This window comes from Labrenzia sp. VG12, assembly GCF_002237595.1.
In the GTDB taxonomy this organism is placed as follows: domain Bacteria; phylum Pseudomonadota; class Alphaproteobacteria; order Rhizobiales; family Stappiaceae; genus Roseibium.
The window spans coordinates 4,941,828-4,999,498 of the sequence record NZ_CP022529.1 but is presented as its reverse complement, the minus strand read 5'-3'; the positions used below and the strand labels follow the sequence as shown (position 1 = coordinate 4,999,498).

The window sequence follows — 57,671 nt, the reverse complement described above, 5'->3', positions numbered from 1 at the left end:
CCTTTTTTGCTGTCAGCGAGCCCACCATTTGGCGGTGGAACAGAAACAATCCGGAGTTCCCAAAGGGGCATGAACTCTCCCCCGGAACAACCCGTTGGTGTCGAGAGGAGATTGAAGAGTACTGCCAGAAGCTGCGGGGGGTGACCTCATGAGGGCGCCTTCGACAGAAAAAACGGAAAAGCGGCAAACCCTCAAGAGCGCGCGGCTGGCGCGCGCCCACTGGCTTTATACTGTCGAAGACGTGATTGCACTCTATCTGGTTTCCAGACAGACCGTTCGGAACTGGATGCGCTACGGATTGAAAGCCATTGAGGCTCAGAAAACCCTCTTTCTCGGGCAGGATCTGAATGAATTCCATGCCCGGCGGCGCAAGGAAGCCAAGGTGCCCTGCACCTTTGAGGAAATCTACTGCGTCTGCTGCAAGCAAAAACATTCCTTTCTCATCGAACCCTTCACGGTCGGGCAAAAAGGCAAGCTCTTTACGCTTGTCTCCATCCAACGCCCCGAGACTGGCGGCAGGACCACAAAGTTTGTCCGTGAGAGCGATCTGCACCGATTGAGAGATCTGCAGAAACGCAATTGCAGCGCCGAGACTCCCGATTAGGGAATCTCTCTTCTCCCCGCTGCAATTCGCCGTATCAGCTTAATCGAAGGTCGACCACATGCACGCTTCCACTGCTTGGATGCTCTATTTATACCAAACACACATGAAAGAGGCCCGGGGACTGGATGCCAAGACAATCAGCGCCAGGATGCGGCATCTCGGGCAATTCGCGACCAGCCTTGGAGACAAGGAACTCACCAAGCTGACGCGGGATGACATCATAAACTTCAAAAAGAGACTGAATGCGACGGATCACGGCGAGACCAATGGGGACAGAACTCTGGCGGCGCCAACCATCGTGCAGACCTGTCACGATCTGAAGGCCTTCCTAGAGTGGTTGGCCAAACAATCAGGCTACAGATCCCTTCAAAGGGACCTCTCTGATTATTGCACGCCACCTCGTCGCTTGACCGCCATCGCCCACACACCGAAGACAAAACATGTTCCGTCTGCAGCCGACATAGTCTCAACACTCGCGGCCATGCCTCAGACAACATTGCAGGACCGGCGGGACCGCGCAGTGATTGCCTTTCTGTTCCTCACCGGTGTTCGGGACGGTGTCCTTGTTAGCTTGCGCCTCAAACACGTGGACATAGAGGGGCGACGCGTCGACCAGGACGCCAATGAAGTGAACACGAAGTTCTCCAAAACCGCGCGAACAACCTGGTTTCCAGTTGGAGAAGACATCGCAGCGATCGTGACGGAGTGGGTCGAGGAGAGACGCGCTTCTGGAGCCGAAGGCGATGATCCGCTCTTTCCTAGGACACCCAGTGCGGTTCGAGGCCCATGCTCTGGTCGCAAGGAGGAATTCTGGAAGACCGCCGCACCTGTGCGGGAGATCATCAGGAAGGCGACCCGCGTTGCAGGTGTTCCCTATTTTTGCCCGCATTCCGTTCGGTCGACACTCGCCAGGCAGTTCTTTTCAAAGGCACGTTCACCGGAAGAGCGGAAGGCGGTCAGTCAAAATCTTGGCCATGAAAACGAAACGACAACCATGGAGCATTACGCAACACTCAGCGATGACTACCAGCGCGAGTTGATGTTGGGATTATGGGAGCGCGCCGAAATGCCCGAAGAGGACTTGGAATTGGTCGATCTTATCAATCAGGTGCCCTCAGAGAGCAGACATGTTTTGAAGGCCACAGCGCAGGCTTTGATCAAGAGCTAACCAGCCAGCGCCTGCGTTGCACAGCAGGCTCATTCTGGTGTTCCAACACATGCTGATCGGCCAAACCGTCAACCGTACTCTTCTTGCAGCAATTGAGAGAAGTGGCGGCCCAGGCAATAGTCCCGGTAGGCCGTTGGAAAGCCAACGACAGCAGAGAAAGCGCCGCCGACGCTATATTAGCAGTAAAGACCGGTTTGTCAGCACCGTTCGGCAACAAGATAGATGACAGAAATGCGGCCGCAGACTGACTGACCGCTATTGTCTGCTTGATTACTTTTCTGGTTCAAACGTAGTACCCACTAAAGAATGGCCTGTCCCCCTAAAGTGCCGCTCAAGATTCCTGTTGGCAATCTGCCGACCCGATCCGAAAACTGGTGCAGCACGCCTGCAAAGCCGCCATTGTTCCCGTCTTTCGGCTACAGGCCCTGAGGAAAACACTAACCGCAATAGGAGAAGAGCTCTGTCATTCCATCCAGGAGCGGAACGCCTGGGGTCAGAATCTTGGACACGAAGAGCTTGGCACCACGCTGCAGCATTCCGGCAAGGTTCCCGAAGTGCGGCAACTCGACCTGATCGGCAACATGCGCAATCGAACCCCACAGCCCGACACACGGCGACTGATCGACAAGCCCGGCCGCATGAGACCGGACCACGTCAAACTGTTCGAGAGCCTCATTGACGGGTTCGACCCGGCTAAGGCGGGTTGACGCAGGTACTGCCCGTGACGAGCTGGAAACTCAACAGGCAACACAAGCATTACAAAAGATACAAACACATTGGTTCGGGAATATGTGCCGAGTGCAATCTTGCAGACTGTAGCGGCCTCTTTCGACTCGATCCGCGCCAACAGTGCTTCCCGGTCGAGAGACCTCATCCAGAGGGTTTGCTCCGGTTCCGCGGCCGCGCATCCACTTTTTCTCTGATTGCAGATTCCCAAAATACACCAAATTTAAAACTGACGTTAAGTTAACTTTCACAAAGAACGAACTAAGCTTCGAGGGTGTCTCCTAGGACACGAATTGCGTGCCTTTGGTTCCCTTCGCTAAAGAGGTCAAGGTTCATGACCACGCGGCTCTGGCTGATTGTTCTTTCACTGATTTCAAACATTCTCGCACTGGCCCTGCCGCTTGCGCTCATTCAGGTCTACGATCGCATCCTTGCCAATCAGGCGGTCGGCACCGCAATCGTCATCTTCTCTGCTGTTGCCCTGGCGATCCTTCTCGATGGCCTCGTGAAGTATGCGCGCGCTTCGATCCTGGGCCGGCTCGCAGCGCAGGCGGAATACCGGCTGTCCTTGAAGACGGCCGAGAAGCTCCTCTCCATCGATCCGAAAACCCTGACCGCATATGGCCCCGGCCGGATCCGGGAACTGTTCTCGGCGATCAACCGGTCCAATGACGTGCTGGTGGGGCAGTCAACGCTTGCGCTGTTCGATGCCCCCTTTGCCATCGCCTTTCTGGCGCTGGTCTGGTTCCTCGGCGGTCCGACCGTTTTCGGACCGCTGGCCGTTCTCTTCGTCTTTGGAGCTTTTGCGCTGCTGGCCGCGGCCCGGCAGACGCAGGCCGGCCTGAGACTGTTCGAGGCCTCCGCCGATCAGGCAAGCCTGATCATGACCCGCAGGGAACAGCTTGATCGCATCATCGCCAGCGGAACCCTCGGGGACTTCGCAGGGGAGGTCCGGCGCCACGAAAAACGTCTCGCATCTGCCCAGGAAGCCGCCGAGAGCAATCTTGCGGCCGCCCTGAACCTCAGCCAGTCCGGCGGCCTTGCCACGACGATTGCGGTTCTTGGCATCGGGTCGCTTGTCGTGCTCGCCGGGGACATGACCACCGGCGGTCTGGCGGCCTGCCTCATTCTCGGACAACGAGGTGTTGCCGGCCTCCTGGGACTGGTCAATGCGCTGGCCCGGCGGCAGGTCTCGGCAACCGCGTTCCGATCCGTTCAGACCCTCCTGGCGATGCCCTCAGTTTCATTGCTGGAGACCAGGCCTGCCGCGCAGGGCGAACAGGTTGGAATTCGGTTTCAGGTCGCAGGCCGCTCTTTTGAAGCCCGGCCCGGACAGTGCCTTGTCCTGCGGCCGCAGAGCCCTGGACAGGGCACGATCATCTTTCAGCAGCTTGGGGAGGCACTGGAAAGGACTGAGCCCGCAGACAGCCAGAGCCTGACGGGCGTTACCCTGACCACAGACAACGGTGAGCCAGTGTCGCCGACCCGGTGTCGCATCTCTGTGTGCGATGCGCGCCCCAGGGTGTTTAACGGCACTGTTCTTGAAAACATGACCGCGTTTGACGCGGACGCAACGGACCGTGCCTTGTTGCTGTCGGAGAAAATTGGTCTCTCGGAAGCAATCGGCCGGTTGCGTGATGGCGTGGAAACGCCGCTCTCACCGGGGCTTGGCGTACCGTTGTCAGACGGTCATCTCAAGCGGCTGATGCTCGTCAGGGCCATGTCCTGCCAGCCTCAAGTCCTGCTGCTCAACTGGCCGTCGCAATATCTGGATGCGGCCGGAACCGAGAAGCTGGCCGATCTCCTGAAAGGCCTTGAAGGCGAGACAACGGTGATCGTGTTCGAAAGCGCCAACGGCCTGGTCACGCGGTTTGACGAAGTCCGTGACCTTCCGGTGCTGCCCTCAACCGGCGCGGAGGTCGCGGCATGAACTATCAGTCCGACCTTTCCAGACCATCGCACGTGCCCGGCTCTCCGGAGACGATGTCCAGCAGGCAGAAGACCGACCTTGAAACGGTTCTGCTGGCGGCCCTCACAGCGCTAGGCTGGCGACGGTCGGCCGATGTTCTGACGGCGGCAATACCGGCGAGCACCGGGGTCGACACCCTCGATGAAGCTTCGATGGTGCTTGATCTTGTTGATGTCGGAGCGAGCGTGGAAACAAAAATCCCCGCAACCTGGCGAAGCGGCCTGGACGGCGCACTGCTTGTCCGGGACAAGGAGGGCGTGCACGCCCTGGTCAGGGAAGATTCCCGCGAAACTTCAGTCTCCTCGTCCCGTCTTTCTCACGACAAGACAAGGCAGCGGGTCGAGCACGCAACAAAGCTTCTCTTCATTCACAATCCCGAGCAGTCCGTTGCCGCAGTGCACGCCTTGTCGATCCGGAACCGGATCAATCGTGTGGCCGGCACGGCGCTGTTGCTTTCCCTGGTCCTCAACGCACTGGCCCTGTTCATTCCGTTTTTCTCCATGGCGATCTTTGATCGTGTTCTCGGCGCGCAGGCCACGCAAAGCCTCGTTCCTCTGCTGACCGGTGCCGGAGTTGTTCTACTGGCGATCCTTGCGCTGAGAAGCCTCAGGTCCAGGCTCCTGGCCGCGGAATATGCACGCCTTGGGTCAACGACACGGCTGATGTCCTTCTCCCGCATCCTTCGATTGCCACATTCGATACGGCAACGATTGGGCTTCGACCGTCTCCAGAACCGCTTGCAGAGCACGGCACAGAGCGCCGAGATCTTTGCGTCACAGAACACGGCGGCCATCTTCGATGCTCCGTTTGTTCCGCTCTCCATTCTCGCCATTGCGTTTGTCGGAGGCTGGATGGCGCTTGTCCCTGCCATCTACCTCACCTTGTTCCTGGCCTTGAGCTGGGTGCTGAGCGAGACCCGCCAGAGCCTTGACCCGCAACTTGAAAACGCCAATGCAAAACGTGTTGAAGCCCTGACGGAGCTCAGTGCCAAGGCGGCCGATATCCAGCACATCGAACACGGCGCAACATGGTTTGCCCGGTTTGCCTCGATTGCACGTCAGGCTGCCTTTGCCAAGCAGCGCCGGGCAACCCGGGCCGCGGCCCTGCAGTCGCTCGCTTACGTTCTGGGGACGGGAGCGGCCCTGACCACGCTCTGCATCGGCCTGGCCCTCGCCATGGGCGGAACCATCACCGCCGGCGCATTGATCGGCACCATGCTGCTGACCTGGCGGATCACAGGACCGTCCCAGGCGTTTTTCCTGGCCTTGCCGCGCCTGAAGGGCATCAGAGCGGCGATATCCGGCCTCAATCAGGCCTTTTCCTGGGGAGCACCTCAAGCGAAACCGGCCGCGCTGGAACGTCTTGAAGACGGTGCTCCGGCCATCAGTGCCAAGGGACTTTATTTCAAGTACGACCAGACTGCGGATCCGGCGATTACCGGGTTGTCGCTGGACTGTGCGCCAGGATCCCTGACCATTGTCATGGGCCCGAACGGTTCGGGAAAATCGACCTTCCTGAAGCTGGTGTCCGGTCTTGTCCTTCCGCAATCCGGGCGCCTTGCTTTCAATGGCCGCTCCGTCACCCAGTATGATCCGGACGAACTTGCCCGCGCCACACGGTGGCTGAACCTGGGCGGTCCCGGCAATGGCTCCGGCCCTGACGCGCTCTCGGACCATCCTGATCCCGGTGCCCGTCTGATCGTGCTGGACGACAGCATCGGATCCGACACGGCTTACAACCGGGAAGAGCTGAAGGCCCTCCTGACATCGCTCAGGGGACGTGCAACGGTCTTTGTTGCCACACACGACACCTCCCTGACGGCTCTTGCTGACAACGCACTGGTCCTGGATGACGGCACCCCGGCTTATTTCGGCCCCGTGACGCCCCAGACTTCGCCCCTTTCACCGCCCGAGGAGACGAGCTGATGAAGCCTTCCCATCTGGATGATCAGTTTGAGCTGAACGACGGCAAGGCCGTCAGACTGACCAACATGGCCGCCGCCGCCATCGGTGTCTGTCTCGTGGCTTTCGTCGCCTGGTCGGTGATGACACCGATCGACGAGGTCGCAAAGGCCAGGGGCGTGGTTGAACCTGTCAGCGAGGTCCAGCAACTGCAGACAGAACATGGCGGGGCCCTTGCGTCGGTTCTCGTGCGCAAGGGCGACATTGTCTCGCAAGGCGACACGATCGCGATCTTCGATCATGACGATGTGCGATCAGAGCTGCGCGAAGCCCAGGCGAAGGCGCTTGCGCTCTCGCTCGAAAAGGAAAGGCTGTTGGCGCTTGTCGAAGCGCGTGCGCCCGATTTCGACAAGGTGGCAGGTGCAGCCCTTGCGCCGCTGAACCTGATTGCTGTCAAGACTGGAGAGGAAGCGCTACCGCAAGAAGACGTTGAAGCAATCCAGGAATTGATTGATCGCGAAATCGCCGCTCTGGAGGCACGACAGGCATTCCTGGACAATGAACGCGAAGTCATCGCTCGCCAGGTCGCCGAGAAAAATGCAGATCTCAAGGCGATCGGCAGCGAAAGGCCGGCAGTCGAACGGCAACTTGCTGTCGCCAAGGAGCTGACAACGACCCTTCATGGGTTGGTCGAACGCGGACTGACACCGCGCCCCAGGCTGGTTGAGGCCGTGCAGGAGGAAGCGCGCTACGATTATGAACTGGCGACCCTCTCGGGCCGAAAGGCTGTCATTGAGGCCGAGATTGCCGAACTGCATGAAGATATGGAGCGTATCGACCTGAACGAGGCCGCCGAAGCGCGAGATCGGATTGCGGAAATCAATGGCGAACGGCGTGTCGTGGCAGAGCAAATCGCACGCCTGCGCCAGAGGGTGCTTTCCACCGAACTCAAGAGCCCGGTAGCAGGGTATGTGCAATCCATTCCGGATACGGTCGTGGGACGCGTAATCGAGCCAGGTGGTCTTGTGGCGGAAATCGTACCGCGGGATGTCGGATTGCGCTTTGCCGCCCAGTTGCAGCCGCGCGACGTCGGTTTTGTCTCGGTCGGCCAGCGGGTCAATCTCAAGATCGATGCCTTCGACTTCAGCCGGTACGGCGCGCTTGAGGGGGCCGTCACGGAGGTCTCGCCCACGACGATCGTGGATGAGCGCGGCACTGCCTTTTACGAAGTGCTGGTCGAGGTGCCGGTTACCTATTTCAGGGACAATCCCGACCAGTTCGCGCTCCTGCCGGGCATGACAGGTGAAGCAGACATCCTCACGGGCAAGAAGACCGTTTTTGAATACATCTGGAAGCCGGTCTTCACGAACCTGGATCTGGCGCTGAGCGAACGCTAGGAGCTTGAGCAATGAGCGATCAAACAGACAAGGGCAAGCCGCGCGCTTCAGACAAGGACGTGCTTCCCGAAGAGGCCAAGGATACGAAGAGGACGCAGTCCGAGGAGGGCTTTGGCTGGTCCATCGAAGCAGAGGGGGCCGACAGTAATCCGGCATCGCCGCAAGCAGAACCGGGCGGCGCTTCACAGGATCGCGACCCGCACCCTTTCCCTGGAACGACTTCCATTCCGGACCACGGTCTGCAGGAAACCAGTGCACCACCGCAGGGTCCTCTTTCTCCGCCGGACCAGGAAGCGCCATCTGCCTCACATGGTCTGGCCGGAGCAACTGAACCCGGCCCTGCACCGGTTGCCGACATTCCAGCAAACGCAGCCACGCCCCCCGACGTCGAGCCGTTCTCCTCGGCCAGCCCTGCGGGGGCGGCAACGCGTGCCCCGGCGGGGACGCACACACCACCGCCCTCCGCGGCAGGCTCGGCGCCATCGCCGGACAGTGGCAACACGCCTCCGCCGCCAACAGGGCTCGCACCAGCACCAGTTGGCGGTCACGCCCCCTCAAACCCGACCGGTGTCACACCAACGCCGGGCGCTGGCCATACGCCTCCAACCTCAACAGGGGGACCGTCGACGCCGGGCGGAACAAAAACACCCCCAACCTCGACCATTGGCACACCGACACCGGGCGGCGGCCACACGCCGCCAGCAACAACGGCAGCCCGGATTTCCGGTCTCGACACGGATACCGCGCGCGAAGACCATCATGTGGTCGGCGGCAAACTCTCGGCCGGCGGGATGCTGACAGTTTCGGATCCCGACGCCGGCGAGGACAAGTTCCAGGCCGTCACCGGAGCTCCCGGCTCTGCCGGATATGGCAGCTTCACGGTGGCCGAAAACGGCCGGTGGACCTATTCCGCCGACAACAGCCAGGCCGTCATTCAGGCTCTGAGACCGGGAAGCAGCCTGGTCGACAGAGCCACGGTACATAGCGCGGACGGAACGGCTCACGAACTGCGTGTTGTCATCACCGGTACCAATGACACGCCGGTCCTCAGCGCTTCCACGGCCTCGGCCACCGAAGACGGCAGTTCAGTTACAGGCCAGATGTCGGCAACGGATGTGGATGCAGGGGACACGAAGGCCTTCTCCATCGGTCAACCGGTCGACGGCTTCACGATGCATGCCGATGGCTCGTGGACCTTCGATCCTTCCCACGCGGCCTATCAGCATCTGGCTGCTGGCCAGACACAGCAGGTTACCATCCCGGTGACGGTCACCGACAGCGCCGGGGCGACGGACACTGAAAACCTCGTCATCACGGTGACCGGCACCAATGATGCCCCTGTCGTAAACGGACCGGTGGATCTTGGCAGCGGCACGGAGGACAAGGCCGTCCCGATCTCGACAGCGCAGCTTCTGGCCCATGCCACCGACATCGATACCGGCGACCAGCTGTCGGTAAGCAGTCTCGCTGCGTCTCACGGGACCATTACCGGAGATGCGGCCCACGGCTTCACCTTCACGCCGGACCCGAACTACAACGGTTCGGTCATGCTGAGTTACCAGGTCACAGACGGTCATGGCGGACATGTGCCCCAGACCGCTTCCCTGACGCTCGGAGCGACACCAGATGCCGCCGTGATCAGCGGTGTCGACACTGGATCGATTACCGAGGACCGGAATGTCGGTTCGTCATCGGCGCATCCGCTCGCGGTCAGCGGGAGCTTGTCCGTGCATGATCCAGACGGTACGGCCTGGGATCATTTCCAGTACAACCGCTTCGGCGAACATGCGATCTCGGATCCCTTCGGCGGCAGTCTGCACATCGATCGGAGTGGCAACTGGGGTTACGAGGTCGACAACACCCATCCCGCCATCCAGGCGCTTGCGGCCGGACAGGAGGGACATGCGGTCTACGAGGTGCATTCAGCGGACGGTACGGCGCACCAGATCCGGATCACGATCCATGGCACAAATGACGCGCCGGTCCTGAGCGCGGCAACCGCTTCGGCCACCGAGGATGGTCAGAGCGTCAAGGGACAGATGTCGGCAACAGATGTCGACACCGGCGACACGAGGTCCTTCTCGCTTGCGCAATCAGTCGACGGCTTTTCCATGAACGCGGACGGCTCCTGGTCCTTCGATCCTTCCCACGCGGCCTATCAGCATCTGGCGGCCGGTCAGACGCAACAAGTCACCATCCCGGTGACGGTCACCGACAGCGCTGGAGCGACCGACACCGAAAACCTCGTCATAACTGTAACAGGGACTGGCGATACGGCTGTAATTGGCGGTGTGGACACCGGCAGTGTTGCCGAGTGGACTGCGGGTCAGAACATGTCGCCGGATTATGCCCAGCCGGGTATGTCGACCCTAAGTAAAGCGACACTGGGCGCGAGTGGGCACCTCTCCATCACCGACCCGGATGCCGGAGAGGCTTCGTTCGATACTCACGGCCTTGGGTTCACCTATCATGGCACCTACGGCGACCTCCTGCTTCGAGCGAATGGCGAATGGTTCTATCACGCAGATGCCGGATCCAACCGGTTCGTCGGCGGTGCTGCAACGACGCGCGGGACGACCATTGACCGTCTGGGGGAAGGCCAGAGCCTGACGGACACGATCACCGTCTATTCGAAGGACGGTACGGCCCATGACATCGTGATCACGATCCATGGCAGCAACGACCGGCCCTATTGTTCTTCCGAGGTTCAGCTGGCCGACGGCACGGAAGACGTCGCCCAGACCCTGACCTTGAAGCAACTGCTCGCCAACACGGTGGATGTGGATGCCAATGATGCGGGCAAGCTGTCAATCACCGGGCTCAAGGTCGATCACGGCTCTGTCCGGGACAACCAGGACGGCACCTTCACGTTCACACCGGAAAAGGACTACAACGGTCAGGTTCACTTCACCTATGGCGTGAAGGATGCCCATGGCGGTCTGACCCACACCGGGGCAACCACGACGCTTGCGGCGGTCGATGATGCTGCGGTGATCACGGGCACCGGCGATACTCTTAAAGAGGACAGGAATCTGCAGGGAGCGGGAAGTGGTGCGGAGGTTCATGCCACCGGGCGCTTCCATGTGATCGATCCAGATGGTGCCGTGCAGTCACACTTTGTTCCACACGATATCGGTGGACTGTTGACCGGGTCCTTTGGCGGGACCCTCCAGATCGACGAGAATGGCGGTTACTTCTACAGTCTTTTTAACACGCAGGTCGACCACCTGAAGGACGGCGAGTCGGTCCAGGATCGCTTCACGATCCAAAGCGTCGATGGCACCACGCATGAGGTGGTGTTTACCATCCAGGGAACAAGCGACGCTCCGGTCTTGTACCGGAACTACCAATTTGCATTTGAGGGGACCCAACTGGTCCAGGGCCAGATCTCGGCGGGCGACGCCGACAAGGGCGACGCACAGCATCTTTCCTATGCGACTTCGGGAACCGTCGCAGGGTTTTCGTTGCACTCTGATGGCAGCTATACGTTCGATCCTGCCAACGCCGCCTACGACCATCTTGGAAGAGGTGACGTCCAGAGGCTCCATATCCCCATCACGGTCACAGACCCCGACGGGTTGACGACCAATGGCGAACTTGAAATCAAACTGGAAGGAACAAATGACGCGCCGAGAGTGTCCGGCGCTGTAGATCTTGGCGCAACGCGTGAGGACACTGCGATCACGTTCTCAAAGGTCGCGCTGCTCGCGAACGCGACAGATGTCGACGATCACGACCACCTGCACGTCACCGGCGTCGCCGTGGACGCGCACTACGGAACGATCACCGACAACGGCGACGGCACCTACACGTTCACGCCCGCGACGAACTACTCCGGCACCGATTTGCCACTGACATTTACCGTGCAGGATCGCGCCGGCGCAACCACTACCGGCACCGCCACGCTTGATGTCACCGCTGTCAACGACCCGGCAATGATCGGCGGGGGCGATACCGGCAACGTCACAGAAGACAAGGGCGTAAAAGGCGGCAACCTGACCACAAGCGGCACCCTCACCATCTCAGATCCAGACGCGGGAGAAGCGGCTTTTCAGCCACTGACCGGCGGAGCCGGCGCGGGTACCTACGGCACCCTCACGCTGGATGCCCAAGGCCACTGGACTTACACCGCCGACAACAGCCAGTCCGCCATACAGGGTTTGAAAACCGGCGAGTCCCTGACCGATACGATCACCGTGACCGCGGTGGACGGGACAACCCACAATGTTGTCATCAGTATTGCCGGCACGGATGATGCGGCAGTCATCTCAGGACAAACCGTCGGAGACATCACAGAAGATGCGCATTCGCTGAACTCCGTCTGGGAAACCGTGAGCGGGAAGCTGACGGTGGTCGACCCAGATGGCGGTCAATCCAGCTTCACCTCCGTGAGCAAGATATCTGATCCATTTGCGACGATCGGAAACGGCCTTTGGATATCCAGTGACGGCCACTGGGATTATCAGGTCACCGATCGCGGACAGCTACAGCATCTCGCTGAGGGCGAGGCTGTCGACGTGATCTATGAAGTCGCGACGGCGGATGGAACCAAACAACGGATCACAATCACCGTTCACGGCACCAATGATGCGCCAACAGCATCATTCGGTGGGTATGCCCCCATCATAGACAGTTCCGGCCCCCTCAGCACCGATGAAGACAAGGCGATCAGCGTGCCGGTGAGCAGCCTTCTTACCTGGTTCAGCGATACGGACACACGAGACGTACTTGGGGTGGAAAACCTGCGGGCCGACCATGGCAAGGTCACGATGTCACCGGACGGCCAGAGTTTTGTTTTCACTCCGGAAGCGAACTATAATGGTAAAGTCTTCTTTGATTTTGCGGTGGTGGATCACCACGGAGGAAGAACGCCAGGCGGCGTAACCATGCCAGTTCGCGCTGTCGCGGATGCAGCGGTGATCGGCGGGGTCGATACCGGCAGTGTGACAGAGGACGTCGCGCCTGGCCCCCACACCATACTCAACACAATCTCCACGTCCGGTAACCTCACCATCTCGGATCCGGATGCGGGTGAAAGTGTTTTTGTTGCGCAGGGCGCGGTCAAGGGCGCCTACGGGACCTTCAGTGTGAATGCCGCGGGCCATTGGACATATGACGCCAACAACAACCAGTCTGCGATCCAGGGGCTGAGCCAGAATGCAGCACCGCTGACCGAAACCTTTACCGTGACCTCACGGGACGGCACGCAGCACGATGTAACAATCTCGATCCATGGCACCAACGATGCACCGGTCCTGAGTGCCTCAACCGCATCTGCAACCGAAGACGGTCAGAGCGTCACGGGACAGATGTCGGCAACGGATGTCGACCAGGGCGACACGCAACACTTCTCGATCGGCAATCCCGTGGCAGGGTTTCAGATGGACGCCCACGGAGCCTGGTCATTCGACCCGACCGATGCCGCTTATCAGCACCTGGCCAGCGGGCAGACGCAGCAGGTCACCATTCCGGTCACAGTCACAGACAGTGCCGGGGCAACGGACACCCAAAATCTCGTCATCACCGTGACCGGGACGGACGATGCGACCGTCTTCGGCGGTGTTCAAACCGGAGACGCCCATGAAGACGGCAACGACGTTCATGTTGGAGGGCACCATTATCTTCATGACGCAACGGACTGGCAGCAGATCACGGTCACAGATCCGGATGGTCCGGTCAGCCAGCTGACCGTTGAACATGGCGGCCAATCGGTGATCTGGGACATGCGTTCGAGTCTCGACATCCCGACCCCTTACGGCAAATTTCAACTCGTCGCCGCGGATGGCTCTGGCTTTCTATCGAAAGGCTATTACTGGAACTACATCGGAGACAACAACAATCCGGCGGTTCAGGCTCTGAAGGCCGGAGAGACACTTCCACCTGAGCAGCTCACACTCGTATCCCCGGATGGCGTTCGCTTCCCGCTGACCGTGACAGTGCACGGAGCCGAGGACGGTATCCGCATCGATACGCGCGGCACGCTCGACCATGTGTCGGAACACGGACCAACGACTCCGGTCAGCGTCGGCGGACAGCTTCAGGCCCATGATCCGGATGCACACGACAGCGTTTCCTGGCAGCCCACACCGACCGGTGGGGTCGCCGGGCGCATGGGGACGTTCACGGTGGATGCGTCCGGGCATTGGGAATACCACGTCGACCCTGCGAAGGCGGCAATGCTTGGCCAGGGCAAGCAGATGTTCGAGCATCTCACCATCACGGCAACCTCAACAGACGGGTCTCAGGCGTCGCAGCGCATATTGGTGGAGGTTCGCGGAACCGATCAAGCCCCAGACCTGTCTGCCTCCACAGCATCTGCAACCGAAGACGGTCACAGCATCAGCGGACACATGTCTGCAACGGATGTCGACATGGCCGACCAGAAACACTTCACGGCGCCGTCGATAGCAGGGTTTACATTAAACGGTGACGGTTCCTGGAGCTTCGATCCAACTGACGCAGCCTATCAGCATCTGGCTGACGGCGCTACACAGCTGGTCACGATCCCCGTGACCGTCACGGATAAAGCCGGGCTCTCTGATACCGAAAACCTCGTCATCACGGTGACCGGGACCAACGATGCCGCTCACATCACGGGTCCTGATAGCGCCACCGTGGTCGAGGACCGCAATCTCTCCGGAGGGTTCCTGACCGCAGGTGGAACCTTGCAGGTGACGGACACCGACAGCGGCCAGGACAGTTTCGCACCTGTTGCCGGCCAACAAGGGACTGGCGGCTACGGCAGCTTCTCGATCGATACACAAGGTCACTGGAGCTACACCGCCGACAACAGCCAGCACGCCATCCAGCAGCTTGGTCATGGCCAAAGTCTGACCGACACCTGCGTGGTGACCTCATCAGACGGCACCCGGCATACGCTTATGGTCACTATCGATGGAACCGACGAAGCGCCGGTTGTAAAGCCGAGTGTGACGGCGGTGCATGGTATGGGAACACAGCATCTTGCAGGCACACTTGCCAGTGGTGGCCTCGGCGGTTGGGCGATCAACAATGGTCACGGCGGTTCGGTGCAGTCCCTTCACGGACAATACGGCACGCTGACAATCAATCCGCAAACCGGGCATTTCGAGTATCACTACCAGCAGAACTCGGGCGTGATAAAACACGGCGGGAGTTCGGCCGCCTCCGGACAACATGTCGATACCTTCCACATCACGCAGCAAGGAACGGCGGCGGGTGATGTCGACGTGCAAGTGCAGGTCAGCGTTCAGAGCGTACACGGAAACAGCGGCCACCATGTCGATCACACGGTTTTGCAGGGCATTACCTTCACCCCGGCCCCAACAGTCCAGCATGACGCCCCCGACGAAACATGGACGGACGAGGTCACCGTCACCTTGACGGCCGATGGCGGTGTTGTGCTGCACGACCAGAGCCGGGACTTGCCGGAGCCCCAGCCCGTCGCGGCCGATCCCGAACAAGCGGACGGAAGGACCTCCGACAGCGAAATGGCAGGACCGGGAGAAACAGAAAACGGTCCAGCCAATTCAGGTCGCGACCACCTTGCCGCCTATTTCGATGCGATTGGCCATGACCCTGACGCTGCCGGGCCCTCTTCTAAACAGGCTGAGCACCTGACGGTTTATCTGGAGGCAAGCGGCGTGGATCCGGATCAGACCGGGCCTTCGCAAGACCCGCCCGATCCGGCAGTGCTCGCACTTGACGATCCGCATGAGGTCACGGGGAACAACGCTCAGGATACGCCCGAGGATGATCCGGATGGCGGACAGATTGCAGATGTGCCGGATCCTGTTGTGCAGGATCCCAATGATGACACATCTCATTTCGGATCCTGACACCACAGGTTGGCGAGAGCCCTTCACTTGGGGTGGTAAGGCAGCCGGTCTGCAACGTGAGCCGTCTCAAGAACATTGAGGTTCAACTAACCTGCAATTCTCAAATCCACTTGCGCGGGATCTGCAAAGCAACGCGAAGATGCGATTTCGCACATCGGCACACGTTGGAGCACTTCCCTGAGCACCCGAATGAACATGCATAAGAATGCCCGATTGACGCCGCTGGGTCGAGAACGTCTTGTCCGTTTGATGCAGTGCGGGCACACGCCGGAAAGCGCCCTTCGACTCGCAGGCGTGTGCCCGCGAACCGCTCAAAAATGGCTTCGCCGCTATGAACAAGAGGGCTTGCCCGGTCTTCAGGATCGATCCTCCCGGCCATCTTGCCGGCTCTCTTCCTGCATGCTCGCGAACTTGGCCCCGATGGCACCCTGGCAGTCTCTCTTTCGAAGGCTCCGGCAGCTGCGCGCCATCCCTCAGGGCCGGTTCACCAGAATGCCGTCCTCAAGGCGTTCGGCGCGCGTGCCGAGCCGTCCACGGAAATCCGCATCGTGTGACACGATGATCATGGCCTGGGGCAGGCCTTGCAGGATCTCGATCAACCGCGCCTCGTTCTTTTCATCAAGGGCGTTGGTCGGCTCGTCCAGGAGCAGGACATCCGGCGCCATCGCCAGCACCGTGGCAAGGCTCACCAGCCGCTTTTCACCACCGGAGAGCTTGTAGGTGATGCGGTCCTTCAGGACCATCAGGTCCAGATCGCGCAGAACCGTGTCGACAATCTCGGTCGCCTCGTCCCGGCTCTTGCCCAGATTGAGCGGACCGAAGGCTATGTCTTCGGCAACAGTCGGGCAGAACAGCTGATCATCCGGGTCCTGGAACACAAACCCCGCCCGGCGCCGCACGGCCTGGAAATCCGATTCCGTCCGGCACGCCTTGCCGAATGCGGTAACCGTTCCCCGGTCCGGTTTCAGCAGGCCGACCACCATGCGCAAGAGCGTGCTCTTGCCGGCACCGTTGTGACCGCTGATGGCAAGGCGTTCGCCTTCTGCAAGACGGAGGGAGGCCCCGCGCAGGACCGGGTCATGACCCGGATAGCCGAAATGCAGATCGGTCAGTTCAATAAGAGGCGCCAATCTTCCACTCCAGAACAAGCAGCGTCGCCACCGCCATCAGGACAAGACCCGCAAACCAGGCATCACGACCGGTGAACCGCATCGCGTCAAGAAGGGGGATCGTCCCGTTGAACCCGCGACATTTCATGGCCGAGAGAATGCGCTCCGACCGGTCGATGGACCGCACCAGCATCATGCCGACGAGATAGCCGATCGACTTGTAGGTGTGCAGCGAGTTGCGCAGCCAGAAGGAGCGCACCTTCATGGCGCTGCGCAGGCGCAGGTATTCCTGATGCAGAACGCTGATATAGCGCACCGTGAACATCAGAAGATGCACCAGCGTTTCCGGGGTCTTCAACCGGTGCAGCGCATGCCCGAGCGTGACCGGCTCGAGGGTGCCCACCAGCACCATCAGCATCAGGATGACGGCATTCGCCTTCAGGGCGATCTCGACCGCACGCAATAGCCCTTCCATTGAAAAGCCGAAGCCGAACACAGAGAACAGCGGTGTTCCCGGAACGGTGAAGGGCAGGAGCGCAAGCATGACCAGGATGAAACCGTCCATCGCCGCCATGCGGCGCAGGGTCGCCTTCAGCGGAAGGCGCGTTGCCAGCAGCACCGCAATGGACAGGCCGAAGCCGAGCGCCAGCACCGGCAGGCTTTTCAGGCTGACAATGACAATGGCGAAACAGATCGCGGCCAGGACGCGGCTTCTCGGATCCAGTCCGTCGAGCGTGCGGCTGGATCTGGCGCTGTCGGCGCTGATCAGGACCCTTGGTCCGAAAGAGACGAGATGCCCCATGTCCTATCCTCGTGCCAGTTTGCGCCGTGCGGCAAGATAGAAGAAAAGTCCGAACAGTCCGCAAATGTAACCAATCCCGCCCAGGATCGTCTGAAGGTCGTTCTTTTCCTTGTAAGCCGCGATCTCGCGGCGCAGGGGCGTGACCTCGCGGTGGATCATCTCGCGCAGCAATTCGCGGTTTTCCTCAAGGGCCGCCACGATCACCGGGGCCGCAGCGACGGCAATGGTCTCGTTTTCATGGACATTGCCGGCCACGCTCGCGTCGGCAACGGGAGTGCTGTTCGCCCCAGTAACGGGCTGGGGCGCCCCTGGAATGTCGGGCAGTTCCTCAAGCTCCATGCGCACTTCTGTCACGTGCCCGGAGCCGAGATTGGCCCTGAACACATGCACGACGCGCTGCGTCGGCCTGAACGAAAAGAAGCCGTCGCCGTCGGTGGTGACCTCGCCGAGCTTGTTGCCATCCCCGTCGAACACCTCAACCAGCGTATCGGTTGCCATGTCGCCGTTGGAAAAGCCGATCTCGCCCTCGATTGTCTCGCCGCTGGCAAAGACGGAGGCGATGACCTTGTGCGCCAGGGCGGGCTGTCCGGCCAAGGCGGCACAAAACAGGAGCGCTGCGCCGAGGATCTTTGCGTGTTTCATCGCGCCCCTCCAGAAGATGCTTCAAACCCGGCGAACAGCTCCGGCTTGACCTTGCGGGCCAGATAGACCGCGAAGCCCGTCAAAAGGCCCTCGATCGCCATGACCGGCATGTGGGTGACAAGGACCAGCTTGGCGGCCGGAACAAACGCCTCGCCGCTGAAGGCCAGCGAGAGGCCGACCATCCCGGTGGTCAGCACGATGGAGAGCGCTCCGCCGATGCCGCCCCAGATCGCGGCTGCCACGTCCGACCTGGACGTGAGCCCGTGGCGGCAGATGTAATAAACCGCAACCGCCGGCAGGGCGATGTTCAGCGTGTTCACGCCGAGCACCGTGACACCGCCGAAACCGAAGAACACGGCCTGCAGCAGCAACCCGACAAAAAGCGCGGGAAAGGCGGCCCAGCCGAGCACAAGCCCGGCCAGGCCATTCAGGATCAGGTGGACGCTGGACGGACCGATCGGCACATGGATGAGCGAGGCCACGAAGAAGGTCGCGCTGAGAACACCCGCCGCCGGGATCTTCTCCATGGGCAGCCTGCGCAGCCCGACAGCGACACCGCCCACGGCCAGGACCGACCCGGCAAGGACGACTTCGGTCGACAAGGCGCCGTCGACAATATGCATCGGCTCTCCCTCCGTCCGGTTCCGTCCTATTCGACGTCGTAGGCGCGGACCCAGATGACCGCATCCTGGCTGAGTTCCTTGCCCGCATGTTCCTTTTGAGGGCCGGCACCAAGTGCTGCGAACCCCCAGAAACCGGCCTTCGGGATGCCGAAGGTAAAGTAGCCGTTTGCATCGGAGATCGCGACGACGGCGCCGCCGGGCATCGGAGAGGCCTTCGCTTCGGTCGGCTTGTTCGCGGCCATGTCCGGTTCGGCCGCCATGTATTCGATTTCGATCTCGGCTCCGGCAACCGGCTTGCCTTCGGCCAGAACGCGGCCGGTGAAGGTCGAACCGGCAACGATGTTGGTCGGGCGGTTCAGCGGCAGGATTTCGGTCGCAAGCCCCTGTGGCTCCATCCAGTCGGTCGGAATCTCGTTCCGGTTCACGTAGGACTTGGTGATCTGCTGGATGTAGATGTCTTCGCTCTCTTCGTAATAGGGAGCCGGCTCGACGACGAGCACATAGTCGCCGCTGCGTTTCACCGGCAGGATCGCGTCAAAGGCCGCCGCCTCGTTCTGGCGCCCGGTGAAGGTGATCGGCTTGAGCGTGTCTTTCAGGTCGTATCGCTCACCGCGATGCACGGCATAAAATTCGAGCGGGCTCTCCATGTCCATGACATGGCCGTTTTCAAACGGATGCCAGAAGATGAGTTTCAGCGGCAGGTCGCCGGCCTTTTCCAGGTTGACCTCCGGCGTATAGGCCAGAAGAAAATGGGCCTGGGCCGCGAGGGGATTTAGCAAGGTTGCTGCGCAAAGGGCTCCAAGGCCGAACTTGCGAAGTGACATGTGACGTCTCTCTCAATGGGCCACCGGCAGGTGCCGGTCCGGTCGACTGAAAGGACGGTCGGGGACGGAAGCGGGAAGCGTTTGAGGAGTGAACCTGGCGCTTGACCGCGTGACGCTCACCCCGGCGTCCGGTTGCGGTGTCAGGGCACTGCTCCTGGCAGGCCGTGACGATCAGCGGCAGGTCTCCTGGCTCGCGGGTCTATGCCTGAACCGGCCTTCCCGGCGCTTGCAGCACCAGTGGCATAGTCGGTTCCGGCTCTCCGCCTACAGTTGCGGGGGCAGCCACGGTTTTGGTCCCTACTGGGTACGCCTCACCGTGTTCCCTTTTAATCCCAAGGCCAGTCCTGGCCTCGAGAACCGATAACGCTGCTAATTGGACCCGTTTGGTCTCGCTTGTCAATCGCCCGGGTGGTCAGATACCGGCGCCAACCGACGCAAATCCGCTCGCCTGTGCCACACCCTGCCGATGGAACAGCGGACAGGTTCCGAAAAAACGCGTCCTGACCTTCCTTCTCAAAATGCAATCGCGGCCCAGCTCACAAACCGGGACCGCCCGTGCAAGGGTCCTGTTTCGCCGCGTCGAGTGCGGGCCTTTCCGGCAACAAACAGTCCCGGCCACATCCCTGATTGCGGGTGCGCATGACCCGTCCCTGCGTGCCCGATTTCGACAACCTGTCCTGTTTGCAAAACGGAAAAGCATTTGCGTTTTCAAAAAGACACGGCACATCAAAGAGCAAGACCTCGATTCAAGCTATTGAATTTGTTACTTTAATTTTTCCCCTTGTATCAACGCATCATGGCGTCCGCCTTGCAACGCTCCGGCTGGATTGCGCAATCGCGCATCAGCAAGGGAGTATAAAATGGCAAGTTTGCCCGCAACACGTCCCGTGATCGGGACGAATGAAGATAACGTGCTGAATGGCACGAGACACTCAGACGTCATGTCCGGCCGCTTCGGCGATGACCTGATGATGGGCTACAACGGAAACGACGAGGTCTGGGGTGGTACCGGCGACGATACGCTCTATGGCAACAATGGTGATGACACCCTTTATGGGTCCGGTGGTCCGAACCTGGTGCAGATAACCTCTGTCGCCATTGCCGACGATCATCCGGTCTCCGTTGTCTTTGAAGGCGAAACCGCCGGGTATCGAAATACGTTCGGGTATTACAAGGTCGCCGAGGACGGCACGATCACCGACGTGAAATTCATCTGGGAGAACGCCTCGCTGCAGGGCAGCGGCGGAAGCCTCATTCAGGGTCAGTCCCGCGAATTTCTCGACGTTCAGTCCGGAGACCAGATCGCATTCTTCATCATTTCCAACGGCTACAGCCGCAATAGCGGCTATGCCGGGCTCGACCTGGAAAACGGAACCCTGGAGTTTCAGGAGGCTGACGGAACTGTCGCAACCCTGAACAGCACCGCCCCGCGCCTTTATCACATTGCGCCGGATGGAACGCGAACCATGATCCAGACAGATCCCTACCACACGTCCGCCTATGGCGACACGGTCGGGCTCAACCCGGATGGCATCCTGCACACGACCGGCGTTCTGAAAACCGATGCCGGTACAATCACGCTCGGCTTCGAGGACCTGTTCAACGGCGGCGACCGGGATTTCGACGACAGCGTCTTCACCGTTGACATCGGCATCGCCAACGCGCTGCTGCTGAATGCCCATTATCAGCAGCAGACCGGCGGTACCGATCCGGCTCCCGGGCCGGGCAACGACACGCCGGTGATCATCCGAAGCGATAATGACATTCTTTACGGAGGAGACGGCGCGGATGAACTGCATGGCCGGTCCGGCAATGACCAGCTCTATGGTGGCAACGGTCATGACGACCTTCACGGCGGCAGTGACAACGATGCCCTTTATGGCGGGTCGGGCTCGGACAAGCTCTACGGCAATTCCGGAGACGATACGCTTTATGGCGGCCAGCAGGGTGACACGCTCAACGGCAACAACGGCGATGATGTCCTCTACGGCGAAAGCGGTGACGACACGCTGAACGGTGGCACCGGCAACGACACCCTGGATGGCGGCCTGGATGACGACACGCTGATCGGAGGATCCGGCGACGACATCCTTATCGGCGGTTACGGCGAAGATGTGCTGAAGGGCGGCGCCGGCAACGACCAGCTGCGCGGTGGGCATCAGAATGACCAGCTTTATGGCGGCCATGATGACGACACCTTCTTTGGTGACGCCGGCAACGACATGATGCATGGCGGCCGGGGCAACGACACGGTCGACTACACCGACTTCGATGTCGACCTGTCGATCTCACTGCACAACAAGCGGGCGCATGGACAGGAAATCGGAACCGATACGCTGAAATTCATCGACAACATCAAGTCCGGTGGCGGCGATGACATCCTGAAGGGATCGAAAGGTGTCAATGTCATTGACGGCGGTGCCGGTAACGATCAGATCCGAAGCCTGCAGGGCGCCGACACGCTCACTGGAGGCGATGGAAACGACACGTTCGTTTTCCGCAGCTACGACCTGTCGGGGACCGATGTCATTACCGATTTCGAGATCGGGATCGACCTGCTCGACTTCAGCCAACTGGCCGGACCACTGGATGACGAGAGCTTTCTCGATCGTCTCCTGGCGGTTGCCGATGGAGATGACACCACACTGTCGGTCGATCTCAATGGCAACGGTTCCTACAAGGAAGTCTGCACGCTGAACGATGTCGGCTCCCAGAGCATCACGTCGCTCAACGACAGCAACTGCTTCCTCTTCTGAACCTTAGACCGGGTTCGCGTTTTGAAAATGCGAACCCGGTCTCTCTTTCTCCACCCGCACGCGTTTTGCATTTTCGAAAACTTCAACCGGCCTCAAAACGTCTTTCTTGCTTCCCATTTTGCAAAGTCCCGTTTCAGGCTCGAATAAAAATTCTTTAAATTCAATTACTTATTTCAATTTCCGCCAACCAGTTTCTTTCTCTTCAGTGTGGCCCAGGCCTTGCAGCACGTCGGCGTCGACACTTTTTTGGAAAGCGCGCCGGTGGATATCATTCACGAAAGACCCAGCCAGAGGCTGCACTACAGAGTAACAGCGCCCATGCGCGTTACGCTGGACGGTGCGACCTTCGACGCTGTCGACTGGGGTCTTGGCGGCTGCCGTCTCAGGATGCCGGGAAATGACCTTCCCGAAAAAGGGTCGGAACACACGCTGTTCTGCACGCTCCCCTTCCAGGGTTTCAACATCACGCTAAAAGCCGAGGCATCGGTTGTCAGATGCGACACGAGTGGCGACATAGCCTTCCGCTTTACGCAGCTCGGTGAACGCGAAAACGCGTTGATGCAGCATTTCATCGAGGATCTGGTCCGGGGCAAGATGACTGATGTGGCCGACACGATCGTGCGCATCGACACACCGGTAACCCCGGTGCCGACCAAACCCGACCCCAATCCGGTTGATGTGGTGCCGGTCCGGCGCTGGCCGATCAAGCAGATCGTGATGACGCTGTTCTATTTTGCCCTTGGTGCCCTCGTGTTCGGCTATGTCGGCGTCTACATTTTCGCCACCCTGTTCCGGCTGGAAGTGCCGTCGGCCGTGGTGACCGCGGAACGGATTACACTCACTGCCCCTGTCACTGGAATGGTGACGAACACCAGCGTTCGCCCCGGGGACACTGTCCGCGCCGGTGAGGTGATCGCGACACTGGAAGATACCGGCATCGAGGCGGACCTGCGCCGGGCGCAGGCCGTGCTAGCCTCGACGATTGCCGAGCTCGCCGAAACCGAGACCCTGCTGGTTGAGGAAAAGCGCAAGGCCGAAGGCTATGCGCTGGTGGCCCGCAACAATGTCCGCCAGGCGGAATCCCAGCTCGTCGGCATGGAACTGGCCAAGGAAAACGCGCTCTTGAAGGTCGAGCGGATGCGCGACCTTTCCGCGAAAGGCCTGGTTCGTGCGGACGATGTGGAGGCTGCGGAACTCGAACTGGAATCCGTCCTCTCCGACCTGGAACGCAAGAAGATCCACATTGAGGAGCTGAAGGAACTGATTGCCGGAGGCGACAGCATTCGTCTTTTCACCGGCAACGCCTTCGCCGGGCGGCTTGCGGAAATGGACGCGCGGGTGGCTCGCCTGCGGGCGGAAAAGGCGCACCAGGAAACAGTGGCCGCCAGTCTGCAGGCCAAGTCTACGACCAGGACGGTGACCGCGCCGGTTTCCGGGCGGTTGATCGAAACCACACAGGTTGCGGGCGCTGCCATCAAGCAGGGTGAGCCGCTTTATATTCTCGAAGAAGTCGGTGCTGAAACGGTGCAGGCCTTCCTGACCCAGGAAGAAGTGCTGCAGGTGCGGGCCGGCACCCCCGCCCGGCTATATCTTCCGGCAGAGGGACGCTGGATCGAAGCCGAAGTCAGCGCCATCGACCGGACAGCCGGTTTTGTCGACGAAGTGTCCGAGACCTACCGCTTCCGGGCGCCCGATGCCCGGTCGGCCAAGGTTGAGCTGACACCCGTGGGTGAAGCCCTGCCGCTGAGCGGCACACCGGTCGTGGTCTATTTCGAACGCCACCGGAACAACCTTGTCTGGCGCACGACCCAGCAGCTTCTGGAGGCCTTCTGATGGAGCCGACAGGCAAACCGCTCACCTATGATGTCGATGAAATCACGCATCAGCCAAAAGGCTGGGCGAAATGGACACCCTTTGCGCTGTTCCAGATCACCCTCTATTTCGGCGTCTGTTTCATCGGTCTGACCACCTTCGAAAACGTCTTTTACAGCCCGGCCACGCGGGAGATCACCTTCGTGATCGGGATCCTGGGGATCTGGCGCTACGGCTGGTGGTTCACCCATGCCGTGCGCGCGTGGATCTACGGCAGGTTCGTCTACCCCTCCATGCGCGATGCCGGCAAGAAGGTCTGGGAGGATGGCTGGCGCCCCCGGCATCTCCACTTCATGATGACCACCTACAAGGAACATCGCGACATCACGGAGAAGGTCATTCGCTCGATCTGCCGGGAAATCCGCGATGCCGGCGTGCCCGGCACGATCTGGCTCGGGTCAGGCGACCGCTATGACGAAGATCTGATTTCCAATCTGCTGATCCGTGAATGGTCGGATCTCGACGTGACGCTGCATGTCGTGCGCCAGAACCAGCCCGGCAAGCGCCTTGCCATCGGTCTCGTGCTGCGGGCGATGAGCCGGGGAGAGGTCGAGGATGACGACCTGATCATCTTCATGGACGGCGACTTCATTCTCGCAAAAAACGCCGTGGGGGCCTGTCTGCCGCTGTTCAAGCTTTACCCGGATCTGCAGGCCTGCACGACGGACGAGGAAGTCCTGTGCATCGGTCCGCGCTGGATCGCCAACTGGCTGACCATGCGCTTTGCCCAGCGCCGCCTGGCCATGCAGTCCCATTCGCTTTCCGGCCGCGTGCTGACGCTGACGGGCCGCATGTCCGTGTTTCGGGCCAATCACCTGACCAAGCTGAAGTTCATCCGTCTACTGGAGGCCGATCATCTGGAGCACTGGCTCTGGGGCAAGTTCCGGTTCCTGTCCGGAGACGACAAGAGCACCTGGTACTACATGCTGCAATCCGGCTGCCGCATGCTCTATGTGCCGGATGCCATGGGCTACACGGTCGAGGTGATCGAAGGCTCCGGCATGGATCGGATGGTGCAGAATTTCCGTCGCTGGTCGGGCAACATGCTGCGCAACGGTTCACGCGCGCTGGCACTCGGTCCGGGACGTATGCCGTTCTTCATCTGGTGGTGCCTTCTGGATCAGCGCGTTTCCATGTGGACCATGCTGGTCAGTCCGGTGCTGGCGGTCTCCACCTCGGTGCTGTTCGATCCCTATTACGTGTTCGGCTATGTCGTCTTCATCTGCATCACGCGCATGTTGCTGTCGCTGTTCCTCTATCAATATGCGCGCAAGGTCGATCTCAGCTATCCGTTCATTCTCTATTTCAACCAGCTCATCAACGCTTCGGTGAAGGTCTATTGCATCTTCCGCCTGTCCAAGCAGCGCTGGTCGAATCGCGGTGACCAGCGTGCCGGTGAAGGCGACGGTTTGATCGCCACGCTTCAGAACTGGATGGCCAGCTATCTGACGCTGCTCTACGTGACCATGCTGTTTCTGGGCGTCTGCCTGATGGCCGGTCTGATCGAGCCGCCCAGCGCACGTCTGGTTTCACATGTGCTCGGACTGTCCGCCTGAGCCGCAGCGCCATCTTCCCATTTTGCAAAACCGAAATTCCGAATTCTGGAAACGGGCACCGTTCGCATTTCGGAAAAATCCCTATTAATCATTGTTTTATTTTACTTTTTCAAGAGAACGGCAGTTGGTCCGTTTCTTGTTCCCCTGACTGCACCACACGTTTTTTCAAGGGGCCACCCGATGAGACTGAAACCGAAACTCTACACGGCTGCGATCGCTCTGACCGCCCTGGCAGCGCTTGCGCCAATCGCCTTCAATCTCGTGGTCGACGCCTATGACCACAATCAGCTGGTCGATCTGGATCTCAACAAGGAAGAGATCAGCGTCAAGGCGCACTACCCGCTCTACAAGATGATCGAATATCCGCGCATCAAGGCGCCGACGGTCATTCTTGGCGACAGCCGCGCCCGGGCCCTGCAGGACAAGTACTGGCAGGAACTCGGCCGCGATGACGTCTACAATTTCGCCTATGGCGGCGCCACGGTTTTCGAGATCTACGACACGTTCAAATACCTTCAGGACACGGTCGAACTCGACACCCTGATCGTGAGCCTGCCGCTCAGGTCGATGGACGCCCGCTTCAAGGGCGGCATGAACCGGGTGCCGGAAGCCATCGCGCTCGCGGACGATCCGTTCGGCTATTACACGAACTGGTTCGTTGCAAAGACCGGCTGGACCTTGTTGGAAGACCGCTACCCGGCGCTGGAAGACGTTTTCAAGAACCTTTCCCTCCAGCCGGTGCAGAGCGCCAGGGCAGCTGACTTCACCGGCGTTTCGAACATGTCGGTAGAAGCCCTGCTCGATCCGAGCCTGTGCGACGAATGCGCCCTGAAGACACCGCAGGGCACGCTTCTTCTGCCATCCGTCTATCACGGTCATGGCCTTGGCCTGGGGCGCTGGGCGGGATACTGGCCGGAAATCACCATTGAACGCGACCTGCCGCAGCTGTTCGCCAAGCAGGTCGGCACCAATGGCGCTGCCGACTGGCGGCGGTTCAAGCAATCCGACGAACTCTGGGCGATGGTCGAAGAGATCGCCGCCTGGTGCGCAGAAAACGATGTCGAACTGATCTTCCTGATCCCGCCGACCATCTCCGAAATGCAGCGCCGCATCTCCGACTTCGGACTGACCGCCGCAAACCACAAGTTCCGTGAGCGACTGTCCACGCTCGCACCGGTGGTCGACCTCGACTACGACACCGCCTTCACACGGGATCTCGACAACTTCACGGACGCCTATCACTTCGGCTCGAACCCGGCCCGCAAGATTGTCGGCGAGTTGCTGCAGCTGATTGATCCGTCTTCTAGCGAGACTGACCTTGCCCGCAAGCGCCGTGGACCGCTCGCGTGTCCGGCCGTCGAACAGGACATCACCCAAACCCACAAGGAAGGCACGCTCGAGCTGATCGAAGGCACGTCCTGCAGGGTCTGGAGGCACACCAATGGCTAAGCGCAGCTTCAAATTCGAGGACACTCTGATCTGCCTGACCGGTTTTCTACTGGGGGCGCTTTTCACCTCTGCGGTCATCGGTCTGACACCGGCCCCGCAGACCGAGCTTCAGAAAATCAAATGGCGGTACCAGACCGACGATACGCTGACCGGCTTTCTTGCCGACGGTGCCAACAGAAACCAGCCGGAAAGGGAGATGCTGAGATGAAAACCAGAAAGTCCACATTGCGCCCCTGGAAGTACCTGCTGCTCGGCGCAGTCTTCAGCGCCGCCGGCGCGGTTGCCCTGAGTGCCGACGATCCGGCCAAAGCGGCAAAATCGGAACGGATCGACCCGACCATCGAAGAGATGATCAAACAGGCTCGCGGTCTTCAGAAAGTCGGTCGCTGGGAAGCGGCAGCCGACATTCTGACCCAGCTGGCCAATGACGGTCATCCGGTTGCCCTCTATCACCTCGGCCGGGCCTACAAGAATGGCTGGGGCGTCGAGGCGGACCTCGACCAGGCTCGCCTGATCTTCATGGAAGCGGTGCGCTACTCCTTCGCCTTTCGTGGGGAAACCGCGTATGAACTCGGCCGCCTGTTCCAACGCTCTTCCGGCGAGAAATGTGCAACGATCGCCCTTCAGTGGTTCCACAAGTCACTCTCCTGGGACTATCCGAAAGCCCATGTGCAACTGGCCAAGCATTATGAGCGCGGCATCGGCACCGAGCGGGATCTCACCGCCGCGTTCCATCATTATGAACGTGCGGCCATCGCCGGCTACCCGTCCTCGACCATCAATTATGCCCGCATTCTCCTGACCGGACGGTACGGCCTTGCCCCCAATCCCGACGAAGCCCGGTTCTGGGCGGAACGGGCCATTGCCGGGCTGGAAAAGAAGGCCCGCGACGGCTCTGCAAGCGCCGCCAAGACCCTCGGCCGCATTCATCGCGACGGTGAATTCATGGCGGCGGACAGCGCGCTTGCCCGCGACTGGTTCCTGCGGTCTGCAGACCTTGGCGATGCTGGTGCCATGCACGATCTCGCCCGCATGGTTCTTGCCGGTTCACCGGATGAGGCCGAGATCGAGGAGGCCCTGAAATGGCTGCGCCTTGCCGCAAAGGCGGATCACGGCGGTGCACTGACGGCGCTTGGTCGCCTCCATCTGAAGGGCCAGTACGGCCTGGAGCCGAAGGACGCGATCGATTTCCTGAAGCGGGGCGTCGAGACCGGGCACCCGGGTTCCATGGAAGAACTCGGCCGTCTTTACGCCGAAGGCAAACTGGTCAAGCAGGACCGGACCCGCGCCATCGAGCTTGCCCGCAAGGGGGCCGATCGGGGCCACCAGGGCAGCGCCAGCCTTCTGAAAGACCTGCAGCAACTGGACGAGGCAAATCTCACCATCATCGAGCGGGAAACACCGCTCCAGACCCCGTCAAAGGAGGGCTGAGTCATGGTTTTCAGTTCCCTGGAATTCATCTACCTGTTCATGCCGCCGGTTCTGATCGGCTATCTCCTGCTGCGCCACTGGGGCTGGGAAAACGGTATCATCTGGTGGCTGACGATTGCCTCCCTGGTGTTCTACGCCTGGTGGACGCCGGTCTATCTGCCGCTGCTGCTCGGTTCCGTCGTGATCAACTACGGCTTCCACCGGGTGCTGCGTCAGGTCCGCGACAAGTTCATCCTGATCATGGGGATTGTCTTCAATCTCAGCCTGATCGCCGTTTTCAAATATGCCGACTTCTTCATCGGCAACGCCAACCTGATCGCCGGTGCGGACATTCCGCTGCTGCATCTGGTGCTGCCGCTGGCGATCTCCTTCTTCACGTTCCAGCAGATCTCGTTCCTGATCGACACTTACAAGGGCGACATCGAGCACTGCGATTTCGCACGCTACATGCTGTTCGTCGTATTTTTCCCGCAGCTGATCGCCGGCCCGATCGTGATGCAGAAGGAAACCATTCCGCAGTTCCGCCTGCCTGTCTTCAGGAACAAGCTGGTCCTGAATCTGGCTGTCGGCGGCACCCTGTTCGCGATTGGCCTTTTCAAGAAAATCGTGCTGGCGGACGGCATCGCACCTTACGCCAACGGGGTCTTCAACCTGGCGGAAACCACCTCCGGTGTGCCGTTTGAAGCGGCCTGGATCGGGGCGCTTGCCTATTCGTTCCAGCTCTATTTCGACTTCTCGGGCTATTGCGACATGGCCCTGGGGCTCGCCCGCCTGTTCGGCATCCGCCTGCCGGTGAACTTCAACTCGCCCTACAAGGCCACCAGCATCTCCGATTTCTGGCGTCGCTGGCACATCACCCTGTCCCATTTTCTCAGGGACTACCTCTACATCCCGCTGGGCGGCAACCGCTCCGGCCCGGTGCGCCGGTATGCCAATCTGATGATCACCATGCTGCTTGGTGGATTGTGGCACGGTGCCAGCTGGACCTTCGTCTTCTGGGGCGGTCTGCACGGAGCCTACCTGGCCATCAACCACGGCTGGTCGGCCTTGGTCGAACGGGGCTACGTGCCGTCGCTGCTGCCACCGGTTGCCGCCAACCTGCTGGCGCGCACCCTGACCCTTCTTGCGGTGGTCGTTGCCTGGGTGTTCTTCCGTGCCGAAAGCTTTTCCGGGGCCAGCAACATCCTGGCCGGCATGACGGGCCTGTCCACGGTCTATGAGCCCCGCCTCTGGGAAAGCCTTTTGACCGGAACCGCCTCTGTCTGGGCCGCGATGATCTGCCTTGCCGCCATCGTGTTCCTGCTGCCGAACGCCATCGAGTTCACCGAGAAGTACAATCCGGTGCTCGGCCTGAAGAAGCTGGTCAAACAGCGCAAGTCGGACGGGTTCCTGCCCGTGCGCTGGCAGCCGACAGCCGGCTGGGCCGCGGCGGTCTCCGTGATCTTCGCCGTTGCGCTTGTGCAGACCTACCGTCTCGCCGAACTCACCGAGTTCATCTACTTCAACTTCTGAGTGGACCAGGTCCCATGAACCGACTTTTTCCGGTCCTCGTCGTCGCCTCAGCCGGCCTGTTTCAAAAAGTCCCGGCGGAGGCGGTCGAGAGTACTTCCGATCAGCTCGTGCTTCCCTCGCAGGCAACCACCATCGACCTCAAATCCGGCCTTGTCCGCAAGAAAGGCGTTTCAGGCCAGTGCGTTGAAAAGGTTTCCAGGGCAGGACCCAACACGCTGGTGATCTCGAAGTCACCTGGAGACGACACGCCACTGGTCAGCCTGAACGGCGCGCCTCAGAACATGGGAATGAAGACGGGCTCCGGAGCGCGACTTGGAACCATCCAGGCAAGTCGGGACGGCGCGCTTTTCTGGTTGCGGCAGTGGAAAACGGGCGACAAGCAGACAGAGCTTCTGCAGGACGGCAGGATCTTGAGAAGCTGGCCGGCCGGAAGCGCGGTCCGATTGCTGCGGGTCACTGAAAGCGAACTTCTCCTGCTGGTGGATGAACGTGGCGCCTCTCCACAGCTGCAGTCCATCTCCAGGCAAGAGCTCGCGGACGGTGCGCCGTTCGCCGACGTTTTGATCGATTTTGAAGCCTGCGTTCCGGAAAGGCTCAGGCTCGGCAAGACCCATGTCTGGGCACAGCTAGCCTGTGCGGACGAACGCGGTGCCGGGATCTTCCGGATCCCGCTCGACACCGGATCCATCGGCCTGCCGGATATTCGATCGGACAGCAGCGAATTCATCGCCCTTCCGAAGAGCCCGGACCGCGCCGGAAAACTTGCGGTTGCCTCGGTCAGCGGCTCAGAAGCTGGCTTGCAGTTCTACTTCGCGGTCAAGGGTCTTCTACTCGGGCAAAGTGGCGAAGTGCGCGCCTGTTCATCCGATGCGGAGGGTCTGCAGAGCTGGAACCAGAGCTACCGGCTGCGCGGCCTGGCAACCCTGTATGAGAAAACAGGCGTGCAAGCATTTGCGGATCTCGCCGTCAAATCCGTGAAGCTGACCCTTGCCGCGCAGGATGGTCTGCATGCTCGCACCGGACCGAACATCCCATCCTGTGGCTGGAGTTCAAAGATCTATTCAAGTGAGAGCGGCGACCGCCTCAGCCTGATGATCAACCAGGCCGTGATTGCCAATGCGCTGACAGAGGGGTGCCAGAGCCTTGGCAAGGCCTGCCCGCCAAAACTCCAAAAGCAGATTGGCGAAACGGCCAGTTGTCTGGCCGCCTCCTTCGAAGCGGACTTTGATGAGAGGGCAGGGCTTTACCGCATTCGCGACGGCCTTGAATTTCGGTTCGCCGGTGCCGTCGCCCCCTGGAACTGGCAGCTTTCCTTCGCAGCTCTTCTAAAAGGCTTGTCAGACGAAACCCTGCAGGTTCGTGCCAGCACCATTGTCGAAAAGTTCCTGCACGAAGTCGAGCAAGCTCCCGAGGGCGCTCTGTGGCGCTACTGGCCCAAGACCTATTACCTGGAAAAGGGCCTCGACCAGACGGCCATTCAGGAACAGCGCTTTGAAGACACCGGACATGCAGGGATCAGTCTCATGGGACTGGCGGACATGGAAGATGTTTTCGATGTGACGCTTACCGAAAGTGTTTCCGAACGCGCGGCGTTTCTTCTGGACTTCGGGCCCGAAACGCCCCGCGATCTGGATGGCAGCGGACCGCGCAGCCCGAAGTGGTTTCCGGCCGGTGGCTGGGCCTCTGCTGCACCTGGCGTCCTTACCGCCGCCTACGCAGGCCAGGTTCCCGGCGCAAGCGCGGCGGACACGCTTTTTGCCTATGCCAGTTTGTTCGATCCGAAGGCGGATTTCGACCTGACGCTCGATCTTCAGTTGTGCGGCGAGACCTGCCAACCCTACCGAAGCCTCTCTTACGACAGCTGGCGGGCTTTCCTGGACAACAACCCGTATTTCAGTCTCGGGCTGACCAAATCGCCGCAACTGCAAACGGAAAGCGGACGTTCCTCGCAACCGAAATCGGCAGATCCTAACAAATGAGCAAGCAAATGCGTCGAAACTCCCCTCAGGGAACCCAACCGACTGCCGTTTCTGAAAGAGGAAGGTCCATGCGCGCCTGGCTTCGTCACCTCACACATGACGCCACCTTCTGGCTGGTGCTGGTCTTTGTGACCGCTTCCGCACTGGCGGCCTATGTGCTGGCCGTGGATTTCGGCCAGAAAGCGCGCACGGCGGATCTGTCAGCTGCCGCGCAGGCACAATCGGACCTTCTGACCGCGTCCCGATCCTTCTATTCCCGTGAAGTCGTCGACAAGCTCTATTCGTCGAACGACGTTCAGGTGTCGCATGACTATCATGAGCGGGAGCTGACGGTTCCGGCACCGGTTTCGATGACCCTTGCGCTGGAAGAAGAACTGAAGGCGCAAGGCTCCGAGAGCAGCATTCGCATGCTGTCGAGTTATCCCTGGCCGTGGCGGCGCGATCGCAATCTCGACACTTTCGAAAAGGAAGCTTTGGCAGCTCTGCAACAAAATCCGGGGGCGCCCTACCAGCGCCTGGAACAGCGCGAAGACGCCACCTATTTTCGCAGCGCCACCGCTGTCATCATGGAGAGCAGCTGTGTTGCCTGCCACAACACGCATCCAGACTCCCCGAAACAGGACTGGGAAGTCGGCGACATCCGGGGCATCCAGGAAGTGATCCTGCCAGCGAGCAGTCTCTATGGAACCGGTTTTACCTCGCTCAACAATCTGATCTTCATGCTCGCGCTGGCCTTTCTCGCCGCAGCTGCCCTGACACTGGTCCTGTCCCGTCAAAGACAAAAAGCCACAAGCCGGCTGGCCGCGCTGGCCGAAGCCGAGCGTGAGAAAAACGAGGCCCTGGTCGTCGCGACCCGAAGGGCGGAAGCCGGAGAGGCCCAGGTGGGCGCTATTCTGGAAACCATGCTGGACGGCGTCCTGAGCCTCTCTCCGGACGGAAAGGTCCTCAGCGCCAATCCGTCCGCGCTGAAGATGTTCGGCGCTCGGACAATGGATGACCTCTCCTCGCGGGAGTTGAGCGACCTTCTCCCGGAAACCGGGACACCGGAGCAGGTTCTTGAAGGCTTTGACAAGCATACAGGCTCGGGAGGCCCCGCCGAGGCCGGTCAGCGTGTCGAAACGACCGGTCAGCGTCTTGATGCAAGCCGCTATCCGGTGGAACTCTCGCTGTCCAAATCTACCGTTGGCGGCACGGATACCTATACCGCCATCCTGCGCGATCTGACCCAGAGAAAGTCCGATGCGCTGAAACTGAAACAGGCCGAGACACGTCTGCTTGACGCCATTGAATCACTTCCCGACGGCTTTGTGCTGTATGACGCCGACGACCGGCTTTTGATGTGCAACAGCAAATATCGGGAATTCTATTCCAGCAGTTCGGACCTCATCCAGGTAGGTGAAAAATTCGAGGACATCATCCGAAGGGGCGCACGGCGTGGCCAATACCAACTGTCGGGCGATGCCCTGGAAGACTGGATCGAACTGCGCATGGAGCATCATCGCAATCCCGGCGCGCACATGGAACAGCACCTTGATGACGGCCGCTGGCTCCGGGTGATTGAATCGCGAACCAGCGAGGGCGGCATGGTCGGTTTCCGTGTCGACATCACCGAACTCAAACACCGCGAACAGGAACTGGTCCGCAGCCAGAACCTGATGCGCAGCGTGGTCTCGGCCTCTTTCGACGGTATCATCGTCATGGACGGCAAGGGCATCGTGCTCGATTACAGCCCGGCGGCCGAAGAAGTGTTCGGCTGGAAAGCCAGCGAAATCGTTGGCGAAAAAATGTCCGATTTCATCATTCCGGAAAAATACCGCGAGCTGCATGACAAGGGACTGGAGCACTTCCTGGTCACCGGTGAAGGACCGGTTCTGGGCAAGCGCATCGAGATTGAGGGCAAGCACAAGGATGGCCACGAGATCATCGTCGAACTGGCAATCCGGCATACACGCGGAGAACACGGTCCACTGTTCCTGGGTTATGTGCGCGACATCACCGAACGCAAGGCCGCAGACGCCGCCTTGAGAGATGCCAAGGAACGTGCGGAAGCGGCCAACGAGGCCAAGGCGAAGTTCCTGGCCATGATGAGCCACGAAATCAGAACCCCGATGAACGGTGTTCTCGGCATCCTGAGCCTCTTGCGCGACACCAATCTGGACACCGCCCAGGCGGATTATGTCAAAACTGCACGGGAATCCGGCCGGTCCCTGCTTGAGCTGATCAACGACATTCTCGATTTTTCCAAGCTCGAAGCCGGCCGGATGGAACTTGACAGCGCGCCGTTCCGCCTGAGGACGGTGGTCAAGAGCATCGTCGACCTGTTCCTGCCCATCGCCCAGGAGAAGGATCTGGGCCTTTTCCTGAACTATGGCGAGAACATTCCGGAGGCCGTTGTCGGCGACGCCGGCAGATTGCGGCAGGTTTTGCTGAACCTGGTGTCGAATGCCATCAAGTTCACTGAACTGGGCTCGGTCGAAATCACGGTCGCCATCGAAAAACAGGACCCGGTCCGGCCGACCTTCCACTTTTCCGTGAAAGATACAGGCATCGGCATCCCGAAAGACAAGCACGAAGCGCTGTTCGGCGACTTTGTTACCGTGGACAGCAGCTATACCAAGAAACAGGGCGGTACCGGTCTTGGCCTTGCCATCTGCAAGCAGATTGCAGGGCTGATGGACGGAGAGATTTCCGTTGAAAGCCTGCCCGCTGCCGGCAGCACCTTCCACTTCTTGGTCCCGATCACCCTGGCCGACGACCAGACCTATATCGAGGAGGTCCCGCGCGAGGAGACCAGGGAGGCCCTTCCCGAAGGGCTTATCATTCTGGTTGCCGAGGACAATGCCACCAACCAGATCGTCGTCAGCCATGCCCTGGACCGGGCCGGATGCGATGTCGACATTGCAAACAATGGCCGGGAGGCCGTGCAACTGGCCCAGAGGCGCGACTACGACTGCATCCTGATGGACATTTCCATGCCGGAAATGGACGGCCTGGAAGCGACCGGCAAGATCAAGGCCGGCGGACGCAACGCAACAACGCCGGTCATCGCGCTCACCGCCTATTCGCTGCGCGGTGACAGGGAGCGTTTTCTGGCGGCCGGAATGGAGGATTTTCTCGCCAAGCCGGTGGAAAAAGAGGAGCTGCTTGCCTGCATTGCGCGCAACGTCCATCAGGCGGCCGCCTCCAAGCCTGCCGCTGCCGATCCGGTCGCTTCCGCGTCCCTGGCGGCGGCGCGCGACATTCTCGACACGATGCCGACAGAGCTGAAACAGAAGCTTCTGCAGCAATTCATCGATGACACCAGCCAGCGCCGCGAAGCCGTGCTTGAAGCCTTCGACACCGGCGACATCAACCAGCTCGAACGGGCGACACATGCGCTGAAAAGTGTTGCTGGCACCTTCGGCGCGGTGGAACTGACCAACACGGCGGCTGCGGTCAACGGGCTCGCGCGGGACGGCAAGTCCAGCCAGGCGATGTCCAGGGTGGTCGAACTTGCAGAGCTTTGCAATCAGACGTTAGAAGAAGTGAAACGCCTCGCCGATGAGATAGGGGTCGACATTTCGCTCAAGGCCTGATTGCCTTCGCGGAAGCCTGGAGGAACCGGATTTGAAAGTTCTCATCGTAGAAGACGCATTGCCACTTGCAACGGTCTATGGCCATCACCTGGGACGTGCCGGAATTGACACGCTCCACGTCGAGACCGGCCGGGAAGCCCTTGGCAGGATCCGGAAAGGTGGCGTCAGCGTCGTTCTGCTGGATCTCCAACTGCCCGACATGAATGGTATGGAGGTTCTGGAGGTAATCCGCGAGGAGCAACTGCCGGTCACCGTCGTTGTCGTCACAAGTTCCGGGTCGATCAAGACCGCTGTGGACGCCATGCAGGCCGGGGCCTACGACTTCATCGTCAAGCCGGTCGCCGAGGAACGCCTGGTCACCACGACCCGCAACGCCCTGGAACGGGAAACCCTGACGGAAGTGGTCGCGGAAGTTCAAAAGCCGACCACAGCGAAGGCGACCACCGGCTTTGTCGGCTCGTCGCTGCCGATGACAGCGGTCTACAAGATGATCGAAAGCGTCGCTCGTTCCAACGCGTCGGTGTTCATCACTGGCGAGAGCGGCACCGGCAAGGAGGTCTGCGCGGAGGCCATTCACAAGTCCAGCCCGCGTGCCAAGCGCCCGTTCGTTCCGCTCAATTGCGCCGCCATTCCCAAGGACCTGATCGAGTCGGAAATCTTCGGTCATGTCAAAGGCGCCTTTACCGGCGCGACTTCCGACCGGGACGGTGCGGCGGCGCGCGCCGACGGCGGGACGCTGTTTCTGGACGAAATCTGCGAACTGGAACTCAATCTGCAAGCCAAGCTGCTGCGCTTCCTGCAAAGCGGAACCGTTCAGAAAGTCGGCAGCGACAGTCTCAAGAAGGTGGATGTGCGCATTGTCTGTGCCACCAACCGGGACCCGCTGGAAGAGGTCGAGGCCGGCCGGTTTCGCGAAGACCTTTATTACCGGCTGCATGTCCTGCCGATCGGTCTGCCGCCCCTGCGCGCGCGCGGTGCGGACATCCTCGAACTGGCCCGCCATTTCCTGACCCAGTTTGCGCTTGAAGAAGGCAAGGCCTTTGAGGGCTTTTCCGTCGAAGCGGAAGAAATGCTGATGGCCCATGGCTGGCCGGGCAATGTGCGCGAAATGCAGAACACCATCCGCAATCTGGTCGTGCTGAATGAGGGCCCGATCGTGGAAGCAGACATGCTGACGACCCTGCAGGGCCGTGCGCCTGTACCCAGGCGCGAGGCCGGAGTGGTCCCCTTGCAGGTGCCCGTGTCCCAGACTACCCCGCAGTCCTCGGTTGCCCCCGGCCCGGATGGCTGGCCGGTCATCACCCTGACCCTGGGCCAGCCTTACGAGACCCTGGAAAAGCAGATCATCGAGGCAACCATTGAAGCCTGCGGCGGCAGCCTTCCGAAAACGGCCAGAACACTGCAGGTCAGCCCGTCGACGCTCTACCGCAAGAAAGAAATCTGGGCGGCTCAGGAAGAAGCTGACGAAGCCCCGGCAGCCGAAAACGAAACCGCAGAAGTTCAGTAACTTCCCCGGAAGATCAAAGGATCACCGGACGCATCACGAGGATGCGTCCAGCAGCATTTCGGCGATGCCGACCGTGGCAACGTGAGAGGTGATCGGCAGATCTCCCAGCAGGGCCGCCCGCCTGACGGTTTCCCGCGGCTGCCGGATCAGCGTTGCGTCTTCAAGGTCGCCCGAATTGGCTTCGGCCAGCTTGATGACGTGCCGGGCGACGAAAATATGCGCCGACGCAATCCGTTGATTGCCGTGCAGGACGAGCGACGGCCCGGCAAGCCAGCGTCCGCCGCCATATCCTGTCTCCTCCAGGAGCTCGCGACGGGCTGAAAACTCAGCGTCCTCACCCGGATCTACCTGGCCACCCGGCAAGGTCAGGCAGACCTTGCCGATGCCATGCTTGTATTGACGCAAAAGCAGAACCTCATCGTCTTCGGTCACGGCATAGATGGACGCAAAGGATGGCAGATCGATCTGGTAATAGTCGTCCACCAGCCGGTTGTCCGGAAGGCAGATCGTCTGTCGCAGGACCCGCAGGCGTTCTCCCGCCTCGAACACCTTGCGGCTCTCGACCAGCGACCAGTGGTCTTCTGGTTTGTCCTCCCGGGCTGATACCGTGCTCACCTCGTCATACCTCCGCCATCTTGCCAACAGGCAGGGTCACGGGGAGTTCCGCACCGGACAAATGCCGCATTTCATAACTCAGTAGCTGGCTGACATCGCTCGGGGCTGACACCTCCGACAGGACATCGCTGTTCAGGAGGGCCTCGCAAAGGGGCGCCGCATAACTTGCAGCACTTTGCGGCGCGAGGTAGCTGATCAGGCGCGCGGTCTTGTGGCGTTTCAGAATATGGCTGCGCACAAGAGCAGTCGAAAAGCTTGCCGGCATGATCAGCAGGCTGGTGTCGCTGTCGCGGTAGACCCGGTGATCGGGAAACCGGACCTGGAACTCTTTCATGATTGCCGGCAGTTCCTGGTGCTCCCGTTCCCATGCCAGATAGGTCTTGCGCTGATTGGCGGTGCTGCGCGTACCGGCCAGCAGCATTCGGATTGTGGCTGATCCGTTGTCGAGCACCGGCGAGCACTTGTCCGGGAAAGCGCTGGTCTGCACCACCTTGACCAGAAACTCGTAAAGGTCGTCGGAAAAATCATGCTCATGGCGGACGAGTACGTCGTGCTTGCCCCAGAGTTCGGTTCCGGCCGATGCGAAAACCCCGGCAAACGCCTGGCGAACATACGCCGGCAAGCGGGTCATCACGTCGGCGTAGTTGCTGCTGGAAAGCAGGTAACAGGATCTCTGTTCGGCGAATCTGGTCAGGTAACGAGCGAATTCGTCGTCCATGCGTCCAAACGGGGACGGCACCAGCGCATCCAGATCAAACAGGAAAACATCTGTCTTGCCTTCTCCTTCAGCACCGGAGAGGGGACCGGTTACGCGGCCAACGGAGGTGATTTTCGAATGCGGCAACATGGCTGTCTCCTTCACAACATCGAAGTTTGAACCAGGTGTTGCAAAGGGGCGGCCAACCGTGCCAATTTTTGAGAAGTTTCAAAAAAATAATAAAAAACAAATACTTGAACAAAATTCGACAATCCTGCGTCTCGACCCATTGCGCAAACGAATTGCGAAACGAAAACCCTACCGTTCGAATTTCGCAAACTTTCCATGAAACGGACGCACAGGGCGGACACCTTATATATAGGACCGTCTGCGCCTCGCGGTGTGCACGCCACCTGGCGGGTCCTCTGTCACTTCCGGAAAGCGGATTTTGCAAATGACCGAGTGTTCGAAATTCGGAAGACTTCATTCGATTTCGCGAACACCGCCTTGCAGGCCAGCAGATCAAGATTTTGTAAACATCTGAATCTATTGAACTTTCATAATCCGGAACCGTTTGGCACGGCGTTTGTAACTCCTTCCGCAGATCAAGCATCTACGGGAGTTGTCACATGAACATGTATGTTGGAAATCTGGAAACCACCCGCGACCTCAACGTCATCGACTTCAAACTGTTCGAGCCGAAGGACGCCATCAGCGTTATCGGGCTCGGCTATGTCGGTGCGGTGTCGCTGGCCTGTCTCAGTTCACTCGGTCACAGGGTCGTCGGTGCAGACATCGATGCACGCAAGGTTGAGGCGATCGGCTGGGGTCAAAGCCCGATCGTGGAAGACCGTCTTGGCGATCTCTTGACCGAAGGGGTCGCCGGGGAGCTGCTGACGACCACGACAGACGTCAAGCGCGCCGTTATCGAAACGGACATCACCTTCGTTTCGGTCGGGACGCCCACCAGCGAAGACGGCGGCTGCGACACACGTGCGATCAAGGCCGTTGCCCGCAGCATCGGCGCGGCTCTGAAGGAAAAAGACGCCTTTCATGTCGTGGTGCTGCGCTGCTCGGTGCCCCCCGGCACCACCTTGAAGGTCATGCTGCCCGAGATCGAGAAAGTCTCCGGCAAGATTGCAGGTGCGGAATTCGGCATCTGTTTCAATCCGGAATTCCTGCGCGAAGGCACGGCCGTTGCGGACTTCCACGCACCACCTAAGACCGTGATCGGTGTGACCGATCCGCGGACAGCAGCAATCATTGCCAAGCTCTATGCGCCGGTCGACGCAAATCCGATTGTCACGTCGATCGAAGTGGCGGAGCTGGTGAAATATGTCGACAATGTCTGGCACGCGACCAAGGTCTGTTTCGGCAATGAAGTCGGCCGGCTGTGCAAGCCACTCGGCATCGACAGCCATGCGGTCATGGACATTTTCGTCCAGGACACGAAGCTCAACCTGTCGCCCTACTACCTGAAGCCGGGCTTTGCCTTCGGCGGCTCGTGCCTGCCCAAGGAAGTGCGTGCCGTCACCCATCTGGCCGGCGAACTGGGTGTCGACGTACCGATGATCGACGCGCTCATTCCCTCCAACAGGGAACAGGTGGACCAGGCAGTGCGGCTTGTTAAGGAGACATCGGCAAAGAAGGTCGCGATCCTGGGTGTTGCCTTCAAACCGGGAACGGACGATCTGCGCGAAAGCCCGGTACTCGATCTGATCGCGGAGCTCGTGAAGGACGGCGTTGAAATCACCGCCTACGACCCTGCCATCCAGCCTGGGCCGCATATCGCACAGCAGTTTGAATACATGCGCTACGCCGCGCCGCATCTGAAAGAGGTCGTTGACGCACTCCCCGGCATTCTCAGGGCGACACCGGAAGAAGCAATGACCGAGGCCGGCGCCATCGTCGTCTCACAAAACCAGCCTGCCATTCGGAGCGCGCTGGCGTCCAGAAAGCAGGAGGCAGCGGTTGTGGACCTGGTCCGCATCCCGACAACAGCCCGGGCCTCTGCAAACTATATCGGCATAGGCTGGTAGGACCCCGCACTCCCGTCCGCCCTCTCCCTCCCCCATCGACCCCACCGGGAGAGGGCGGACATCCGGTTCACAAGAGTTGCGGCGCGCAGATCTGGCTCCTGGCAAGGACCGTCAGCGTGCCGAAGCCAGTTTTTTCACCAGACCATGATCGCAAGCGAAATCTTCATTGCCCTGTTTTACCGGCCGCGCCAGATCGCATGTTCCGGTGATGTGCCCGAGGACCCCCGCCTCGCCCCGGAACCCTGTATATCGCTGGTCGTTCGTCTCGATGGAGAGCGCGAACAGTGGCGCGATTTCGTCTCCATAGGCCGCATGCACAATCTTCACACTGCGCAAGGGACCCAGTTCAAACCGTCCAAGACTGTCGGTTCGTGTCGTCACTTTTTGCGCACCGTCTGCTGATTGCGGCGCATTCGCGGAAAAGGGAACCACCGCCAGCACGATCTTCGCGTCTGCAACAGGTTCACCATTTTCCAGGAGGACGCCCGACACTTTCGGCGCGAGCCTATGCGGTACCGGAAACACCACACAGGCGGCCGTTGCAAGGCCCAGAAAACCTGCGGCGACCAGTCGAAAAGTTGCCATTCGCACCTGCTCCATGCTTCTCGGGGAAGGCCAACCACCGGGCTTATGATGAGCCTTACGGTTGCGCTGGATTGCGGCGGCAACAAGGTCCAACGTGACCGGCACTCGCCAGGTTGCGTTGCCAGGGGGAAACGCCGACCGGAAAACGGGATTTCTGTGATCGTGGTCACGAGGGTGCGTTGCAACTTTTGGTATCGTTCGATCAGATCAGCGACAGCATCAAACCGCTGCCAGGGCTGATCGAGTGGGCTGGAATTTACCGCGACCTGGAAAGGACCGGCCGATGATTACGATTACTTCGCCCTCAATGGTGTTCAATGACAACCGCTCGAACCGGCTGTTCACGATGGATGTCACGGAAGCGGTCGCCGCAACGGATACGCAACGCGCCCTCGTCAACAAGGTGGTGGCAGCCGCGGCCCGGGCCACCGGAAACCGCCTCGACAACCTGATCCTCAATGCGCATGGCACGCCGGGCAGCTTCCAGATCGGCACCGGACTGAACATCAACACGATGGCCCCGTGGGCGGATGTGAAAAACAAGGTGTTCAAGATCTGGTTCCGCGGCTGCCTTGTCGCCCGCATCGCCGGCGCGCACACAGCGCGTCACGGTGATGGTGCGGCGCTAAGGGCCTACGGCGTCAATTCCGGCAATGGTCACGCCTTTATCAGCGCCTTTGCCCGATTGACAGGCTGCTACGTGGTGGCCCCAACGGAAATGCAAAGCGCCGCCCGACAGCGTTCCAGCTATCCCCGCGGCCAGCTGGACAGCTATGAAGGCCTGCTCCTGAGCTACGACCCGCAAGGCAATATCAGCTGGCAGCATCGCTATCCGTCGCTGTATGGTCACGACACGACCGCTCGGACAGCCCGGGTTCCGAACCGCGAGTAGACTTTTATGGCGGCCCTCTCAGCCAGCCGCGGTTTTGCGATAGCCCTGCTCGATTTCGATCAGCCGCTGCTTGCGCCAGAGCCCGCCACCATAGCCGGTCAACGAGCCGTCGGCACCAATGATGCGGTGGCACGGCACCACCAGCGCGAGCTGGTTGGCGCCGTTGGCGCGGGCGACGGCACGCACCGCTTCGGGACGCCCAAGAGCGTGGGCGAGCTCTGAGTAGCTGCGTGTCTCGCCCGCCCTTATCGTCAGGAGCTCCCGCCAGACATCCCGTGTGAACGCACTGCCATGAAGGGCAAGTTTCGTTTCGAACGTGCCTCCCTTCCCCTTGAAGAACCGGTTCAGTTCTTCCTGGATCTGGTCTGTCACTTCGGTTCGGCCAAAACCGATCTGCCCCTTGGCGAAAGCGTTCAGTTTCCGGAACTCCGTTGGCAGCGCCTTGCGATCCAGAAACTCCAGGAGATGCAGTTGTGTACGATCGGTGATGGCAACGAGTGGACCGAGCGGCGAGCTTACCCAATCGGCATAAAGCAACGGTTCGGAGGCAAAGCCACCCGGCGCCTGTCCCAGGATCTTTGCGAAGGCTTCACGAAAGGCACTGGCCGATTCAAATCCCGCGGTGATCTGCGCATCAATCACGCGCCCCCCTTCGGCCAGCGTCGAAAACCCCTCTTGCAGCCGCCGCTGACGGGCCATTTCCAGAAAGGTCATGCCGAAGTGACGTTTGAACGCACGGCGCACTGTCGACGGGTCCAGCCCAAGTCGCACGATGTCGGGTTCTCCCCACCGGTAGCCAGGCCGTTTTTCAAGGGCCTCGATCAGCGGCTTCACAACCGGGTCGGCGCTGGCTTCGGGTGTGGTCGGCCGGCAGCGCTTGCAAGGCCGGAACCCGGCTTCGATACACTCGGCAACGGTTTCGTGGAAGCTGCAATTCTCCGGCTTTGGCTTCCGCGCCGGACAGGTCAGGCGACAGAAGATACCGGTCGAGGCCACGCAGACAAACATGCGCCCGTCATAGGACGGATCGCGATTGAGCAGCGCTTCATAAAGGGTGTCAAAACCAGGTCGGGTCATCAGCATGGCCCGACCATACGCGGTCTCTTCATCGATTTCAGCCGGAAATCGGGCGCCTATTCCTGTCGGCGAGCTTGAAGCGCGAATACCGCGTTTCCCTTACCCCTAACGCAAAGCTGACGGATTGCTCGCGTCCACCAATGCCTGCAGAGACGCCCCCGCGTTCCGTTCGGCGAAATAACCGTCGATAATCGCCTGGTATTCACCTGTCGCGATCATCTCTTCGAGCACCTTGTCCAGCCGGTCACGCAGCCCACTTAACCCCTTCATCTTGGAAAACGCCAGGTACGAAGGCACGGAAGAAACGGCTGGCGTCAGTTCAACGACGCGGTTCAGCCCATTCAGCTTCATCAGATGGTGCATGGCGCCATACTTGTTCATGATGATCGCGTCCGTGCGGCCATACAGCAGTTTCTTCACGTTCTGTGCGCTGACCGGCGCGTAATCAAGCGTGCGCAGCTGGCCGGTCCGGATGGCTTCATCAACTTTCGGTCCATAGGAAATGTCGTCAACAAGACCGATCGAGACATCGCCCAGACTGTCCAGACTGCCACTGTAACCGATGTCAGCGCTCCGCAAGGCCCAGACCGAGAGCACCTGCGGCATCAGGACGACACGTGAATAGTCCAGGAAACGCAAGCGTTCCTCGGTCCGATAGGCGGTGAAGATGCCGTCCGCCTGCCCAATGCGAACCATGTGCAAGGCCCGTTTCCAGGGCAGGACGTGAATGACAAGGTCTTCGCCGAGGTGATCGAAAGCTCTTTCCACGATGCGAACGACAATGCCGTCAGCGCCGTCTCCGGTCGCATATTCGTATGGCGGGTAGGCAAATGTAACCAGCTTGACCGCCTTTGCGTGCGTGGTCGATGTCGCCAGCAACAGAGGGGCCAGGAGGCAAAGGCGCAACAGCAGCGTTTTCATGAACGCCTCCATCTTCTCTCAATTTCTATTATCTGCTTATTATAAAGAAGATCCTCAACAACCACACATTCAAATAAACTAACGAGACTCATAAATATATTTTCGTAAAAAATGCCGATTTTTGTTATCTAAATCTTAAATTCTGTGGAAGGCATTGTTTCTACACCTGGCACAGAAAAGCCCGGCTTCCGGGTTGGTGCGGAAGCCGGGCGCTTTGCTGACTGAGTGATTTATCCGGGAGGGCGGTCCGGACGGGGTTCACTCATTCAGCAAAATAGGCGTCGATGATGGACTGGTATTCGCCCGAAGCGATCATTTCCTGGAGCACGCCATCCAGTTCATCGCGCATGCCCGCCAGATTGTTGGCCTTCGAGAACGCAATATAGGACGGCACGGAGGAGATTTCCGGTTGCAACTCAACCACCTGGTCGAGGCCGTTCTGTTGTTTCAGGTGATGCATCGCGCCGTACTTGTTCATGATCACCGCGTCGATGCGCCCACCCATCAGTTTCTTGATGTTGTTGGAGCTTTCCGGCGCGTAGTCGAGCGACTTCAGCGTTCCGGACTTGATCGCATCGTCGACCGTCGCGCCGTAGCTGATGCCGTCGACCAGGCCGATATCGGCGCTCGCAATGCTGTCCATCGACCCGTCAAAGGCAACCTCGCTGCCCTTCTTCACCCAGACGGACAGGACTTGAGGCATCAAAACGGTTTCCGAATAGTCCAGAAACTTGACCCGCTCATCGTTCTTGTAGGCCGTGAAAATGGCATCGGCTTCGCCGGTCTTGGTCATGTGCAGCGCACGCTTCCAGGGAAGCACCTGGATGCTGACATCCTTGCCCATCTTCTTGAACGCTTCTTCAACGATGCGCACGGCAATGCCATCGGCCTTGTCACCAGCCTGATATTCGTAAGGTGGATATTCCAGCGTGACGAGTTTCACCGTTTCCGCCCGTGCCGCAACGGACAAAAGGATGACTGCGATTCCAATTCCGAGAGTTCTTGCGAGATTGAGCATGGATGCCTCCTCTGGATAGCGAGAATTGTCCCCGATCACCAAAAGGCTAACCAACACTCTTTAGAAAATCACATCAAAAATATCTTCCAAACTCAATAAATTGCCTTTATATGAAAGAAAACTTACCCGGAAACCGCAGGAAATATCAACAAACCGAAACGTAATGCATCGTAATTACTTTCATTAATCAAACGTATACAAATCAACTCACTGCTACAAATACTCAAATTCGATCAGAAATCCTGTTCCGGCAACGCCTCAAAGTAGTAATTGTCGACGATTTTTTTGTAATCGCCCGACTCGATCATGGCCTGCATCACTTCATCGAACTGATCACGCAGACCGCTCAGATTACGCGCCTTTGAGAAGCCGACATAGGAAGGGACCGCGGACACTTCAGGTCGCAATTCCTCGACCTTGTCAAAACCGTCCTGGAGCCGGAGATGATAAATGGCGCCATAGCGGTTCATGATCACGGCATCGGTCCGCCCTGCCAGAAGCTTCTTGATGTTGTGAGAGCTGTTGGGCGCATAGTCGAGTTTTTTGAGTGTGCCGTCCTCGATGGCCTTGTCCGCCTTGTCGCCGTAGCTGACACCATGGACCACACCGATCGACACCTCGCTCAGGCTTTCCATGGTTCCGTCATAGGGAAGATTGCTTCCCCGAAGGGCCCAGATCGACACGACCTGTGGCATGACTACCGTTTCCGAATAGTCCAGGAACTTGAGCCGTTCTTCGGTTTTATAGACCGTGAAGATGCCGTCGACGCTTCCCTGACGAGCCATCAGCAAAGCCCGCTTCCACGGCAGGACCTCGATTTCAAGATCATGCCCAAGGCGCCCGAATGCCTCCCGCAGCAACCGCACGACAATGCCCTCGACCTTGTCGCCTTCCATGTATTCGTAGGGCGGGTAGCTGAGTGTCACGAGCTTGAGTGTGTCCGCCCTTGTTCCGACCGTGCCAACGGCAAGCCAAAGACCCAGGAACAGCACGGACGTCAGGAGCTTCATGAGCGCTTCCCCACTCGTTCCGCGGCCTGCAGGATTGCGCTTGGGAGATTCCAAGGACAGCGGAAACATCTAATGCCTTTCCGGAAAGCAAGTCGCTTCGAAGAGGCCATGAGATTTTGAACCATTATTTATTAAAAATGTCCGACCCCAACACGCTACCCAGTTCAGCGCTCTGGTTTTAGCTGCAAAACGGGATCACCGACCTACCCTGGGGATAGGGCTTCCTTCTCTCTTCTAGGAAAGATTGCAGATCCCGCGAACTTCCTATCGGTAAACCTGCTCATCTCCCGGGAATGTGCGGTCCTTGACGTCGTCTGCATAGGCTTTCACCGCGGCTTCGATCTGGCCACCGAGGTCACCATAGACCTTGACGAATTTCGGCGGGGTCGGGTTGAGGCCGAGCATGTCCTCCAGCACCAGGATCTGACCGTCGCATTCGGCCGAAGCACCAATGCCGATGGTCGGGATCGGTATCTCCTTCGTGATCCGGGCGGCGAGCGGCTCGACCATGCCCTCCAGTACCACCGAAAAAGCGCCTGCTTCGGTGACGGCCTTGGCATCCTCGAAATGCTGATCCCAGTCGGTCTCCTTGCGCCCCTGGGTCTTGAAGCCGCCCATGACATGCACCGATTGCGGTGTCAGGCCGATATGGGCCATCACCGGCACGCCGCGTTCGGTCAGAAACCGGATCGTCTCGGCCATGCGCACGCCGCCTTCCAGCTTGACGGCTCCGCACTGGGTTTCCTTCATCACCCGGGCTGCGTTGCGGAAGGCTTCCGCCGGGCTTTCTTCATAGGTGCCGAAGGGCATGTCGACGACAACCAGCGCCCGCTCGGTGCCGCGCACCACCGCCTTGCCATGCATGATCATCAGGTCGAGGGACACGCCAACGGTCGATTCCATGCCATGCATGACCATGCCGAGACTGTCGCCGACCAGAACGAAATCGGCATATTTGTCAACAATGGCCGCCGTATGCGCGTGATAGGAGGTCAGCGACACGATCGGATCGCCTCCCTTGCGCCTTGTGATCTGAGGCGCCGTGATACGGCGGACTTTGGACTGGGTGCTCATGCGGCATCCTTTCTGAAGACATATGACATGGCGGATCAGGCGTCTTGAACGGTTGTTTGCGCGACAACGCGCTGGTCGATCAGGAGAACAGCGCCGAAACGCACGGCAAGCAGAACGACGGCAGGACGAATGACGGGACCGGAGAGCTCGGCCAGGGTCTCCGCATCTCGGATATCGACGCTTTTCACGTCAGCCGACGGCGCGGTGGCGAGCTCTGCCCAGATGGCCGCTTCCAGATCCGCCAGCAATGGGCCGGTCTTTGCCAGTTCCTCTGCCCGGTCTAGCGAGCGGGACAGCGCCAAGGCTTCCTGGCGATGCTCCGGTGTGAGCCGCACATTGCGGGAGGACATGGCCAGACCGTCGGCCTCGCGCACGGTTGGATGGGCAAGGATCTCCAGCGGCATGTCCAGATCCCGGACCATTTGCCGGATCAGCGTCAGCTGCTGATAGTCCTTCTCGCCAAAAACCGCGAAATCGGGCGTGGCGATGTTGAAGAGCTTGGTGACGACGGTGGCGACACCTCGGAAATGACCGGGCCGTAGCGCGCCCTGCAGGATGCCGGCAAGTCCGGGTACATCGACAAAGGTGTCGCCGCCTGCGCCATACATCTCTTCAACGCTCGGCAGGAAGACCGCATCGACACCTTCGGCCTCCAGCAGGGCCTGGTCGCGCGCTTCGTCGCGCGGATAGGTGCCGAGATCTTCGTTCGGGCCGAACTGGGTCGGATTGACAAAAATGGTGGTGATGACCCGGTCGGCCTTTTGGCGCGCAAGACGTACCAGCCCAAGGTGACCTTCATGGAGATAGCCCATGGTCGGCACGAGGCCCACCGTTTCGCCCGCGCGCTTCCAGTCCCGCACAAGTGTGCGCAGCTCCGCCCTGGTCCGGCAGATTTTCATGATGCATTTCCTCCCGCGGCCGTTGTTCCCGCATCGGCCGTTCTTTTCGCAGGTGCAGCATAATGAGGCACGCCGAAAAGTCCAGTTGCTGGTGCAATGCAACAACTGACGTCAATCCGAGGGGGCCAATTCGACGCCACCGGGGTGCTGCTCCTGCTTGGGTCGTGTTTCCGAATTGATTTCCTTTTAAAGCCACTGAAAGAGAACTGCCTGAGCGCCATGGCAGCTTGTCCCGTGCTCGCACTCCAAGTTAAATGACAGCCTCTTGCGCGAATCCCGCATCGGAAACTGGCGGCAAAGTGAGTGGACACCATAGAAAAAAAGACAAGAAAACGACTGACACTGTACTTTCCGGGATATGACCTTCGACCACCGCGACAGACGTCTCTTCTGATCTACAAGGAACTCAAGGCGTTCCTGAAACTGAACAAGGTCGAAGGTGACCTGACACCGCTCAGGGACGATCTTGATCCTGGTGGGGACACCGCGTTTTGGGAGGCCAAGGTGAATTGGCCGGAACAGACCGTGAAGGCGCGGTTTGTGCAACTCAGCTGGCGGGATGTGATAAAGCCGGACTTTGAACGCTTCTGGCCAAGGACCCTGTTGGACGGGTTCCGGTCCTTCTCCCGATTTGCCCAAGCAGGCGGCTATTTCCGCGTCTGGAAAAGCAATTGGGCACATGCCATTTTTTGCCTCTACCCCGCCGTCGGCCTCATTCTCTATGTGCTTGCCAGTCTTCTGCCGCCGTTGTTGCTGGCACCGTTCATCCTGTCTCTGGCGACTGCAATTGCGCCACCAGACCAGGCGCAAGCGGTCTCCTGGGCGATGCTTCTGGCATGCAGTGGTCTCTGGATGGCGGCCGTCTATGGTCTTGTAAGACTACTGGAACGAAAGTCCTACTTCCGATATCTGGTCAACAGCTGGCACTTCATTTCAAGACTTGCGTTCAACCAACACCCGCACATGCTGGAAAGAGTCGAAGAGTGCGCCGACGTGATCGTTGCCATGACGGAGCAGGCGGACGCGGACGAAGACGTCGTGTTCGTCTCACATAGTTGCGGCACGTTCGTTGCCATCTACATTCTGGCGGCTGTGCTGCGCCGCAGACCGGACATCGTACATCGACAAGGCGGCTTTGCGTTTGTGACACTCGGACCGGCCTTCGATTGCCTCGGCGGTTATGGCGCCGGGCACGGATTTGGGGAAGCGATGAGGACCGTCGCGCGTTCGGGTGTGGACTGGACCGACCTCTATTCACCCCATGACCCTATTTGCGGCGGGCGCACACCACCCGTGGCGCGCTACGCGCTCAACGACACTCCGGGCGAGATCTTGCCGGAACCGCGGCGTTTCAGCATTTGTGTCCCAGACCGGATGAGCGCGCAGCAATACCGTTATTTGCGCCGCCGATTTTTCCCTTTGCATTTCTGCTATTTTCTAGCGTCCATCAAACCCGGTCTGTTTGACTTCTACCGGATGACCCTTGGCCCAAAGCGGGCTACCGATCAGCTGACCGCTTGGCTGAACAAGCGTGATTAAGCCCAAGAGGTCATCTTGTCCATGGTCACTTGAGCAACGGGCACAGCCACTTCAACAGTCCTTGCTTTGCGGCAGCGCAACATCATGCGCATCTGGCGGCGGAGAAGAGAGGCAGCCATTTGATCTCGCGACGTTTGCTGCCAAACCGTCACAAAAACGCCATCCAAGGCCATTGCCACCTTTACACAAGCGATTTTGGCGCGCTTTAATTTGCGGCAGATGCATCGACCTTGAGGGGAGAGACAAGGACATGCAAGCCACAGACGCGACGAACCCGGAATATTTCCATAAGGTCGTCGACTGCCAGTATGCCTGCCCGGCACACACTCCGGTGCCTGCCTATATCCGCCTGATTGCCCAGCAACGCTATACCGATGCCTATCTGATCAACTGGGAAAGCAACGTCTTTCCCGGCGTGCTGGGCCGGACCTGCGACCGCCCTTGCGAACCCGCTTGCCGGCGCGGGCGCGTCGAGGCTGAACCCGTCGCCATCTGCCGGCTGAAACGTGTGGCTGCCGACTTCAAGGACGAAGTTGCCGACATGCTGCCCAAGGCCGGACCGCGCAACGGCAAGAAGGTCGCCCTGATCGGAGCCGGTCCCGCCTCGCTGACGGTGGCCCGGGACCTCGCCCCGCTTGGCTACGAGCTGCATCTCTATGATGAACAGGCCAAGGGCGGCGGCTTCATGCGCAGCCAGATCCCGTCCTTCCGGCTGCCGGAAACCGTGCTCGACGAAGAAATCGGCTACATCCTCGACATGGGCATCACGACCGTGTTCGACACCTATGTCGACAGCATGGCCGAGATGCTGACCAAAGGCTATGACGCGATCTTTGTCGGTTCGGGGGCCCCGCGTGGACGCGACCTGCCGAAACTGCCCGGCCGCCAGGAAGCCGATGCCAATATCCATATCGGCATCAACTGGCTGGCCAGCGTCGCCTTTGAGCATATCAAGGAGATCGGCAAGCGGGTGATCGTGCTCGGCGGCGGCAACACCGCCATGGATTGCTGCCGCACCTCGCGCCGTCTCGGCGGCGAGGACGTGAAGGTGATCGTGCGCAGTCCCTTCGCAGACATGAAGGCGTCTCCCTGGGAGAAGGAAGACGCGATGCATGAGGGCATTCCGATCCTCGACAATCATGTGCCGTGCGAATTCGTGGTCGAAAACGGCAAGCTCACCGGCATGACCTTCGACAAGGTGACGGCGGTCTATCACGACGATGGCCGCCGCGAACTTGTCTCGACCGGCGAAGAGCCCGAATTCGTGCCCTGCGACGACGTCATCATCGCGATTGGCCAGGAAAACGCCTTCCCCTGGATCGAGAAGGAAACCGGCATCCGTTTCACCAGCTGGGGCACGCCGATCATCAATGACGACGAGACCTTCCAGTCGACCCGCAAGGAAGTGTTTTTTGGCGGCGATTCCGCCTTCGGCCCGTCCAACATCATCACCGCCGTTGCCCATGGCCACAAGGCGGCCGTTTCCATCGATCTTTATTGCCAGGGCAAGGACCTGTCTCAGCGCCCGCCGCCCCATGTCACCCTGATCGGTCAGAAGATGGGCATTCACGAATGGAGCTACGATTCCATTCCGATCACCGACGAGCGCAAGATCGTGCCGCTGGAAGATCTCAAGAAATCGCTCAGTGACCGCATGGTCGAGGTGGAGCTCGGCTTTGATGCGGAGACGGCCTTTATCGAGGCGGAGCGCTGTCTCAACTGCGATGCACAGACGGTGTTCACCGATTCCAACTGCATTGAGTGCGATGCCTGTTCCGATATCTGCCCGACGAGTTGCATCACCTTTACCGGCAATGCGCCGGAGCCGGAGCTGCGCGCCAAGCTGATGGTGCCGGCGGAAAATCTCGAGCAGGATCTTTACGTTTCCGGCACGCTGCCGACAGGCCGCGTGATGGTGAAGGACGAGGACATGTGCCTTCATTGCGGCCTCTGTGCCGAGCGCTGCCCGACAGCTGCCTGGGACATGCAGATGTTCTTCTACAACATGGCCAAGGCCACGCCCAACCTGGTGAATGTCAAATGAAACAGATCAAGGGCATCAACGATTTCGTGGTGAAGTTCGCCAATGTGAACGGCACCGGCTCGGCCTCCGCCAACCACCTCTTTGCCAAGGCGATCTTCCGGATGGGCATTCCGGTGAGCCCGCGCAACATTTTCCCCTCCAACATCCAGGGCCTGCCGACCTGGTACGAGGTCCGGGTCAGTTCCAAGGGCTATCTCGGCCGCCGCGGCGGTGTCGACCTGATGCTCTGCGTCAATCCGCAGACCATGGAAGACGACATCGCCAGTGTCGGGCCTGGCGGATATTTCGTCTATGATTCCACCCGGCCGCTGGCTCCGCATCTGCACCGCGACGACATCAGCTATTTCGGCATTCCCCTGACCGAAATGTGCATGAAGGAATTCAAGGTCGCGCGGCTGCAGCAGCTCCTGAAAAACGTCGTTTATGTCGGCGCCCTCGCGGCGCTGCTCGACGTCAAGTTCTCAATCCTGAAGGACCTTCTGAACGACCAGTTCAAGGGCAAGGAAAAGCTGATCTCGCCCAACGTGCATGCACTGGAGATGGGCTATCAATATGCCCAGGACAATTTCAACTGCCCACTGCCGATCCGGCTCGACCCGAGCATCAATGACGCGCCGCATATCCGCGAAAGCCAGCACATCCTGATGAACGGCAACACGGCCGCTGCCCTTGGCGCGATCTATGGCGGGGCAACGGTGGCCGCCTGGTATCCGATCACACCGTCGACGTCGGTCGTCGATGCCTTTTCCAAATACGCCGAACGGATGCGGATCGATCCGGGGACCGGCAAACGCAATTTCGCAATCCTGCAGGCGGAAGACGAACTGGCGGCGATGGGCATTGTCGTCGGCGCCAGCTGGAACGGGGCCCGCGCCTTCACGGCCACTTCGGGACCGGGCCTGTCCTTGATGAGCGAGTTCCTGGGCCTTGCCTATTTCGCGGAGCTGCCCGTCGTGCTGATCGACGTGCAGCGCTCCGGTCCCTCTACCGGCATGCCGACCCGCAGCCAGCAATCGGACATTCTGGCGGCCGCCTATGCCAGCCACGGCGACACCAAACATGTACTGCTCTTTCCGGCGACACCGCGCGAATGTTTCGACATGACCGTGCAGGCCTTTGACCTTGCCGAACAGCTGCAGACACCGGTGATCATGATGTCGGATCTCGATCTCGGCATGAATGACTGGATGTCACCGCCGCTGGTGTGGGACGACAGTTACGAGATGAGCCGCGGCAAGGTTCTGGATGCCGACGCGCTGGAAGAAGCGGAAGGGTGGGGCCGCTACCGTGATGTTGACGGCGACGGCATCTGTTATCGCACCCTGCCCGGCACCCATCCAGACAAGGGTGCGTTCTTCACGCGCGGTTCGTCCAAAAACGAGATGGCGGTCTATTCGGAAAAGGGTGACGACTACGTTCTCAATGTCGACCGCCTGCTGCGCAAGTTCGAGACCGCCAAGTCCTATGTGCCGAAACCCAAGGTGCATGACCCGATCCCCGTGAAGAAACCGAAAACCAAGTTGAAGCTCGGCGCACTCTTTTTCGGCACCTCCGCCTCACCGTCTTATGAGGCGGTCGAGATCCTGGCCGCGGAAGGCTATCCGATAGACGTCATGCGCATTCGTGCTTTCCCCTTCCACGAAAGCCTGGATACCTTCGTGCATGAGCATGACCTGGTCTTCGTGATCGAGCAGAACCGGGATGGCCAGATGCGCCAGCTGATCATGAACGAGTGCCATATCGCGCCAGACAAGCTGACTTCGGTCCTGAATTACTCCGGGACGCCAATCACCGCCCGCACCATAGCCCGCCAGATCCGGCAGGCGCTGAAAACCTCCAGCGCCGACATCGTCAAGCTGCATCCGGAGACCGCCTGATGTCTTACTACAAGCCGAAGTTCCAGCATCCGAGCCTGCCGAAGAACGAACTTGGTTATACGGTCACCGATTATGACGGTTCGATTTCCACGCTCTGTGCCGGCTGCGGCCATGACAGCATTTCCGCGGCCATCCGCAATGCCTGTTACCTCTCCGCCATTCCTCCGCACAGGATCGCCAAGCTCTCCGGCATCGGCTGTTCGTCAAAGATGCCGACCTACTTCCTCGGCAAGAGCCACGGCTTCAACTCCGTGCATGGGCGCATGCCTTCGGTCGCGACAGGAGCAAGTGTCGCCAATCGGGACCTGATCTATCTCGGTGTCTCCGGCGACGGTGACACGGCCTCCATCGGCATGGGCCAGTTCCTGCATCTGATCCGGCGCAACGTCAACATGACCTATATCGTCGCCAATAACGGCTGTTACGGTCTCACCAAGGGACAGGACAGCGCCACCGCCGATCTGGGCTCTGTGGGCAAATCCGGGGTGACCAATCTTTTCGACGGCATTGATCTCGCCTCGCTTGCCGTGCTGCAGGGCGCCAGTTTCGTCGCGCGCAGCTTTTCCGGCGACAAGGAACAGCTTGTGCCGCTGGTCCGCGCCGCCATGGCCCATCGCGGCTTTGCCTTTATCGACGTGGTGTCGCCCTGCGTGACCTTCGCCAACAATGTCGGCTCCACCAAGAGCTACGCAGCGACCCGGGAGAACCTGGAAGCGATGCCGGTGGACTTCGTGCCGATGCGCGAGGAAATCCGGACCCAGTACAAGGAAGGCACCAGCCAGGCGGTTACCCTCCATGACGGGTCGATCATTAACCTGCACAAGGCGCGCGAGGACCAGCGCGCCGACAGCCGCGAAGACGCCCTGATGACGCTCCAGACCGCGCATAGCCAGGGCAAGGTGCTGACAGGGCTGTTCTATCTGGACCCGGAATCCCAGGACCTCAACCACACGCTCAACCTGGCCACCAAACCGCTCAACAGCCTCGGCAAGGACGAGCTCTGCCCCGGCAGCCGGGTGCTGAACAGCATCAATGAGGGGCTGAGGTAGGAACAGTCGAATGGACCGCCTGATCGTTTTCAGGCACCCTGTAGTCCCCGACACCGGACACAGGACCTGATGTGCCGCCATCTGCCACCTTGGACGTCCAGGATATCCTCTCCTGGCTGATGCGCGAAGGGCCACGACTGGCTTCACCGGCTGCGCTACTGGAAAGATACAGCGCGAAACTGCGTGAGGCAGGACTTCAAGTCGACAGGTCAACCCTCGGCGCGCCGATCCTGCACCCGGTCGCCCGGTCCTCCTTCGTATTCTGGGAACTGGAAACAGGCTCCGAGCAGCGCTGGTTCATCTATTCGCCCGAGCAACTGAAACTTCTTGAGGCGAGCCCGATCCAGCGGATCTACACGCAAGGTGAAGCCACGTCATTGCGGCTCGACCTACCGGAGGAGCGGGGCCGTTTTCCGATCGGAGAAGACCTATGGAGTGAGGACTATCATCAGTATGAGGCGCTGCCGCTGGAATTCTCAGACGGAACCTTCAAGGTGCTGACACTGGCGACAAAATCGCCGGCGGGTTTCGACAACGGTCAGTTGGACCTGGTTCGAACGACATTGCCCGCCCTCACACTGGTGTTTGAAGGTCATATCGCCCGCAACACCGCCAAAACGCTCATGGAAACCTATGTCGGCACCCGCGCGGGCCTCAGGGTCCTGAACGGCGAAATTGCCCGCGGCGACGGCAGTCCGATCGATGCGGTGATCTGGTTCTCCGACCTGCGCGGCTTCACCTCACTGGCGCAGTCGCGCAGCGAAGCAGATCTCCTGCAGCTTCTGAACAGCTATTTCGGCGCCGTCACTGATGCCATCGAGGCCCAGTCCGGCGAGGTGCTGAAATTCATCGGCGATGCCGTGCTTGCGATTTTTCCCTTTGACGGCGACCTTCACTCCGCCGTTCATCGGGCGGAAACGGCAGCCTTGCAGCTTCTGCAATCGGCCCCGCTCGAACGTGGTCTTTCCTTCGGCGTTGCCCTTCATCCCGGTCGGGTCTTTTACGGCAACATCGGCGGTGGCACACGGCTCGATTTCACGGTGATCGGCGCGTCGGTCAATCTGGCCAGCCGCATCGAAAGCCTGTGTGCCCTCCTTGATCATCCGCTTCTGGCGTCGGCAGACTTCGTCAATGCCTCGTCCCTGACGTGGCTGTCCAAAGGGCGACACAGACTGAAAGGCGTCGCCGAACCGGTGGAAGTGTTTGCACCGGTTCAACCGACATTGCAGACAGCGACCTAGTCCCAACCCAGGTTTTTGCCGAAAACCGCACGGTGACGGTCAAAGCTCTGCTGACCGAAAAGATCGGCTGCCAGGTATCGTGCCAGCTTGATGACATTCGCCCGGGCACTTTGCGAAGAGTGTTGGTAGCTTTCCAGAGCGGACACATCACCGGCTTCGAGCCGCTTCCCCGTCGCTTCAAAGACAGCCTGATGCTCGTCGGCAAGTTCCAGGAGCAACCTCGTACAGGTTTCCTTCAGCCCCGGGATCTCGCGGTATGGATGGACCTGCCAGCCGAGGGCTTCGGCGCTGCGGTCATCCGCCGGCATCAGGAACATGTTCCAGGGTTCGGCGGGAAACATCTTGCAGGAAATGGTCAGAAAAAGAGCCACCCTTCCTTCCCAGACACTCCAGGGGATCATCGCCCAGGGCACAACCGTTACGCCCGGAAGCTGCCCCTGAAGGCTCTCATTGATTTCTGCCATGAACCGCTTCTGTGCCTCATGCGCCTGATCGGCTCTGGCTTCGAGAAGACCCGGGTTCTGCGGCAGCATGTTGCTCGGATCATCCGGCTGAAATCCCAGTTCACGCAGCATAGTCCCATGCTCGCCCTCCCACATTTCCTTCGGAATGGCGCGGAACACGCCGTCCGCGTCCGGCGCGGTGCGTGTGAAGGGACTTGTCCCCGGCTCAGAAAGCGGCGCGCCAGGTCTTACCTTACGTTTTCCAAACATTGCAAAACTCCCCGAAATAATTGCAAGAGTTAACAGAGGCGCCTTAAAATTGTATTTCCGGACAAACTCGCCTTGTCTTCAAATCCGGGTCCATGCAGGCCTGAATGACCTAGCGTCACTTTTGGAAACCGGCTATCCTGAATAAACATTTGAATGATTGCGCTCGAAGACTTTATGAGGCGGCAAAAATTATGGCTTGGACCGTTCAGCAAAAGATTGATGCCCAACTCAAACTGCACAAAAGCAACCTGAAAATGTTTGAAGATGACCTGAAGGACTTCAATCGGGTCATGACGGCATCGGCGATCTGCCAGGAAATCGGCATTCAGGCCGCTTTCGCGGCCGCCACCATGGGGGCTGCCACCTGGCTGAGCGGAACAAGGGCTGCGACTGCTGCAGGTGGTCGTCTCGTGATGCTGGGCGGAGAAGGCTCACGCATCAGCGGGTTCATGCACGGCGTTGCAAAGGTGGCCGGGTTTTCCTCCATGGGGGCCGAAGGCTGGACCGCCGGCAAGGCAATGGGCGGTTTTCTGGCGCGCTTGTCGGCGGGGTTCGGCGTTTTGCTCATTCGCCGCATGTCCGGGGATTTCGGCATGAAAAAACCCATGAATTTCGAAGGCATGGGCTCGGCGGTGTTCTTCACCGTGCTGTTTTCCTTTCTTGGCTCTCCCGGCCCCAAAAATCCGCCCGGCGTCAAGGACGCCAGCAAGTGGCTGATGGAAAAGTTTGCGCATTTCGACAAGTCCCCTGTTCTGAAGATGCTTGCCAAGGCGCCGGAACTCGCGAGCGTCGCCGGGCAAACCACAAAGATCTCAGCACAGACGGGAACGCAGATATTCGGCCTGTGCCAGAAGGGGTATAACGAGTTGACCATGGATCCGGTCGGCAAGGAAGTCCTCGCCTATCTCAGGACCAACAAGAGCGAATACGACAAGCGCGTCCAGGATATTTTCAACGATCAGGGCGAAGCCCTGGTGACCTGGGGACTGGGCGCCCAGCACCATATTGCCAAGGAAATCGAACGCAAGGCAGAACAGGTCGACTACTCGGCCAAACTGCCCTTCTTTGCCCGGCATTTCGATTTCGTCGGCAATGCGGAAGCGCTGAAGATCATGTCCACCAACGCCGCCAAGTCACAGGCATTCGTCAACCTCTGGGAGGC

Annotated in this window: 40 protein-coding genes, 1 pseudogene and 1 riboswitch (1 of these 42 only partly in view); of the genes and pseudogenes, 26 read left to right on the top strand and 15 right to left on the bottom strand. The window is 59.8% G+C overall.

The features are described 5' to 3' along the window. The first annotated feature begins 148 nt into the window (after positions 1-148). The 8 genes from CHH27_RS23095 to CHH27_RS28680 all read left to right on the top strand — a co-directional run bounded on the left by CHH27_RS23095 (position 149) and on the right by CHH27_RS28680 (position 16,302). A complete protein-coding gene (locus CHH27_RS23095; RefSeq protein ID WP_094073681.1) occupies positions 149-604 on the top strand; it encodes a hypothetical protein in 456 nt (151 codons plus the stop codon). Positions 605-662: 58 nt separating this feature from the next. Then, on the top strand, positions 663-1,772 hold the full coding sequence (locus CHH27_RS23090) for a site-specific integrase (RefSeq protein ID WP_094073680.1): 1,110 nt from the start codon (positions 663-665) through the stop codon (positions 1,770-1,772). Between the two features lie 374 nt (positions 1,773-2,146). Beyond that, positions 2,147-2,479, top strand: a complete 333-nt coding sequence (locus CHH27_RS27795; protein ID WP_157739062.1) for a hypothetical protein — start codon at positions 2,147-2,149, stop codon at positions 2,477-2,479. Positions 2,480-2,832: 353 nt separating this feature from the next. Beyond that, positions 2,833-4,428: an ABC transporter transmembrane domain-containing protein gene (locus tag CHH27_RS23080; RefSeq protein ID WP_094073678.1), complete on the top strand. Its 1,596-nt coding sequence runs from the start codon at positions 2,833-2,835 to the stop codon at positions 4,426-4,428. After that, positions 4,425-6,392 carry an ABC transporter transmembrane domain-containing protein gene (locus CHH27_RS23075; protein WP_094073677.1) on the top strand — a complete coding sequence of 656 codons (1,968 nt, stop codon included), beginning with the start codon at positions 4,425-4,427 and terminating at the stop codon, positions 6,390-6,392. Before CHH27_RS23080 ends, CHH27_RS23075 begins: the two co-directional genes overlap by 4 nt. Next, positions 6,392-7,765, top strand: coding sequence for an HlyD family type I secretion periplasmic adaptor subunit (locus CHH27_RS23070; RefSeq protein WP_094073676.1), 1,374 nt, complete (start codon positions 6,392-6,394; stop codon positions 7,763-7,765). The genes CHH27_RS23075 and CHH27_RS23070 overlap by 1 nt, the downstream gene beginning before the upstream one ends. Positions 7,766-7,776: 11 nt before the next feature. Further along, positions 7,777-15,582, top strand: coding sequence for a VCBS domain-containing protein (locus CHH27_RS23065; protein ID WP_094073675.1), 7,806 nt, complete (start codon positions 7,777-7,779; stop codon positions 15,580-15,582). 189 nt (positions 15,583-15,771) lie between these two features. Further along, complete coding sequence (locus CHH27_RS28680; RefSeq protein WP_371681862.1) at positions 15,772-16,302, top strand: leucine zipper domain-containing protein; 531 nt, start codon at positions 15,772-15,774, stop codon at positions 16,300-16,302. On the opposite strand, the pseudogene CHH27_RS23055 reads toward CHH27_RS28680, so the two are convergent. The 5 genes and pseudogenes from CHH27_RS23055 to CHH27_RS23035 form a co-directional block, all read right to left on the bottom strand. Further along, positions 16,221-16,712, bottom strand: a pseudogene (locus CHH27_RS23055) (energy-coupling factor ABC transporter ATP-binding protein); the annotation flags it as partial. The gene CHH27_RS28680 and the pseudogene CHH27_RS23055 overlap by 82 nt on opposite strands. Next, positions 16,696-17,493: a cobalt ECF transporter T component CbiQ gene (gene cbiQ, locus CHH27_RS23050; protein WP_094073673.1), complete on the bottom strand. Its 798-nt coding sequence runs from the start codon at positions 17,491-17,493 to the stop codon at positions 16,696-16,698. The pseudogene CHH27_RS23055 and the gene cbiQ, both read right to left, overlap by 17 nt. Positions 17,494-17,496: 3 nt before the next feature. Beyond that, on the bottom strand, positions 17,497-18,135 hold the full coding sequence (locus CHH27_RS23045) for a hypothetical protein (RefSeq protein ID WP_094073672.1): 639 nt from the start codon (positions 18,133-18,135) through the stop codon (positions 17,497-17,499). Next, positions 18,132-18,758, bottom strand: coding sequence for a cobalt transporter CbiM (gene cbiM / locus CHH27_RS23040; RefSeq protein ID WP_094073671.1), 627 nt, complete (start codon positions 18,756-18,758; stop codon positions 18,132-18,134). Before cbiM ends, CHH27_RS23045 begins: the two co-directional genes overlap by 4 nt. A 26-nt stretch (positions 18,759-18,784) precedes the next feature. Then, positions 18,785-19,582, bottom strand: coding sequence for a DUF4198 domain-containing protein (locus CHH27_RS23035; RefSeq protein WP_094073670.1), 798 nt, complete (start codon positions 19,580-19,582; stop codon positions 18,785-18,787). Between the two features lie 158 nt (positions 19,583-19,740). Then, positions 19,741-19,959: riboswitch (cobalamin riboswitch) on the bottom strand. 483 nt (positions 19,960-20,442) lie between these two features. Here CHH27_RS23035 and CHH27_RS23030 point away from each other — a divergent pair. From CHH27_RS23030 to CHH27_RS22990, 10 genes are all read left to right on the top strand, one after another. Continuing rightward, complete coding sequence (locus tag CHH27_RS23030) at positions 20,443-22,338, top strand: DUF4114 domain-containing protein (protein WP_208988338.1); 1,896 nt, start codon at positions 20,443-20,445, stop codon at positions 22,336-22,338. A 207-nt stretch (positions 22,339-22,545) separates the two neighbouring features. Next, entirely contained in the window at positions 22,546-24,171 is a 1,626-nt protein-coding gene (locus CHH27_RS23025) for an HlyD family efflux transporter periplasmic adaptor subunit (protein WP_094073668.1), read from the top strand. Beyond that, entirely contained in the window at positions 24,171-25,766 is a 1,596-nt protein-coding gene (locus CHH27_RS23020; protein WP_208988337.1) for a glycosyltransferase, read from the top strand. Before CHH27_RS23025 ends, CHH27_RS23020 begins: the two co-directional genes overlap by 1 nt. A 180-nt stretch (positions 25,767-25,946) precedes the next feature. After that, complete coding sequence (locus CHH27_RS23015) at positions 25,947-27,215, top strand: hypothetical protein (protein WP_094073667.1); 1,269 nt, start codon at positions 25,947-25,949, stop codon at positions 27,213-27,215. Next, positions 27,208-27,423: a hypothetical protein gene (locus CHH27_RS27985; RefSeq protein ID WP_198338277.1), complete on the top strand. Its 216-nt coding sequence runs from the start codon at positions 27,208-27,210 to the stop codon at positions 27,421-27,423. Before CHH27_RS23015 ends, CHH27_RS27985 begins: the two co-directional genes overlap by 8 nt. Next, positions 27,420-28,646, top strand: coding sequence for an SEL1-like repeat protein (locus CHH27_RS23010; RefSeq protein ID WP_198338276.1), 1,227 nt, complete (start codon positions 27,420-27,422; stop codon positions 28,644-28,646). Before CHH27_RS27985 ends, CHH27_RS23010 begins: the two co-directional genes overlap by 4 nt. Positions 28,647-28,649: 3 nt before the next feature. Beyond that, the gene (locus CHH27_RS23005; protein ID WP_094073665.1) at positions 28,650-30,158 is read left to right on the top strand and encodes an MBOAT family protein; all 1,509 of its coding nucleotides are present in this window, start codon (positions 28,650-28,652) and stop codon (positions 30,156-30,158) included. Between the two features lie 14 nt (positions 30,159-30,172). Continuing rightward, positions 30,173-32,137 carry a hypothetical protein gene (locus CHH27_RS23000; RefSeq protein WP_094073664.1) on the top strand — a complete coding sequence of 655 codons (1,965 nt, stop codon included), beginning with the start codon at positions 30,173-30,175 and terminating at the stop codon, positions 32,135-32,137. A gap of 68 nt (positions 32,138-32,205) precedes the next feature. Continuing rightward, the gene (locus tag CHH27_RS22995; RefSeq protein WP_094073663.1) at positions 32,206-35,712 is read left to right on the top strand and encodes a PAS domain S-box protein; all 3,507 of its coding nucleotides are present in this window, start codon (positions 32,206-32,208) and stop codon (positions 35,710-35,712) included. Positions 35,713-35,743: 31 nt separating this feature from the next. After that, a complete protein-coding gene (locus CHH27_RS22990; protein ID WP_094073662.1) occupies positions 35,744-37,219 on the top strand; it encodes a sigma-54 dependent transcriptional regulator in 1,476 nt (491 codons plus the stop codon). A 33-nt stretch (positions 37,220-37,252) separates the two neighbouring features. Here CHH27_RS22990 and CHH27_RS22985 read toward each other — a convergent pair whose 3' ends face one another. Continuing rightward, positions 37,253-37,834: an NUDIX hydrolase gene (locus CHH27_RS22985; RefSeq protein ID WP_094073661.1), complete on the bottom strand. Its 582-nt coding sequence runs from the start codon at positions 37,832-37,834 to the stop codon at positions 37,253-37,255. A gap of 4 nt (positions 37,835-37,838) precedes the next feature. Further along, complete coding sequence (locus CHH27_RS22980; RefSeq protein ID WP_157739060.1) at positions 37,839-38,681, bottom strand: hypothetical protein; 843 nt, start codon at positions 38,679-38,681, stop codon at positions 37,839-37,841. A 479-nt stretch (positions 38,682-39,160) separates the two neighbouring features. Between CHH27_RS22980 and CHH27_RS22975 the strand changes: the two genes are divergently transcribed. Continuing rightward, complete coding sequence (locus CHH27_RS22975; RefSeq protein WP_094073659.1) at positions 39,161-40,570, top strand: nucleotide sugar dehydrogenase; 1,410 nt, start codon at positions 39,161-39,163, stop codon at positions 40,568-40,570. A gap of 111 nt (positions 40,571-40,681) precedes the next feature. On the opposite strand, the gene CHH27_RS22970 is transcribed toward CHH27_RS22975, so the two are convergent. After that, complete coding sequence (locus tag CHH27_RS22970; RefSeq protein ID WP_094073658.1) at positions 40,682-41,155, bottom strand: hypothetical protein; 474 nt, start codon at positions 41,153-41,155, stop codon at positions 40,682-40,684. Positions 41,156-41,438: 283 nt separating this feature from the next. Here CHH27_RS22970 and CHH27_RS22965 point away from each other — a divergent pair, with 283 nt between their 5' ends. Beyond that, positions 41,439-42,047 (top strand): hypothetical protein, encoded by a 609-nt coding sequence (locus CHH27_RS22965; protein ID WP_157739059.1) that lies wholly within the window; start codon positions 41,439-41,441, stop codon positions 42,045-42,047. Positions 42,048-42,065: 18 nt separating this feature from the next. On the opposite strand, the gene CHH27_RS22960 is transcribed toward CHH27_RS22965, so the two are convergent. The 6 genes from CHH27_RS22960 to panC form a co-directional block, all read right to left on the bottom strand. Then, positions 42,066-43,130: a bifunctional transcriptional activator/DNA repair enzyme AdaA gene (locus CHH27_RS22960; RefSeq protein ID WP_094073656.1), complete on the bottom strand. Its 1,065-nt coding sequence runs from the start codon at positions 43,128-43,130 to the stop codon at positions 42,066-42,068. A gap of 99 nt (positions 43,131-43,229) precedes the next feature. After that, positions 43,230-44,045, bottom strand: a complete 816-nt coding sequence (locus CHH27_RS22955; protein ID WP_208988336.1) for an ABC transporter substrate-binding protein — start codon at positions 44,043-44,045, stop codon at positions 43,230-43,232. 262 nt (positions 44,046-44,307) lie between these two features. Next, positions 44,308-45,063, bottom strand: a complete 756-nt coding sequence (locus CHH27_RS22950; protein ID WP_094074956.1) for an ABC transporter substrate-binding protein — start codon at positions 45,061-45,063, stop codon at positions 44,308-44,310. 233 nt (positions 45,064-45,296) lie between these two features. After that, positions 45,297-46,073: an ABC transporter substrate-binding protein gene (locus tag CHH27_RS22945; RefSeq protein ID WP_094074955.1), complete on the bottom strand. Its 777-nt coding sequence runs from the start codon at positions 46,071-46,073 to the stop codon at positions 45,297-45,299. Between the two features lie 264 nt (positions 46,074-46,337). Next, positions 46,338-47,147: a 3-methyl-2-oxobutanoate hydroxymethyltransferase gene (gene panB / locus CHH27_RS22940; RefSeq protein WP_094073654.1), complete on the bottom strand. Its 810-nt coding sequence runs from the start codon at positions 47,145-47,147 to the stop codon at positions 46,338-46,340. A gap of 35 nt (positions 47,148-47,182) precedes the next feature. Then, on the bottom strand, positions 47,183-48,046 hold the full coding sequence (panC, locus tag CHH27_RS22935) for a pantoate--beta-alanine ligase (protein ID WP_094073653.1): 864 nt from the start codon (positions 48,044-48,046) through the stop codon (positions 47,183-47,185). Between the two features lie 303 nt (positions 48,047-48,349). Between panC and CHH27_RS22930 the strand changes: the two genes are divergently transcribed. The 5 genes from CHH27_RS22930 (at position 48,350) to CHH27_RS22910 (ending at position 55,796) form a co-directional block, all read left to right on the top strand. Further along, positions 48,350-49,585: a hypothetical protein gene (locus tag CHH27_RS22930; protein ID WP_094073652.1), complete on the top strand. Its 1,236-nt coding sequence runs from the start codon at positions 48,350-48,352 to the stop codon at positions 49,583-49,585. Between the two features lie 250 nt (positions 49,586-49,835). Then, positions 49,836-51,629: an FAD-dependent oxidoreductase gene (locus tag CHH27_RS22925; protein WP_094073651.1), complete on the top strand. Its 1,794-nt coding sequence runs from the start codon at positions 49,836-49,838 to the stop codon at positions 51,627-51,629. Then, a complete protein-coding gene (locus CHH27_RS22920; RefSeq protein ID WP_094073650.1) occupies positions 51,626-53,506 on the top strand; it encodes a 2-oxoacid:acceptor oxidoreductase subunit alpha in 1,881 nt (626 codons plus the stop codon). Before CHH27_RS22925 ends, CHH27_RS22920 begins: the two co-directional genes overlap by 4 nt. Continuing rightward, positions 53,506-54,555 (top strand): 2-oxoacid:ferredoxin oxidoreductase subunit beta, encoded by a 1,050-nt coding sequence (locus tag CHH27_RS22915; protein ID WP_094073649.1) that lies wholly within the window; start codon positions 53,506-53,508, stop codon positions 54,553-54,555. Before CHH27_RS22920 ends, CHH27_RS22915 begins: the two co-directional genes overlap by 1 nt. Positions 54,556-54,626: 71 nt before the next feature. Further along, positions 54,627-55,796, top strand: coding sequence for an adenylate/guanylate cyclase domain-containing protein (locus CHH27_RS22910; protein WP_157739058.1), 1,170 nt, complete (start codon positions 54,627-54,629; stop codon positions 55,794-55,796). Here CHH27_RS22910 and CHH27_RS22905 read toward each other — a convergent pair. Continuing rightward, positions 55,793-56,509 (bottom strand): hypothetical protein, encoded by a 717-nt coding sequence (locus CHH27_RS22905; RefSeq protein ID WP_094073647.1) that lies wholly within the window; start codon positions 56,507-56,509, stop codon positions 55,793-55,795. The genes CHH27_RS22910 and CHH27_RS22905 overlap by 4 nt on opposite strands. Before the next feature lie 254 nt (positions 56,510-56,763). Here CHH27_RS22905 and CHH27_RS22900 point away from each other — a divergent pair, with 254 nt between their 5' ends. Next, a protein-coding gene (locus tag CHH27_RS22900; protein ID WP_157739057.1) for a hypothetical protein crosses the window boundary here: on the top strand, positions 56,764-57,671 show its 5' portion. It continues 67 nt past the right edge of the window; 908 of the gene's 975 nt are visible here — the first part of the coding sequence; it begins with the start codon at positions 56,764-56,766; its stop codon lies beyond the right edge, outside the window.

Coding starts and splice junctions, on each gene's coding strand:
- CHH27_RS23095 (WP_094073681.1), top strand. CDS start 149: ATGAGGGCGCCTTCGACAGAAAAAACGGAAAAGCGGCAAACCCTCAAG.
- CHH27_RS23090 (WP_094073680.1), top strand. CDS start 663: ATGCACGCTTCCACTGCTTGGATGCTCTATTTATACCAAACACACATG.
- CHH27_RS23080 (WP_094073678.1), top strand. CDS start 2,833: ATGACCACGCGGCTCTGGCTGATTGTTCTTTCACTGATTTCAAACATT.
- CHH27_RS23075 (WP_094073677.1), top strand. CDS start 4,425: ATGAACTATCAGTCCGACCTTTCCAGACCATCGCACGTGCCCGGCTCT.
- CHH27_RS23070 (WP_094073676.1), top strand. CDS start 6,392: ATGAAGCCTTCCCATCTGGATGATCAGTTTGAGCTGAACGACGGCAAG.
- CHH27_RS23065 (WP_094073675.1), top strand. CDS start 7,777: ATGAGCGATCAAACAGACAAGGGCAAGCCGCGCGCTTCAGACAAGGAC.
- CHH27_RS28680 (WP_371681862.1), top strand. CDS start 15,772: ATGAACATGCATAAGAATGCCCGATTGACGCCGCTGGGTCGAGAACGT.
- cbiQ (WP_094073673.1), bottom strand. CDS start 17,493: ATGGGGCATCTCGTCTCTTTCGGACCAAGGGTCCTGATCAGCGCCGAC.
- CHH27_RS23045 (WP_094073672.1), bottom strand. CDS start 18,135: ATGAAACACGCAAAGATCCTCGGCGCAGCGCTCCTGTTTTGTGCCGCC.
- cbiM (WP_094073671.1), bottom strand. CDS start 18,758: ATGCATATTGTCGACGGCGCCTTGTCGACCGAAGTCGTCCTTGCCGGG.
- CHH27_RS23035 (WP_094073670.1), bottom strand. CDS start 19,582: ATGTCACTTCGCAAGTTCGGCCTTGGAGCCCTTTGCGCAGCAACCTTG.
- CHH27_RS23030 (WP_208988338.1), top strand. CDS start 20,443: ATGGCAAGTTTGCCCGCAACACGTCCCGTGATCGGGACGAATGAAGAT.
- CHH27_RS23020 (WP_208988337.1), top strand. CDS start 24,171: ATGGAGCCGACAGGCAAACCGCTCACCTATGATGTCGATGAAATCACG.
- CHH27_RS23015 (WP_094073667.1), top strand. CDS start 25,947: ATGAGACTGAAACCGAAACTCTACACGGCTGCGATCGCTCTGACCGCC.
- CHH27_RS27985 (WP_198338277.1), top strand. CDS start 27,208: ATGGCTAAGCGCAGCTTCAAATTCGAGGACACTCTGATCTGCCTGACC.
- CHH27_RS23010 (WP_198338276.1), top strand. CDS start 27,420: ATGAAAACCAGAAAGTCCACATTGCGCCCCTGGAAGTACCTGCTGCTC.
- CHH27_RS23005 (WP_094073665.1), top strand. CDS start 28,650: ATGGTTTTCAGTTCCCTGGAATTCATCTACCTGTTCATGCCGCCGGTT.
- CHH27_RS23000 (WP_094073664.1), top strand. CDS start 30,173: ATGAACCGACTTTTTCCGGTCCTCGTCGTCGCCTCAGCCGGCCTGTTT.
- CHH27_RS22995 (WP_094073663.1), top strand. CDS start 32,206: ATGCGCGCCTGGCTTCGTCACCTCACACATGACGCCACCTTCTGGCTG.
- CHH27_RS22980 (WP_157739060.1), bottom strand. CDS start 38,681: ATGTTGCCGCATTCGAAAATCACCTCCGTTGGCCGCGTAACCGGTCCC.
- CHH27_RS22975 (WP_094073659.1), top strand. CDS start 39,161: ATGAACATGTATGTTGGAAATCTGGAAACCACCCGCGACCTCAACGTC.
- CHH27_RS22970 (WP_094073658.1), bottom strand. CDS start 41,155: ATGGCAACTTTTCGACTGGTCGCCGCAGGTTTTCTGGGCCTTGCAACG.
- CHH27_RS22965 (WP_157739059.1), top strand. CDS start 41,439: ATGATTACGATTACTTCGCCCTCAATGGTGTTCAATGACAACCGCTCG.
- CHH27_RS22960 (WP_094073656.1), bottom strand. CDS start 43,130: ATGCTGATGACCCGACCTGGTTTTGACACCCTTTATGAAGCGCTGCTC.
- CHH27_RS22955 (WP_208988336.1), bottom strand. CDS start 44,045: ATGAAAACGCTGCTGTTGCGCCTTTGCCTCCTGGCCCCTCTGTTGCTG.
- CHH27_RS22950 (WP_094074956.1), bottom strand. CDS start 45,063: ATGCTCAATCTCGCAAGAACTCTCGGAATTGGAATCGCAGTCATCCTT.
- CHH27_RS22945 (WP_094074955.1), bottom strand. CDS start 46,073: ATGAAGCTCCTGACGTCCGTGCTGTTCCTGGGTCTTTGGCTTGCCGTT.
- panB (WP_094073654.1), bottom strand. CDS start 47,147: ATGAGCACCCAGTCCAAAGTCCGCCGTATCACGGCGCCTCAGATCACA.
- panC (WP_094073653.1), bottom strand. CDS start 48,046: ATGAAAATCTGCCGGACCAGGGCGGAGCTGCGCACACTTGTGCGGGAC.
- CHH27_RS22925 (WP_094073651.1), top strand. CDS start 49,836: ATGCAAGCCACAGACGCGACGAACCCGGAATATTTCCATAAGGTCGTC.
- CHH27_RS22920 (WP_094073650.1), top strand. CDS start 51,626: ATGAAACAGATCAAGGGCATCAACGATTTCGTGGTGAAGTTCGCCAAT.
- CHH27_RS22915 (WP_094073649.1), top strand. CDS start 53,506: ATGTCTTACTACAAGCCGAAGTTCCAGCATCCGAGCCTGCCGAAGAAC.
- CHH27_RS22905 (WP_094073647.1), bottom strand. CDS start 56,509: ATGTTTGGAAAACGTAAGGTAAGACCTGGCGCGCCGCTTTCTGAGCCG.